We start from the raw sequence: 42,216 nt of genomic DNA on the forward strand, positions 1-42,216 counted from the left end.
TTGTGCACACACGTTCTTTTCGGCCATTTGTCTCGCTGCCATTGTCATCTTTTATATTTAATGAGTCCTGAACCTAGGTAAGCCGCACGGTGCAAAGAGGCTCCCGCACGGTTAAAAAAAGGAACGGGCGCGTACGGAATCATACGCGCCCGTCTGGGAGGGGATGTACCAGAATGTGGAGGGAAGCCGGAGGGGAAGCTCCGGCTCATGTCATAAGCTTACAGGGCCTTCTTGTAGATGGCGGCCACGGCGGCGTCGGTCATGATGCGGGGGTTGGTCAGACCGCAGGCGTCCTTCTGGGCGTTGGCGGTCATGATCGGGATGTCTTCCTCGCGGACTTCCTTGCCGTATTTCTTGCCGAGGGCGATGAGGCCTTCGGGGATGTTCACGTCGCGGGAGAGCTGACGAATGGCCTTGACGGCGGCTTCGGCAGACTCGTTGGCGGTGTAGCTGTCCGTACGTTCACCGAGCAGCTTGGCGATGCGGCCGAAGCGGCGACGGGCGGCAATGAGGTTGTATTCGCAGACGTAGGGCAGCAGAATGGCGTTGCATTCGCCGTGCGGCAGGTTGTAGAAGCCGCCCAGCTGATGGGCCATGGCATGGACGTGGCCGAGGCTGGCATTGTTGAAGGCCATACCGGCGAGGTATTCGGCGTAGCACATACCTTCGCGGGCTTCCTTGTCCTGGCCGTTGGCCACGGCGCGGCGCAGATAACGGTTGATGTACTCGATGGCCTTTTCAGCGCAGGCGTCGGTCATGGGGGTGGCGGCGGTGGAAACATAGGCTTCCACGGCGTGGGTCAGGGCGTCCATACCGGTGGCGGCGGTGAGGGAAGGCGGCATGCCCATCATGAGGACGGGGTCGTCGATGGCGACGCTGGGAGTGCAGCGCCAGTCAACGATGGCCATCTTCACCTTGCGGGCCACGTCGGTGATGATGCAGAAGCGGGTCATTTCCGAAGCGGTACCGGCAGTGGTGTTCACGGCAACATAGGGCGGGAAGGGCTTGGAGGACTTGTCCACGCCTTCGTAGTCCTGAATCTTGCCGCCGTTGCTCACGAGGAAGCCGACGCCCTTGCCGCAGTCATGGGAGCTGCCGCCGCCCAGGGTGATGAGGCTGTCGCAGTTGTTTTCCTTATAAACAGCAGCAGCGTCAGTAACGTTCTGGTCGGTGGGGTTCGGAACGGCGCCGTCGAACACAACATAAGAGATACCGCCGGCGTCAAGAATGTCGGTAATCAGCTTGAGAATGCCGCAGGCAACGATACCCTTGTCAGTTACTATGAGAGGATGCTTGGCACCCAGGCTTTTCAAACGGTTGGGGATCTCCTTGCTGCAGTTGGGGCCTACCAGAGTAACAGTAGGAATGAAGAAGGAAGTGATCTGTCCCTGATACATGCATTTGACATCGGTGCTCATAATAACTCCTTGGTAGCATTGATAGCAAAAGGATAAGAGACTTGTACTGTATTTGTCCTACGGGAATGCTGTGAAAAAGTCAAATCTTAGAAAAAAATAAAAAAATAACTTTTTCATTTCAAAATTCATCAAACAAAATAACAAGGAATACTAAGCGGTTAACACGTTATCAAATGGACAAGCCCCGAACTTTGTCGCTTCCATTTCAAAATTCTATTTCAAAATTATTTCTCCTCTCCCCGGAAGGGGCCTTCTGGAGAAGGATTTAACATGCCCGCCTCTCTCCAGGATCATCATTCAACTATCTGTTTTATTTGTAAAAAATATTTTATTTCAAAATGTTAAAGGCGCAGCTTAGCCACGCGCAGAATAAGCCCGTCAACGGGGGAATCCGCCCTCTCTCCCCTCCTCCGGGCGACATTTTTTCTGCGGGCACCACTTTTTTTTTCGTGCCCCTGCCAGAAGCCCTGAAGAGAGCCCTCTTTTCCTTATATACAGGTCTCCGGGCATCTCCCCCGGCGCGGGAATTTCCCATGGAGGACTTCGGCAGAGGCCGCGTCATCGGATGCCTCTTTGCTGACGCGGGAATTTCCCCGGCAGGGCCCACGTCTGCTTCATCGGAACTTCGCATCCCCCCTGGTGCAGGGCGTTCTCCCGGAGGCGCAGAATAAGGGGCGGACGCCCGCCCTTTTGCCCCGCCTTCTCCGTGGAAGAGCGCAGAGGATATGTCCTCCCCTCTTCCCGGAAGGCACGGCATGCCTTCCTTGTTCTGCGGGCAGAAAAGACACACGGAGCACGGCGGATTCTGCAGGAAGAGGCAGATCCGGAGCCTGCCCTGCAGGGACACGACGCTTTTTTCCGCCCCTTCCCATGCAGAAGGCGCCGCCCTTCCTCAGGTATTATGAAAGATAAAAGCCGCCGCCCGGTGCATGTGTGGGGGAAAATAGCGGGTACATGGCGCGAACCCCCTTGAAACACATCATATCCTGGGCTATAAGAAAGAAAAACCAGAAGAACGTGCATGGCCTTTTCCGCCATGTCCGTCTTTTGCAAAACATGGAGCAGTATCATGCGTCACATTCTTCTTACCTGTGCCCTTCTGGCCGCCATGGTCGTTCCCGCTTCCGCCGCCGTTGATACCAGCAAACTTCAGCTGCCCGGCGATCTGACCCTCGCTCAGGCGCAGAAAGTCGTCGACGGCGCCCTCGCCTTCGCCAAGAAACAGGGCGTGCCCATGAACATCACCGTCATCGACGCCGGAGGCAACCTCAAGGCCTTCTGCCGCATGGACGGCGCGTTCCTCGGCAGCATCGACGTCTCCATGAAGAAGGCGAAAACCGCACGCATGTTCAATATGTCCAGCGCCGAGCTCGGCGCGGCCGCCCAGCCCGGCGGTGAACTGTTCGGCATTGAAGTGACCAACAACGGTCTTGTGATCTTCGGCGGCGGCGAGCTGCTGAAGGACAAGAACGGCGTCATCGTCGGCGCCATCGGCGTTTCCGGCGGTTCCGTGCAGGAAGACACCAACGTAGCCAAGGCCGGTGTCGCGGCTCTGAACAAGTAACGAAGGCAGGGCCGGACCGGCCTGCAGCATGTACCGGCCGTTACGGGCGGGTGCCTTCCGGTATCCGCCCTTTTCCTGCCGCCCCGGCATGATGCGCGGTGTGATGAGCAGCCCGGGGCTTTCTTCCGTTTTCATGAGGAACATATTCATGGATATCACTCAGGCCATTGAAACACGGCGCAGCATCCGCAGTTATACGGAAGAACCGGTGACGAAAGCGGAGCTGGAAAAGCTTGTCGACCTTGCCATCAAGGCCCCCACCGGTTCCGGCATGGAGCCGTGGGGCTTCGTGGTGCTTCAGGACAGGCAGGAAATCGACGAACTTTCCGAACGCATCAAGAAAAAAGTACTGGATCACCTCGAAGAATATCCGCAGTTCGCGCAGTATGAAAGCTGGCTGCGCAACGAACATTACCATATCTTCAACAAGGCGGGCACGGTGCTCGTCATCTACGGGGACGAACATTCCCCCTGGCACGTCTACGACTGTTCCCTGGTGGCGGGCAACATCATGCTCGCGGCGCAGAACGACGGCATAGGCTGCTGCTGGATAGGCTTTGCCGAGGCCCTGTTCAACGACGAGGACTTCAAGGCCGCCCACCATGTCCCCGGAAACTTCCATCTGGTGGCGACGCTGAGCATGGGGCATACCAAGGTTCCTGTTCCGCCCTGCACCAGAAAGGCTCCTGTTTTCTTCTCCTGGAAATGACAGCCCGGGAACCGGGCGGAGTGCGGGAAGTTCCTTCTTCTCCCGCCGCCATGCTCCTCCTTCGTGGTCATCCGCCCGGTTCCTTCTTTTCAGCCGCGCTCCCGCCGGAGAGTCACGAAATCGGCATCTCCCGTCAAAAGCGTGATTATTTTTCCACTTTCTTGACGAAAAAAATCTCCCGGCCGTATGTTCGCGTTAAAGAAGCTTCTCGGATCATCAAGCAACCGCGAACCAACAAGGAGCACGGCATGTTTCGTTTTCTGCGCGTCAACATGGCCACCAAGGCCTGCGTTTTTGAGGATATTCCCGAAGAATACGCCGGTCTGGGCGGTCGCGCCCTGACTTCCACCATCGTCGCCCGCGAGGTCAACCCCATCTGCACGCCTCTGGGCCCGCACAACAAACTCGTTTTCGCTCCCGGTCTTCTCGGAGCCACCAACAGCCCCAACTCCAACCGTATTTCCGTGGGCTGCAAAAGCCCCCTCACCGAAGGCATCAAGGAATCCAACTCCGGCGGCCAGCCCGGCGGCCATCTGGCCAAGCTCGGCATTCTCGCCATCATTGTGGAGGACATGGCCACCGAAGGCGAATGGTGGCAGCTTGAAATAAGCAAGGATTCCGCAAGGCTCGTGCCCTCTCCCGTGGCCGGGCTGAACAACTTCGACGCCGTGGCCAGGCTTGTGGAAGTCTACGGCAAGGACTGCAGCTACGTCACCATCGGCCGCGCCGGGGAATTCAAGCTCACCGCCGCCAGCATCGCCTTTACCGACCGTGAACTCCGCCCCCAGCGCCATGCCGGCCGCGGCGGCGTGGGCGCCGTCATGGGTTCCAAGGGCCTCAAGGCCATCATCATCAACCCCGAAGGCGGCAAGAATCATCCTCTCGTGGATGAGGAAGGCTTCAAGGCCGCGTCCAAGCGCTTTGCCAAGGCGCTCACCAGCCACCCCATCACGGGCAAGGGCCTTGCCGAATACGGCACCGCGGTGCTCGTCAACATCCTGCACGAAGCCGGCGGCCTGCCCACCAGAAACTTCACCTGCGGTCAGTTCGAGCATCATGAAGCCGTTTCCGGCGAACGCATGAACAAGCTCACCAAGGAGCGCGGCGGCGAAGGTTCCGTGGCCCACGGCTGCATGAGCGGCTGCATCATCCGCTGCAGCGGCATCTTCCCCGACGCCCAGGGCAAGTTCAAGAGCAAGTGGCCGGAATATGAAACCCTGTGGTGCTTCGGCCCCCACAGCAACATCGACGACCTCGACCTCATCTGCACCTTCGACCACATGTGCGACGACTTCGGTGTGGACACCATCGACGTGGGCGTGGCCATCGGTGTGGCCATGGCCGGCGGCGGCATTCCCCTCGGTGACGGCAAGGCCGTGCTGGAAGCCATGCAGGGCATCAGCGACGGCACGCCCCTCGGCCGCATCATCGGCTGCGGCACCGCCACCACGGGCCGCGTGTTCGGCGTGAGAAGGGTTCCCTGCGTCAAGGGTCAGAGCCTGCCCGCCTACGATCCGCGCGCGGTCAAGGGCGTGGGCGTCACCTACGCCACCACTCCCATGGGTGCGGACCATACCGCAGGCTACGCCGTCACCGCCAATATCCTGAACTGCGGCGGCAAGGTCGACCCGCTCAAGAAGGAAGGTCAGATCGAGCTTTCCCGCAACCTGCAGATCGCCACGGCTTCGGTGGACAGCGTGGGCCTGTGCCTGTTCACGGCCTTCGCCATCCTCGACATACCGGACGCGCTGGTCGCCATTGTGGACATGCTCAACGCCAAGTTCGGCTGGAAGCTCACCGGCGACGATGTGGTCACCTTGGGTCAGCGCATCCTGTCCACGGAAATCGACTTCAACCGCCGTGCTGGCATCACCGAAGCCGCCGACCATCTGCCGGACTTCTTCAGTGACGAACCCGTGGCGCCCCACAACACCACCTTCGACTTCACGCCGGAAGAACTGCAGACCACCTTCAACTGGATCAAGAAGTAACCCTCACCCTGCGCGCGGCGGGAACGCCGCGCGCAGGATTTTCCGCCCCTATGAGCATACAGATACGACTGAGCACCACCCTGCGCGACCTGGTCCCCGGGTACGACCCGGAAAACGGCCTTGTCTTCGAGCTGAAGGAAGGCGAAAGCTCCCTTGCGGCCCGGGACGTGGCGCGGCGCATGGGCATTCCTCCGGAAGAAATCACCATCGTCATGATCAACAGCCGCCAGAGCGATCTTGACGGCACCGTGAACGACGGTGACCGCGTGGCGTTCTTCCCCCCTGTGGGAGGTGGCTAGATGAGCGCTTTTCCCGGACGCGAACGCCTGCTTACGATGCTTGCCCCTTTTTCACAGGGCACGGCGGCCCACCCTGCCGTCAGCTTTGCAGGCATACGCTTTCTGGCAAAAGAGCTTCAGCTTCCCGAAAGGGATGTCATGACCGCCCTTCTCCGGCAGGACATCTGGCCTCTGCGCCTTGTCCGCGGCAGAGGAGCCTTCAGCGGGGAGGACATCGCCCGCCTCATGGAACTTCGCATTCTCATGGCCGGATGCGGAGGTCTGGGCGGCATGACGGCGGAACTTCTCGCGCGCATGGGCGCGGGGCACCTTGTGCTCTGCGACCCGGATGTGTTCGAGGAAAGCAACCTCAACAGACAATGTTTCTGCACGGAAAAGACGCTGGGGCTGCCCAAGGCGGAAGCGTGCCGCTCCGGCCTTCTGGACATAGCGCCCTATATGGACATCGAGGCTCTGCCCGTGGCGCTGGATGAGAAGAATCTGCCCGGACTTCTGGAGCGCGCGGATGTGGTCATCGACTGTCTGGATTCCGTGGCGAAAAAAAAGATGCTGGAAAAAGCCGCCTGGACGGCGGGCGTGCCCTGTGTGCACGGAGCGGTGTCGCGCAGTGAAGGCTTCACCATGTTCGACAGCGGCATTCCGCTCCCCTGCGCCCTGCTCTACCCGGAAGAAGGGGAACAGGCCGCAGACCATGCCCCCATGGATGCCCACGCGCTTACCGTCGCAGGCACCTCCTGCCTCATGGTTTCCCTGCTCATGCGCCGCATCCGCGGCCACAGGAGCGGAGACGGACGGCTTTTTCACATCGACCTTTCCATTCCCGAGCTGGAAGCACTCGCCTTCCGGAGCGATTCCGCGGCAAGGGACACATCGTTTTAATAAAGGAAAACCCATGGCATTCATCAGCGATCAGCAATGGAGACGCATAGAACCCTTTCTCGCACGCGGCAAAAGGGTGGGACGCCCGCGCAAAAGCGACCGTGAAACGCTGGAGGCCGTTCTCTATGTCCTGACCACGGGCTGCCGCTGGTGCGATCTGCCCCGCGACATGGGCAGCTACGTCACCGCATGGCGGCGTTTCACCACATGGAAAAAAGACGGTACCTTCGACATCATCCGTTCCTGTCTGCCCGCAAGCATTCAGCTTTCCGAAAACGCCAGCACGCCCAGAAAAATCAAGGAGGGCAAATGCAGTCTGGCCATGAAGAAATATTCGGGCAGCAAGTCCTCTCAGGCGGAATCCTGATTCTTATCCGGCCTGATTTCCCGCACGGCCCTTTTTCCGCATGCCCCGCGCCTTTTGTACACGCGCAGGCATGCGGTATTTTTTAAGCACCGTTCTTCTGCCCTGCCGCGCCCCCGGCACTCCCGCTCAGGCCGGGCGGAGAAAGGCCCGGTGCCATCCTCTGCTGCCCACGGCCTTCCGGCAAAAAAACGGGAGGCGCCTCTCAGGGTAAAAAAACGCCCTCCGCCCGGAGACGGAAGGCGCTTTTCCCGAACGGCCTATTTTCCGTCGTATTCCCAGATAATTTCCCCGGTACGGACGGTTCCGTACCCGCCCATGGCCGCGACGGTGTTCCTGAACTCCTCCGAACGTATCACGTCCAGAAGGGCGAGTATTCTCTCATCCTGCGCATAGCGGCAGGGAATGACGAGATCATATTCCTCCACGCCCACGGACAGAAAATCCAGCCCCAGCGCCGAAGCTGCGGAGCGCACGCCGAGTCCTGCGTCGGCCCGGCCGGAAAGCACGGCCGCCGCCACGTTCATGTGCGTATATTCCTCATCCCTGTAGCCCTGTATGCGGGCGGGGGAAAGGCCGCGCTTCTTCAGCTCGTAATCCAGCAGCACGCGGGTGCCGCTGCCCCTCTGCCGGTTGATGAAGCGCACGTCCTCCCGGCACAGATCCTCAAAGGTGGTCACGTTCTTCGGGTTGCCGGGCAGAACCATGATGCCCTGCTCCCGCTCCACAAGCTGCACCAGCAGGGAAGGCACGCCCTTCAGGTGTTCGCGCATGGCTCTGCGGTTGTAGACGCCCGTTTCCTCATCGAGCAGATGGCTCCCCGCCAGATGACACTGACCACGCCCGAGAGCAAGAAGTCCGCCGAGCGACCCCACATGCGCGGAGGTGAGACGGAAACCGGGGTGCTTCTTCCTGAGCATGCTGTCGATGAGATCCAGCGTATTGTCATGGCTCCCCGTGGCCAGCAGCGCGCCCTCTATCTGCTCGCGGGAACGGAAGAGTTCCGCCCGCACGGTTTCCCCGGCATCAATGCCCTCTCTGTCCCGTGCAATGGGGATCACGGCATCCGCACGGGAAAGGCTGGTCACCGTGCCCGCGCCCCGGGGGAGGGGAACGGCAAAGAAGGTGCCCTCCACCATGCCGAGTTTCACACGGACGAGCTCTTCCATGCCCGGGCGCGAGGGAATGGGGTTGCAGGGTACCACGTCCAGGGTATCGCGGCGCTTCATGCTTGTTTTCTGCCTGCGGGCAAGCATCGGAAGCACGAATTCCTCCATGGCCACAATGGCGGAAACAGGATAGCCCGGCGTTCCCGCCACGGGCACGCGGCGGCCGCCCGCCTCCACCACGCCGAGGGCCGTGGGCTTGCCCGGCATGACCGCCACGCCGTGCACCAGCAGCTCTCCCATGGAGGCGATGACATCAGCCGTATAGTCATGACTGCCCGCCGAGGAACCGGCGTTCAGAATCACAAGATCGGCCCCGTCCTCCACCGCGGTACGCAGCGATGCACCAATGAGGGAGGGATCGTCCGGCACCACGGGGTACACGCGCACCTCGCATCCGGCCTCTTTCAGCATGGCGGAAAAAATCAGGGAATTGAATTCGGGAAGCGCTCTTCCGGCCCTGAGGTCCTCTTCCTTCGCCTCATCCAGCGCCACGATTTCCGAACCGCTGGGAATGACGGCCACACGGGGCTTTGCAAACACCATGGGATGCGTCACGCCCCCGGCCGCCAGAGCGCCCAGTTCGTAGGGGCCTATGACCACGCCCGGGGCCAGAATGATTTCCGTGGCCACCATGTCTTCCCCGAGCTTGCGCACATGCTGCCAGGGAAAGGCCGCCTTTTCGATGACCGCCGTTTTCCCGCCGTCCTCAAGATTCACATGCTCCACCATGATGACGGCGTTGCAGCCCTCGGGCAGGGGATGACCGGTATTGATCCAGAAGGCGTTCTTCCCTATCTCCAGCCGCAGGGGCCTGCGCGAGGAGGCGGTGAACGTATCCTCCGCCTTCACGGCAATGCCGTCCATGGCCGCGCCGTGAAAGGCCGGAGAGGAGCGCAGCGCCTCCACGGGGCGGGAAAGCACGCGATGCAGCGCGGCGGAAAGGGGAACGCTCTCCTCCGGCATGTCCTCCTTCAGCGCATCGATATGGGAAAACCAGAGCTCACGGGCTTCTGCCGGAGTCATCATCGTAAGATAGGTATGCCTTGCCATACGCATCCTCATTCGGCGCAACCTGCGCCCCTGTCTCAAAAAAGAACGCCCCGACACATCCGCACAGCGGTCTCTGCCGGGGGCGTGAAAAAACGCTCTCAGGAAAAAGGCGATACCCTCACACAAAGCAACGTGAGGAGCTGCCGTTCCTTCTGCCTGCGCGGCATGCGCGCGAAGCCTCTATTCCAGAAGAAGCGCGAATACTTCCTGCCCGGCATACAGTCCTTCGCTGTTTTCCGGGCAGACCACGAGCGCATCGGCGGCCACCAGACCGGAAATCAGCCCCGACGGCGCGGTGACCGGCTCTGCCTCCCAGCCATTTCCGTTGCGCGAAAGGCGCACGCGGATATAATCCCTCCGGCCCTGCGCGGAGGCCACGGCGCGGGAAAGCACGGCCGTAACCCCCGGAGCGATGTTCTCCCTGCCCCCCTGAAGACGGCGGAGCAGCGGAAGAAGGAAGACCCGGGCGCAGACAAGGGCGCTCGACACATGACCGGGCAGCCCCATGAGCCATACGGCGCCCGAACGGGCGAGAATGAAGGGCTTGCCGGGGCTGATGGCCACGCCGTGCACCAGAAGGCGCCCTTCCGGCATGGCGCGGAAGATATCCACGGTATGGTCGCGCATGCCTGCGGAAGACCCGCCGGAAAGAAGTACCACGTCGGCACGGGAGAGCGCATCGCGCACGGCCGCTTCCAGCGCGGCCATGTCGTCGCGCACAAGCCCTTCCAGGCGGACTTCCGCCCCGGCGCTCCGGCAGAGCGCCGCCAGCGAATGGGAATTCACATCCCGCACCTGACCGGGCGCGGGCTTCTGTGTGAAGGGCACCACCTCATCCCCGGTAGAGATGATGGACACGCGGGGCCTGCGCGATACCAGCACCTCGCTCTGCCCGAGTGCGGCAAGAAGCCCTATTTCCTGAGAACGGAGATAGGTCCCTTCGGCAATAAGCACACTCCCGGCGGAGGCGTCTTCGTCGCGCTCCAGCACATGATCGCCCGGAGCCTGGGAACGGATGAGCTCCACCAGCCTTTCTCCCGCCGGGCGGGAATACTCCACCATGACCACGCAGTCCGCTCCCTCGGGAAGCATGCCCCCCGTGAGGATGCGGGCCGTCTGTCCTTCCCCCAGAGAAAAATCCGGCGCCCTGCCCATGGGGCAGTCGCCCACGCATTCCAGCAGTGCGGGCGAACCTTCCTGCGCGCCGAAGACATCCCGTGCGCGCACGGCGTACCCGTCCACCGTGGAGCGGGCAAAGCCCGGCAGATCCTCGGGAGACAGAAAATCCGCGGCAAGGCGGCGCCCCGCACATTCATCCAGCGGTACGCGCTCCGCGGGCAAGGGCGCGCCTGTCTCGACGAGGGACAATACCTCATCCACTGATTTCAGGGTAAGAAAGGACTTCATTCCGGCTCCTGCGTATAAAATGCTACTTCCTCAAAGTATAGCCTTTTGGAAAAAAAAGAAAAGATACGCCCCCGGCCTCCGTCATGCAACTTTTCCCTTTTTTCCCGGAATACATCTTTTTTTGTCTGTGATCCCGCCATGAAGGATAATGGTTTTGAAATAAGAAGCGCCTTGTAACCGTAACGTCAGGCCTTACGCATTGCCCCGCAGGATTTTTTCTGATAATGTGAAATGAGAATTTTTCTTCGGTAATATTGTAACATGGCATCTCAGGTACATTTCATAATTCCTGCGCCATGATTTTTATGCGTTTTCCCCTTCCCGTCTTGTGCCGCACGGCTTTGCGGATGCAGGGAGGGGAAGAAAAAACGGTGAAGCATACCTTGGGGCAGGAACACCTGGATAAGAACATGCTGGAGCAGCTCACGCTGCGCTGGGAGGCATGGGAAGCGGAAGCGACGACCACGGCGAAGAAAATCGTCCGCGCGCGCCTGCATCTGCTCTTTCTGCTCATCCGCTACGGGGGGCTGCGCCTCGGCGAGGCTCTGGGGCTGAACGCCAGAGAGGCCATAGACACCGTCACGGGCATGGTGCATCTCCCCTCCCCCGGCGGCCGCGACATTCTGCTTCCCCTTTCCTGCATGAAGCACATCCGGCGCATACTCAGCCTGCCCGAGGCGGAGGACGCCGCTTTCCTGCACTTCGATCAGGGCTTCGTACGCAAAAAATTCTACGCCGTGGCGCAGGGGCTGGGGCTTGCCCCGGGCATGGCCGGGCCGCGCGCCATACGCTACGCACGAGGGCTGGAGCTGCTCAGGCTCCATGTGCCCTTCAATGTGGTGCAGGCCTTCCTCGGTCAGCAGAAAACAGCACAGGTTGCCGAATTTCTTGAATTTGCCGGAGGTGAAGCCAAGGATATCGTGCGCGAGAGCGCCTCCGGCAGACTGCCGAAGGAGGAAGAAATCAACTCCTTCATCGGCATCATCACTTCCATGGAAACGGGCATGCGGGCCGCAAGCATAGAAGTCACCACCTTCTCCGACCTCGTCATCACGGCCCTGTGCGACATGAGCCGCTTCATGGACATGGCGCCGCACCTCAATCAGGTCGTCACCGTGGCCATCGACCCGGAACACATCGTGCTTTCCACGGAAAAGGAAACGGGAAGCCTGCAGGGCCCCGTGAAGGCAACCGTCGTTTCCCTGCATAAGGACACGGTGGAAAGCTTTCTCACCCTGGAACTGCCGGACGGAACCCTGGTGAGCGCCGTGCTGGAAAGCGCGCCTCTCGCAAGGCTCAGGCTCAGGCAGGGCAGTCAGGTCTACATGAGCTTTCCCGCAAGGGCCGTCCGCATCATGACGGACTGATCACCAACCGCCCCCTTGCGGGGGTGAAAACAACGAGGAGCATGTACATGAACCACTTCGGAAAAACGCTTCTGGGCGCCCTGTTCGCCCTCTCCTGCGCCGCGCCCGTTCAGGCCGCGGATACCCTGATGATGGCCACCACCACCAGCACGCAGGATTCCGGTCTGCTGGAATACCTCGCCCCCACCTTCGAGAAGGAAACGGGCATCGAACTCAAGTGGGTGGCCGTGGGTACCGGCAAGGCCCTGGAAATTTCCAAGAACTGCGACGCCGACGTTCTTCTCGTCCATGCTCCCGACGTGGAGAAGAAATTCATTGAAGACGGCTACGGCATCGACCGCCGCCAGATCATGTACAACGACTTCGTCATCGTCGGCCCCAAGGCCGACCCCGCGAAGATAGCCGGCAAAACCACGGCGGAAGCCCTGAAGAGCATCTATGACGCCAAGGCCGGTTTCGTGAGCCGCGGCGACAAGTCGGGCACGCATTCCGCCGAACTTGCCCTGTGGAAGAAGTCCAACCTGAACCCCGACAAGGAACCCTTCTACATTTCCGCAGGTCAGGGTATGATGGCCACGCTGGCCATTGCCGCCGAAAAGGGCGCCTACGCCCTCACCGACCGCGGCACCTGGATCAAGTACGCCAACAAGCAGGGCGACTCCAACCCCCTCACCATCGTGGTGGAAGGCGACTCCGCCCTGTTCAATCAGTACAGCGTGATCACCACGAACCCCGCGCTCTGCCCCAACGTCAAACCGAGTCTGGCCGGCAGGTTTGAAGACTGGTGGGTGAAGCCTGAAACCCAGAAGCTCATTGAAGACTACAAGCTGGAAGGCAAGCAGCTCTTCTTCCCCAACGCGGACAAGTAACCCTCACGCGGGCCGGGCGACCGGCCCGCCTTTCTGCAGGTATCCATGGGATATTTCAGCGACGGCATGCACAAGGCGCTCGGCCTTCTTCTGAATATGGACGACGCCACCTTTTCCGCGATACAGGCCACGCTTTCCTCCACAAGCTGCGCCCTCGTCATCGCCATGATTCTGGGCCTGCCTCTGGGCTTTCTGCTCGGCTACGCCTCCTTTCCGGGCAAAAAGGCGCTCCGGCTCATTTCCGATACGCTGCTGGCCTTTCCCACGGTGCTCATCGGCCTTATCGTTTATGTGTTCATCACCTACCGGGGGCCTCTCGGGCAGTTCGGCCTTCTTTTCACGCTGCCGGGCATGGTCATCGGTCAGAGCATACTGGCCCTGCCCATCATCGTTTCCTGGACGGCGCAGGCCGTGGAAAGTCTGGATAAGCGCTGCCGGGAAACCCTGCTCACCCTCGGGGCCTCGCCCCTTCAGGTGGCCTTGTACACCATCCGTGAAATCCGCTATGATCTCGGCATGGTGTGCGTTACCGCCTTCGGCCGCGTGGTGACGGAAGTGGGGGTAGCCATGATGCTCGGCGGCAACATACGCTATTCCACGCGCACCATGACCACCGCCATTTCGCTGGAAACCAGCAAGGGAGAATTCGCGCAGGGCATCGCACTCGGGCTCGTGCTCCTTCTCATCGCCTTTCTGGTGAACTTTCTTCTGGCCTGGTTCAGACGTATGGGGCGAGCATGAAAACACTTTTTGAGGCGCACGTTCTGTGCAGGCGCTACGGCGACCTGACCGCGCTTTATCTGCCCTTCTTCTCCATGGAAAAAGGGGAAACCGTGGTGCTCACGGGGAGAAACGGAAGCGGCAAATCCACGCTGCTGCGGCTCCTCGCCTTTCTGGAAAAGCCCACCTCGGGCACGCTTTTCTACGGGGGAAACGCCGCCGATCCGCGCCGCGAGATCACGCTGCTTCTGCAGGAACCCTATCTCATGAAAGCTTCCGTGTACTGGAACGTGACTCTCGGGCTGCGCCTGCGCGGAGCGGATGAAAAAAGCATGCGCGAAGGCTACAGGGATGCCATGCTGGCCGTGGGCTTCACCGATCCGGACAACATGGCTTCCCGGGGGCCGGGCGCGCTTTCCGGCGGGGAGAGGCAGCGCATTGCCCTCGCCTCGCGGCTCATTCTTTCCCCTGCCGTGCTTCTTCTCGATGAACCGACTTCCAATGTTGACGAAGCGAGCGAAAAAGCCATACTGAATGTTGTGCGTTCTCTGCACGAAAGAGAAGTGAGCGTCATCTGCGCCACGCACGACAGGGACATTCCCGCCGCTCTCGGCGCGCGGGAAGTTGGCATCGTCGGCAAAAGGCCCTGAGAGGGCACGTTCACCCGGAAACAAACCGTTTTTACCAGGCTTGGAGAACATCATGCGTATCGTTGCCGTATCCACCAGTGCCCGCAAGGGAGAAAAGAAAATCAACCAGCCTCAGGTGACGCTTGTGGCCAATCACGGCGTGGAAGGCGACGTCCATGCCGACGGCACGCACCGTCAGCTCAGCCTGCTTGCCATGGAAGACATTGAATACATGCGTTCCATGGGGGCCGACGTGCATCCCGGCGACTTTGCCGAAAACATCACCACCGAAGGTGTGGAACTGTATACCTGCCCCCTGGGAACCCGCTTCACCATAGGCGACGACATCGAACTCGTGCTTACCCAGATCGGCAAGGAATGCCACATGGGCTGCGCCATCCGCCAGCAGGTGGGCGACTGCATCATGCCCCGGCGCGGCGTGTTCTGCCGCATTCTCAAGGGCGGCGTGGTCAGGCCCGGCGACAGCTTCCGCATAAGCTTCCGCCCCCAGGTTCTTCCCACCGCGTGATGCCGAGGCTCCCATGTCCGAATTCTCCCATCTCGACGCCTCCGGCGCCCCCCGCATGGTGGACGTAGGCGCAAAGTCCGAAACGAAGCGTACGGCCATAGCCCGGGCCGTGGTGGAACTCAACGCCCATACGCTGGAACTTCTCAAGGCAAAGGCCCTGCCCAAGGGCGATGTGCTCACCGTGGCCCAGGTGGCGGGCATCATGGCGGCAAAGCGCACCTCCGAACTCATCCCCATGTGCCACCCCCTCGCCATCACCCATGCCGACGTACGCTTCAGGGTGCAGGACGAACCGCCTTCCGTACTGCTGGAAGCCTCTGCCAGCACCACCGGACGCACCGGTGTGGAAATGGAAGCCATCATTGCCGCACAGGTAGCGGCGGCCACCATTTACGACATGGTCAAGGCCGTGCAGAAGGACGTGGTCATCCGCGACGTGCGCCTCATTCTGAAATCCGGCGGCAAGAGCGGCCTGTTCAAGACCGACGATCCGCTGCTTTTCGAAGTGGAGGACAGCCCCCTCCCCGCCCCGCGCCCTGCGCCGGAACCCTGGACGGGCGAAGGCCTTGCCGTGGCCTGCATCACCCTTTCGGACAAGGGCTATGCCGGAGAAAGGGTCGATGAAAGCGGCCCTGCGCTTCTGGACATGCTCTCCGCCCTCAATCCTGCAAAGAAGGAACTCTTCCTTCTGCCGGACGACCCGCGCGCTCTGCGCAGACTGGTGAAGCAGCTTTCCGCCTCGGGATGGGGACTCATCGTCAGCACAGGGGGCACCGGTCTGTCCCCGCGCGACTTCACGCCCGAAGCGCTCCTGCCCGTGCTGGAACGCCGCCTGCCCGGATTCGAGCAGGTCATGTTCACCGAAGGCCTCGCGCATACGCCCCGGGCCGTTCTTTCGCGCTGCCTTGCGGGCACGCTGGGCCGGACCATGGTTCTCGCCCTTCCCGGAAGCCGCCGCGCCGCCATGGAAAACCTTGCCTCCCTGCTGCCCGTACTGCCCCATGCGCTGGAAAAGCTGAACGGCGACATGAGCGACTGCGGGAGGATATGACATGCCGGACGCCATGGAAGACAGGCCCGCCCTGCTCAGGGACGGGCACGGAAGAGAGGTGCGCTACCTGCGTATTTCCGTGACCGACCGCTGCAACCTCTGCTGCCGCTACTGCCGCGACGAGGATGTTCCCTTCATCCCCCATGAAAACATCCTGCGCTTTGAGGAAATAGAAAAACTCATCGGCCTTGCCGTGGAACTCGGCGTGCACAAGCTCCGTTTCACGGGCGGGGAACCCTTTGCCCGCAAGGGCTTTCTGGAGTTTCTCTCCGGTATTCACGACCGCTTTCCGCACACGGCCCTGAAGCTGACCACCAACGGCACGCTCCTCGGCCCGGCGCTTGACACCCTCAAGAAGCTCGGCGTGTCGGTCAACCTTTCCCTCGATACGCTGGACAGGGAAAAATACGCCGCCGTGACCGGCCATGACATGCTTCCCACGGTGCTCGACAACATGCACCGCATGCTGGACATGGGCATTCCGCTGAAAATCAACGCCGTGGCCATGCGCGGCGTAAACGATGTGGAGCTTCCGGCCCTGGCCTCCCTGGCCATGGACTGGCCCGTGGATGTGCGCTTCATTGAATTCATGCCCATGGGCGACACCACCATCTGGTCCAGGAACCTGTTCTGGAGCGCGGCCGACATTCTGGAAACGGCACGCCGCCACTGGAGTCTGGAACCTGTGGCCCTGCGCCGCAAGGGCGGAGAAGAAAGCGAGGGGAAAGCGGCGGAAGAGCGCGGTCCGGCCAAGCTGTGGAAGCTCAGAAGCCCTGACGGCACCCTTTCCCGGGGCAGTTTCGGACTCATCACCTCCGTCACGCAGAGCTTCTGCCAGTCCTGCAACCGCCTGCGCCTCACGGCGGAGGGGAACCTGCGCACCTGCCTTTTCGACGATACGGAATACCCCATCCGCGACGTATTGCGCGAAAAGGGGCTCGATGCCGTGCGCGCCGTCATGCTGGACGCCGTGGCCCGCAAGCCTGTGGGCGCGGAAATCCTCGCCGCCCGACACGGCCCCGTGGCCCATAAGCGCATGTCCGCCATCGGCGGATGAGCGCCTGCCGGAAACCATGCTTCAGAGCCTCCCGCCCCGGGCGGGGGGCTCTTTTTCTGCTCCCCCGACGCTTCCCCGGAGAAAACTACAGCTTCTCCTGCCGGTACACTTCCCTGAAACTTTCCATGACGGCCTTTTCCACAGGAGAAAGCCTGTCCTCGCGCGGGTAGACAAGGCAGTTCAGGCCCGGCATGGGATAATCATCCACAAACAGGCCCTTCAGACTGCCCTCGGGGATATTGGGATTGCGCGCAACGCTGACGGGAAACACGGCGGCCACCGTGGCGTCGCGCAGAATGAGGTTCAGCAGGCTCTCCTGCTTGGAACCGTAGTAGGGGGCGTGCTGGCGGGAAAAATGCTGGTATATCCCGCTGTAGAAAAAGGTATGATCGTCGTTGGGATAAAGCGCCGCGGTAAACTGCCCGAGATCCTCCGTTCTCAGCGTGCTCCGTGAGGCCAGAGGATGGCTGCTGTTGACGATGACCGCATAGTCGTCCGCTCCCATGACCTCCACCTGCATGCCGCCCTTTTCCAGAACAAGGCGACGGTTTTCCAGTTCCTCCGGCGGAAGCGCTCCGCAAAGCCCGATCATGGAATCCTCCATCACCATGTGCATGAGTTCATCTTTTTTCCGCTCATGCAGCTCAATGGCAACGTTGGGATACTTTTCCTTGAGCGACAGGACAGCCTTGCCCAGAATGAGGTTGATCATGGAACTTGTGCCCGCAATGCGTATGGGACTGCGTACCGTGCCTGCATTCTCCATGAACCGCGCCCATCCCGCGCAGATATCCACGATGCGCTGAACGTCATCAAGAATGGCCTCGCCCTCCGGGGTGAGGCTTACGCCGGATTTCGACCGGCTGAACACGGAAAAGCCCAGACTCCTCTCCAGGGAATTCATGGAGGCAAGCAGAGATTGCTGGGTGATGTCGAGCTGCAGGGCCGCCTTGTTGATGGAACCGCATCGAGCGATTTTCAAAAAATACCTGAACTGCCGTATCGTCATGCCTGACGCCGCTCCTCCCCTCTTCCTGACATCGCTTCAACGGCCACTCAACGCGCCCGCACGCTGTTCTTCCACGATGCTCCGCCCCGGACCGGGAAAAATTTCCCAAAAAAAATTCTGCCGGAACTTTGGCGGATAATAAATAAAAAACTGCGTTATATCAATATATTATATATGTTACAGCTTTTTATCTGTAAGGGGTCACAACATTCATCTTCTATGCCTCAAGGCCCGACATTGTTACCTAAGAAACAATGCTAGCAAAAGTCAGACCCGGTCTACCATTATTTTTGCCAAGGAGAGTATATCCATGAGTTCTCCGGTTTACAAGCAGCTCTACCCGCACCTGTTCAGTCCCATGACCGTCGGTCGCTCCACGTTCAAGAACCGTATTTTCGTCGCTCCCACGCACACGCCCTTTTCCGCGGGGGTGAACAATCTGATGACGCCGGAAGGCATGCGCTACTACGGCGGCTTTGCCAAGGGCGGCGCGGGCGCCGTCCATATCGGGGAATCGCTGCTGGACAGGGTCAACAGCGCGGCGCACGACAGCCATCTGAACATCATCGATGAAGAATGTCTGAAGAACTATAACACCTATAATGAATACTGCCATATCTTCGGCGCCAAGACGTCCATAGAATTCAACCACAGCGGGCACTTCGCCATGCCCGCCTTCGGCGACGGGCGCGACCCCATGTCGGCCATGGACATGGATATGCCGAGCGGTGTGCATGTACGCGCCATGAACGAGGACGACATGGACTATGTGGCGCATATTTACAGCAAGGCCGCCAACATGGCCAAGCGCGCCGGTTTCGACATGGTTCTGCTCCATTACGGTCACGGCTGGCTCATGGGCGGTTTTCTGTCCCCCATTCTGAACAAGCGTACGGACAAGTACGGCGGCAGCGTGGAAAACCGCATGCGCTTCCCGCTCATGGTGCTGGAACGCGTGCGCAAGACCGTCGGCAAGGACTTTCTCATCGAAGTGCGCCTGAGCGGGGATGAATGCGTGCCGGAAGGCATACAGATAGAAGATACCATAGAAAACGTGCGCATGCTGCAGGACTACGCCAGCCTCGTGCACATCTCCACAGGCAACCGTTTCGTGCCCTTCAGCCGTGCCATCATGCACCCCACGCATTTCATTGAAGAAGGGCACAACGTTCACCTGGCGGCGAAGGTAAAGAGCACCCCCGACATCCATATTCCCATCGGCACCCTGGGCGGCATCGACACCCCCGAATTTGCGGAAAAGGTTCTGGCCGAAGGCAAGGCCGACTATGTGCTCATGGCGCGCGGCTGGATAGCCGACCCCGACTGGGCCAACAAGGCCCGCTGCGGCAGAGCCGAGGACATACGCCCCTGCATCCGCTGCATGCACTGTCTGGACATTCCCCTGGGCAAGCGCAACACAAGCCTGCACAACATTGCGGACATCTTCGACGAATTTCCCACCACCACGCGGCGCGCGGAATGCGCGGTGAACGTCTACCACGGCAACGGACAGTGCCGCCTGGACCTGCCCCCGGCCGGAAGCAGAAAGAAGGTAGTCGTCATCGGCGGCGGCGTCGCAGGCATGAATGCGGCGCTCACGGCATGCGAACGCGGGCATGAGGTCGTGCTCTTTGAAAAGTCCCACGAGCTCGGCGGCCAGCTTTCCACCTATGCCAAAGCCATGTGGTTCAAGATCGACAACATGGAACGCTACCGCCGCTACCTGGAAATTCAGGTGCGCAAGGCCGCCATACGCCTGCACCTCGGGGAGGAGGCCACTCCCGAACGCGTGGCTGCGGAATCGCCCGACGCCGTCATCGTCGCCGTGGGCGCACAGCCGCTGCTGCCCCCCATCCCCGGTCTGGATGCACCCCATGTGTTCACGGCCATGGACATACTCGGCCATGAAAAGGAAAAGCTTCCCGGCAGACACACGGCCGTCATCGGCGGCGGCATGGTAGGCTGCGAAGTCGCGCTCCAGCTCTCTCATCTCGGCTACACGGTGGACATCGTGGAAATGGCTCCCATTCTGGCCCCGGACGGCATCTATACCGAACGCGTCCATACCCTGCACCTCATGGACAACGACCCGAACATCACTTCCCACGTTTCCGCCCGCTGCGTGGAAATCGGGAAGGACAAGATCGTGGTGGAAACGCCGGAAGGCGCTGCGGACATCAGGGCCGATGCTGTCATCATCTGCACGGGCATGAAATCCCTTGACGAGGAAGCCCGGCGCTTCGACGACCTGGCCTTCGACGTCATCCATGTGGGCGACTGCAGAAAGGTGGGCACCGTGGCCGACGCCACGGCGTCGGGATACGACGCAGCCGTGGTACTGTAACGGCATCTCTTCGTGCGTTGCGTCCCCTGCCGTACCGCACGGGACGCAGCGCAGCCCTTTTCCCCTCTTTCGAGAATACGGAGGTCTCTATGAACAAGCGCTTTCTCATTGCTCTGGCAGCCGCTGCGGCGCTCATCTTCACCCTTCCCGGAACCTCGCAGGCAAAAACCTGGAACCTTCGCTTCACAGGGTCGGACTTCGAATCCCACCCCAGCGTAGCCAACGGACTTCTGCCGTGGCTCAAGGAAATTGAAAAGGCCACCAACGGACAGGTAAGGATACGCTACTTCAACCCCAACACCATCTGCCCGGTCAACGAAATCGTCACCTCCATCGAAAGCGGCGCCATCGACATGGGCGCCATCGACCATGCGCGCAATACCGGCCGCTTCCCCCTGCACGACGTCTTCCTTCTTCCGCTCATCACGGGCAATTCCACGGCCCAGGGCGTGACGGCATGGCGCGTATTCCAGTCCTCTCCCCTGCTTCAGAAGGAAATGGACTCCGTCAAGGTCCTCGGCTACTGGGGCGGCGGCTCCATGCAGATCATGACCAAGGAAAAGCCCGTCACGAAGCTTGAAGACATGAAGGGCCTGCGCATGACGTGCATGAGCAAACCCTTTGCCGATGCCGTGCAGGCGCTGGGAGCCAACCCCATCACTGTTCCCCTCCCCGACATCTACATGACGCTCTCCCGCAATTCCGCCGATTCCGCCCTCTTTTCCCTGCTGGCCTCGGGTTCCATCAAGATTCAGGACATCGTCAAACACATCACCCTGGTGAGTCTCTGCAAGGACATCCGCTTCGTCGGCATCAACAAGGATCTGTGGGACAGCTTCCCCCCGGACATCCAGAAGGCCATTGAAAGCACCTGCTGCAGCGAAGCATGGGCAAGCCGCATGTCCGGCGTGATGGATGAAGGCGACATTTCCGGCAAGGAGCTCCTCACCAAGGCCGGAGCAAAATTCTACACTCTGGACGATGCCGAGTATGAACGCTGGGTCAAGGCCTGCGCTCCTCTGGACCAGGCATGGCTCAAAAAGGTTGTGGATCTCGGTATCCCCGAAAGCGACGCCAGGGCTCTGCTGGAACAGGTCCGCCGCGTGGGCGCGGAAGTGACCGATTCTCTGGAAAAGGCCCGGTAACCCCTTCTTCCGTCTTTTCTCCGCCCCGGAGCCCTTCCGGGGCCGGGAAAAGACAGGTTCAGCAGGCCGCAGCCAACACCAACACCACAGCAAGGGAGGATAATCATGAGTTCCGGTATCGAAAACGCTGCGCATCGCCTGGCCGTGCTTTCCAAAAGCGTCAACGGAGTCTTCTACAGGCTCTCCACGCTGGCTGCGGGACTCATGGCCATTCCCACCGTTCTGGACGTGCTCAGCCGTTTTCTGTTCAACAAGTCCCTCATCGGAGCCATGGAGCTTGTCGAGTTCTGCATGGTCGTCCTTGTGTTCAGCAGCCTGGGCTACATTCAGGACGACCGCTCCCACATCCGCGTAACGCTGCTGACAGACTACATGTCGCCGAAGGTCCGCGACATGCTGGAAGTGGTCTCCACGCTCTGCCCCTTCCTTCTTCTCTGCCTGGTGACCTGGTGCGTGTGGCAGAACGGCACGATGAAGCTGGCCAACAACGAACTGAGCGGCATGCTGGGCATCCCCCTTGCGCCCTTCATCTTCTACGGCGCCCTCGGCTGCCTCATCTTTTCCCTCGCCCTGCTTGCGAACTTCGTATCCGTCGCTGCGGATATGCTTTCCCAGCGCATGTATCTTTCCTTCCTCTGCGGCATCGCGCTGAGCATTCTCCTGCTTTCCCTGCCGTTCTTCGTCCGTGGAACGGAACTTGCCGACAACTACATGCTCCTCGGCTCCCTCGGCATGATCATTCTCATGGCAAGCATACTTCTGGGCATGCCCATAGGGCTGGCCATGGCCCTGATGGGCTACATCGGCATGCTGGTCATCTACCCCAACTTCAAGGCGTCCTTCTCCATGCTGGGGGTCAACCCCTACAACGTGGCCTCGAACTATACCTATACCGTGGTGCCCATGTTCATTCTCATGGGAGAACTTGCCATGTACAGCGGCATCAGCCGGGATCTGTTCAACGCCGCCAACGTCTGGCTCGGACGTCAGCCGGGCGGACTCGGCATCGCCACCGTAAGCGGCTGCGCGGGCTTTGCCGCCGTTTCCGGCGATTCCATGGCAACCGCCGTGACCATGGCCTCCGTGGCCCTTCCTGAAATGCGCAAAAAGAAGTACGACGCCAGCCTCGCCTGCGCCACCCTCGCCGCAGGCGGAACGCTGGGCATACTTATTCCCCCGAGCACCGGATTCATCTTCTACGCCCTCGTCACCGAGGTCTCCATAGGCAAGCTCTTCGTGGCGGGCGTCATTCCCGGCATTCTTCTCACGCTCATGTTCATATCCGTGCTGCTCTTCATCGCCTACCGTCACCCCGAACTTTCTCCCCGCGGCGAAGCCACCACCTTCCAGGAAAAAATCCGCTCCATCAAAGGGATTTTCGCCATGGTCGCCCTGATCTTCCTCATTCTCGGCGGCATTCTCCTCGGCTGGTTCAGCCCCAATGAAGGCGGCGCCGTCGGCGCGGCGGGCACGCTTCTCTATGCTGTGTGCCGTCGCCGCCTCAGCTGGAACGATTTCAAAAACGCGCTCAATTCCACGGCGCAGGTCACGGGAAGACTCCTTCTGATACTCATCGGTGTGAGTATTCTCGGCACCTTCCTCGCCGCCACCGCTCTGCCCTACGATCTGGCCGACACCGTGGTGAACCTCCACGTCAACCGCTATGTGCTGCTTGCGGCCATCGTGCTCTTCTACATCATCATGGGCTGCCTCATGAACGTCATCCCCATGATACTGCTCACGCTGCCCGCCATTTATCCCACCATCATCGAGCTGGGCTTCGACCCCGTATGGTTCGGCGTGGTAGTCGTCATTCTCATGGAGGCCGGGCAGATCACCCCGCCCGTGGGCATCAACGTCTTCGCCCTGAGCAGTGTGGCCACCGATGTTCCCATGGCAGGCATCTTCCGCAGGGTGGTGCCCTTCTTCCTGGCCATGCTGATGCTGGTGTTCCTGCTCACAGTCTTCCCGCAGATAGCCCTCTGGCTCCCCTCCGTGCTGTTCTGATTCCCTGCCTCCTGAGGATGAAGCACGAAACAGAGGCGCAATTCCCCGCCCCATGACAAACCGCCCCGCGGGTATGCTCCACAAGCAGACTCCGCCCCCTCATGCAGAAGAAGGCGACCCGGAAAAACCGGGCCGCCTTCTCCCTGTTCCGGCGGAAAGTATTCCTGAAAGTTTTTCTGAAATACTCCGGCACATCTGCCGCTTCCGCAGATACCGCACTCCGGAAAGCCCTCATGCTCCGGCAGCTTTCCCATCTTTCCACGGCCACGTCGGAAAGCGGGCACCGTTCCCGTCCCGGCATCCCGGAACGGCGGAGTCTCATCGCCACGGAGGGGTGGACTCCGGCGTCTGTACGGCATGATGCAGAGCCTGTCCCATGCCCGGTCTGCCCGGGCATATGCATGAAAAAAACAGTCCTGCCGCCCCTTCAGGTCCGGGGGCCGGATGCGCTCTTTCCTCCCGCCTCATTGTCCGCCTTGTCGTACCAGATGATGGAAAGCCTCTGACGGGCACGCGTCATGCCCACATAGACAAGAGCGTGGAAGGGGGTGGCGCTCTCCCTGTCCCTCCGGTCCTTTCCTTCCTCCCAGGCCGCACGGCGGGATGCCATGTTCTTCAGAAGCATACGCTCCCGCCCCTCCCCGAGTTCACGCGGCAGAACCAGCGTGACGCAGGCAAAATCCATGCCCTTCATGCTGTGTATGGTGGAAACGGTCACGGCATCCGTGGTGATGTCGTAACGGCGTTTGGCGCGTTCGTCTTCCGCAGGCCACAGCGTCATCATGCCGTTCCGGGCAAGGGCGTCCATGAGCAGGCCGGGCAGGTTTCCATCCGTGCGGGCATACAGTACGGCCATCTCTCCCTGCGGCAGGCCGGAACGGCGCATGGCCGCAAGATCGGCGGCGGCCATGGCGGCGGCCTCCTCCCGGCCGGAGGCATGGCACACCTGCGGCATCTCCCCCTCCAGCACGCCCAGCGTGCCGTCCGGGACATAGTGTTCCGCATTGAGCCATGCTTCCGCAAAGGCCGTGATCTGACGGGTGGAACGGTAGCGGCCTTTCAGGGAAAAGGTCTTCATGCCCGGTATGTCCAGCCACGTTTCAGGCCTGCTGTCGGCATACAGGTGCTGTTCCGTGTCCATGGCGGCCAGAAGCGGTGTGCTCTCCTTTAAAAGCAGACGCACCATGCGCACCATCATGGGCGTGAAGTCCTGCGCCTCATCCACCAGCACGGCATCCCAGAAGTCGTACCTGTCCCGGTTCGCTTCCAGCTCTTCCACGGCCATGGCCTGTATGGTCTGATAATAATCGGCACTTTCCCTCTCCTCCACCCTGTCGCCGAGAATGCGCGCCATAAGGTCGAAGACAGGCAGTACCTCTATCCCGTCCCGGCCCAGGGGCAGGGCCTTTTCCGACAGCATGCGCCGGATATATCCCGCCAGAGAAAGGTTGAAGCAGAGAATCAGGATATGCGCCGAGGGGCGGCTCTTCCATATTTCTTCCGCCCTCCGCACCAGGATCAGCGTCTTCCCGCTCCCTGCCGAACCGCGCAGAAGCCGTCTTCCGCCGGAAAGATGCAGCGCCTCCCTCTCCTGCTCCGCATCCAGCGCCACCAGCCTTTTTTCTCCGCTCCTCCAGTCTCTGCCGGGAAGTTCCACCAGAACGGCACTGCCCAGCTTCTGCTTCACGCTCTGCAGAAGAGGGGTGCTGTGCTCATAGAAAAACCGGCAGGGAAAATGCGCGTTGAGCACGCGCTGAAAAAGCTCTCCCCTGTCGGAGGCATGCTCCAGATCTTCCAGCTCATCCCGGAACAGGGTGGTCGAAGGATTCGTCAGTTCCAAAACCGCAGCGTCGCGGCGCAGACGATTCGCGTATTCCTCGCGCCGTATGTTGGGAAACACCACCCCGCACTGCAGAGGCAGCAGAAATTCCTTTCCTCCCGGCTTCTGGAACATGGCCTTCAGACGGTTCAGATAGCTCTGCGACTGCCCGAGCGGACAGGTCCGCTTCTCCTCCTTCCAGCCCAGACGCAGCCGGACCGCGTTTCTGTCCGCCGACACCACCTGATCCAGCGCCCAGTCCTTCACTTCCAGCACAATGAGTCCGTTCTTCGGGGTATAGAGCACGAAGTCGGCCGTCACCCCGTCCAGAGAGGGATTGATCCAGGCCGTGAAGAACACGGGGAGCTTTTCCAGAAAACGATAAAAACGCCTTTCCCCTTCGGTGACGTCTTCGGGAAGGGTTGCGGGAATCATGGTGGCCATACGTCATTCCTCCATACCGCGGAAGGCTCCTGCATACACAGCGCGGCATACGGCCATGCTATCCCCGCACCAGGGGGACGGCAAGCAGGCTTCCCCATAATGAAGCCGTACCTCTCCCCGGTAAGGACGAAAAGATCCGGCCTTCCCCGCCCTGCCGGAAAATCCCCTGAAAGAGAAAGGATGCCTTCTGTTTTTTCTTGCTTTTACGGAAAATTCACGCAACTCTCAGGCAGGAGAACATTATGGACAGCGCGCAAAAAATCCGGGAAGACGACTCGCCCAGAATCACACGGCTTCTGCGCATTGCGCAGGAAATACGCCGGGAACCGCATCAGACGCAGGAACACCTGTGGCAGAAATTCGGCATCAGCCGCAGCCAGTACTATAAGGACAAGGCCGCCCTTGCCGAGGTGGGGTTCCTCTTCGACTTTCAGAAAAACCGGGGCTTCCGTATTCTGGAAGACAGGCTGACTCCCATCACGGGGCTTACCTTCAGCGACCGCCTTCTGCTCATGTTCGCGCTGGAGCATCTCGCCGCAGAAGGGGACGGCACGCTGGCCGCTCTTGCCATGGAAACGGGCCGGAAGCTGGCCGGAGGGCTGGATTCCCCCTTCCGGGAACAGCTTCAGAAAAGTTTCGACTCCTGCGTCACGAAAGGCGCCTTCGGCGTCAGGCCCGAGGTGCTCGCCCCGCTTCAGGAAGCCGTCACGCAGGGCCGCCGCGTCCGCATTCTGTACACCAGAGCCACGGACTGGACCAGAAGCTGGAGGGAAATAGACCCCCGCCGTCTCTACATCCGCAGACGCGCCATGTACGTTTATGCCAGGACCGTGGACGAAACCCCTCCGGCATGGAAAATCTTCCGCCTGAACCGCATCGACGAAGTTCGCCCCACCGGCATTTTCTGCTCCTGGGATCCCATGGACGACGGCGGCTTTGAAGAAAAGCAGAAAAATGCCTTTTCCGGGGTCTTCGGCGACAGGCTCTATGACGTCACGCTGAGATTTACCGGCGGTGCCATGCGCTATGTTCTGGAAAAGACATGGCATTCCAGTCAGAAGATACGCCGGGGCGAACATGAGCTTATTTTCTCCGTGCGTGTTTCCGACCCGCAGGAGGTCCTGTACTGGGCCAAGCAGTGGGGCCGTGAGTCGGAAGTCATCGCTGTGGAGCCTGCGGAGGAAAAATAACCTCGTTTCTCCGCATCTCCCGGCATGCAGAACGGCCGTCTTTTCCGGAAGAAGTCCTGTTTCCGAAGGATCGTGCATGTTTCTGACGTTTTCTTCCGCGTTGCCGTCCACCCAGAGGTGGATAGACCCGCCATCTTTTCTTCCCTCTTTTTCTCCTGCTGCTATGGTGGCTTCTGAAAGTGAAGGAAGATCTTTCCCGTCCGGAATACTTCCGTCGGAAGCAGCAAGGAGAAAACATGTCTCAAATATGCCCCTGTCCAGGCCTCATGGCCGGAGAAAAAAATCATCGGAACGATATTATATCCATGCTCTGGGAAAAGCCGGAAAAGCTGGCCTTCCTGCGCGAACAGGATGAGGAACTCTGTCTTGCCGCCGTACAGACCGACGGCCTTGCCCTGCGCCATGTCCGCCGCCAGACACCGGAAATATGCCTTGCCGCCGTGCTCGAAGACGGAGAGGCCCTGGAATTCGTGCAGGAACAGACACCTGCGCTCTGCCGCGCAGCCGTCATGCAGAACGGCCTTGCCCTGCGCTTCGTGAAGAAGCAGAACGACGATATCTGCGAACTTGCACTGAAGCAGAATCCCGACGCGCTGGCCTATGTGCAGCACATGACAAAGAATCTTCTCTATCTTGCGGTGTTTTCCCCCACGGGCACCTCGTTTCTGCCCGAAGGTGTTCCGCCCGACCTTTTTCTGGACAGGGAAGCCTCCGCGCGCACGGCCCTGGCCCGCATCGAACATCCCACACAGGATCAGTGCCTGCGCGCCGTGACGGCGGACCCCGACGCGCTGGAACTTCTCTCCGAAGAGGAACAGACGGAAGAGGTCTGCCTTGCCGCCGTGCGCAAAAAGGGCGAAGCCCTGCGCCATGTGCGGAGCCAGACGGAAGAGGTCTGTCTCGCCGCCGTGCGGGAAAACGGCTTTGCCCTGCGTTATGTACGCCATCAGACGGAAGATATCTGTCTCACCGCCGTACGCGAGAACGGTGAAGCCCTGCGCTATGTGCGGAACCAGACTCCCGGCATCTGCCTTGCCGCCGTGCGCTGCGACGGCGACGCGCTGCTTTATGTGAAGGACAGGACCTTCGAGCTCTGCATGGAATCGGTGGAACAGGGCGGCACCTCCATACGCTTTCTGCCGGAACAGAATGAGGCGCTTCAGCTCGCCGCCCTGCGCTCAAGCCCCTACAGCCTGCGCTGGATGGTGCACCCCTCGCACGCTCTTCTCATGGAAGCGGTGTCCGACTGGGGGCAGGCCCTGCAGTTTGTGGCGGCACAGGATGAGGCGCTCTGCGCGGCCGCACTGGAAAACGACGGCGACTGCCTGTGCTATGTCCACACTCAGAATGAAGCGCTGTGCCGTCAGGCCTTTGCCTGCGGCAGCTGGGAAAGCGCCCTGCAGTGGGTGCGCATTCCTCAGACACCGCAGATCTGCATGCAGGCCGTACAGGCCAACGGCCTGAACCTGCGCCATGTACGCAGGCAGGAGGAAAGCCTCTGTCTCGAAGCCGTCCGGCAGGACGGCATGGCCCTGCAGTATGTGAACGAGCCTACGGAAGACATCCGCCTTGCCGCCGTCACCCAGAACGCGCAGGCGCTGCGCTTCATCCTTGATCCTTCGGAAGAGGTGCAGCATGCCGCCGTGCTGGAAACGGGCGATGCGCTGCAGTACATCCCCGAACCTTCGGAAGAAACGGCCATGCTTGCCGTGACACGGCACCGCTGGGGCGGAAGCCCCCTGCGCTATGTGAGAAAACAGAGCGAAGCACTCTGTCTCGCAGCCGCACGGCACTCTGAGGAGGCCCTCCCCTATATCCGCGACAGCGCCATGGCCGCACGGGTACGGGATGCGCTGGCCAGAGAAAAAAACGACGCTTCGCCGGAAGATAAGGCAGACGGCCGGCCTGAAGCCTGACCAGACTCAAACGCATGAGACCATGCCCCGCAGAAAGCCGCGCCAAATCCGGTGCGGCTTTCTTATTTCCCCTGCAAAGGACAGAAAAAAGCCCGTCCGGGGGAATCGGTACGGGCATGGATGGCGGCCGGAGCCGCCACGGCGTCTTTCAAGAACGGCGTTTTCTCAATCACATTCAAACGCTTCCACGGGGTCCTCGTTTCTGTCCCACAGATCGGCAAAACGCTCACGCAGGGCGGCATTCATGAGAGAGCCATGATTCTGATGCCCCTGCCACCGCGCGCATGTCCCCCGCCAGCCCAAAAAGGCGCTCTTCAGCGCATCCGTAAAGGAAAAACCGGTCTGCGGCAGACGATATTCCGCATCCATGAGCCGCTGTGCCGCCAGCTGATGGCGCAACACCTGCCCGTCGGCACGGATGAGCGCATAGCTCTTTCCGCCGCAGAGCCGGACCAGTCCGGCAAGAAGACGCTTCATGCGCGCCTCATGCCGCAGGTGAAAGAACACGGCAAGCACGGTATGCGCGGCGTTGTCCTTCTCTCCTTCCATTTCCAGATATTCCACATCGGCAAGCAGGAGCATGCGACGCACCCTCTCCAGGGCATCGCCGGGATCGAAAAGACCTGCCAGCGAAAAGGCGGCGGCCTCACGGAAAGGCTCGGCCCAGGTCTCCCCCGCCGTCCACAAGGAAAAATTCTCCAGCATCTTGCCGTCCTTCAGGATATCCACGGCATGGGTATAGTCCAGAATCTGATGCCCCGAAACGATATCGTGCAGATGCGCGCAGCCCTGCCAGAAGGCGCGGGCAAGGCGGCCGTCCAGAATATCGTCGCTGTCTCCAAGGAAAATATCCCGCCGGGGAAGCACCGTCTGCTCACGCAGGGCAAAACTTCCCTTCGCCTCTTCCTCCGCACGCAGGGACACTCTGCGCCCGCCCACGATGAAGCACGGCCCGGCCGCCTCTTCCCGGTCCTTTGCCCGGCGTTCCTCCCGGGCCCACATTTCATTGCGCCAGGGGCGCGGGTCGGGAGCCTGCGCGTAGGAAAGCAGCGTTTCCCGGGTGAATTCCCACGGCGTGCCGTCGAAAAAGCGCGTGTTCATCCCGAGAAACTGTTCCAGCTGCATGGCCGGAAATATCACCGGATTCCACGCGACCACATGCACAATGGCCGGATGGCGCAGCTGAAGCGCATAAAATCCCCCCAGCGAGGAACCCATGACGCAGAGGCGGTCGTTTCTCTCATCCACAGACTCGATGATCTGGCGGCGCAGTGAGGAAAGGCATTCGGAAAAAGGCCGGGCATAGTCGTACTCCGGGCAGATGACATCCGTGCCCAGCAGTCCGGCAAGTTCCCTGCCGGAGCGGCTCGACGCTCCGCTGCCAAGGCCATGAATATAGACAAATCGATCCATCTCTTCTCCCTGCCGGCAGATACCGGCCGTCATGACAAAAAAAGCGCCTCTTCTCCCGGATACCTCCCCCTGCATGAAAACGGAACCGGGTCAGGCCCCTTCCGGCAATGCCGGGCGGTGGAAGCATGCTGCGGGCAGGCCTTCCGGCAAAGACACCGCGGCTCCTTCCGGGAGGCACTTCTCATGCCGTACCGTGACTACGCCGCACAGCTTTCCGCCGAAAAGGGCACATCGCACAAAAAAGCATGGCAAAAGAGCGCTTCTTCATCTTCACACCTCAGGCGCCGCTTGATGGCCGCTCTCCCCATGAAGAGAATATATACCATAGATTCCGGCAGGGTACAGGTAAATTCCAGCCCCCGTCCACAGCTGGGTGGACAAAAAAACGCCTGCTTTTTCTTCCCGGAGAGAAAGGCAGGCTCCGCTGAATCTGCCGCCCGAAAATCCGGGGTGCCGCCCGGCAGGACTGCCGGGCCGTACCCCGCCGGAAGCATATCGCAGGTACAAAAAAAGCCCTGCTCCCGGAAAGGAAAGCAGGGCCTGCCGCATGGAGAACAAATGCAAAAGAGCCGCAAACGAATGCTTGCGGCTCTTACTTGCTGACTGGTGCCCAGGGGGAGACTCGAACTCCCACGCCATTCGGCGCTACCACCTCAAGATAGTGTGTCTACCAATTCCACCACCTGGGCACGCGAAATAATTGGATTTTTTCAAAGTGTTTCAAACGATTTCAATAGAAATCATTCGCAAAGCCTTAAAATACGTTTGTATGGTACAGAAAGAAAAATAAAGAAAAATTAGTTATATCAGATTATTATCACATTTCCCCTCGCTCCCTAATAAAAAATAATGAATTAATATAATCCATTATATACAAAAAATCACTGGACGCCAATAATAAAATTTGTATAAAAAAACTATAGAATAATCTATTGGTCTAATATCATTCAAAATGTGTAGAAAAATAATATAATTTCCGATTTATTGACATATTCTAATTGATCATATAGATCAAATTTACATCTTGATTTGAATGAATACATGAAAAAGGTGGTCACATGGAAATTTTATACGTTCGTGTTTCAACGGTTAGTCAAAATGTAGACCGGCAACTTGAACATATTTCCGCCGATAAAGTATTTTGTGACAAGATAAGCGGGAAGGCCATGAATAACCGGCCCGAACTGGCCGCCATGATGGATTATGCGCGTGAAAATGACATAGTTCATTTTCATTCGTTTGACCGCGCCGCACGCAATCTGAAAGATTTGCTCTCAATCATTGACACGCTGAACGGTAAGGGCGTCACCATTAAATTCCACAAAGAAAACTTAACTTTTTCGGGTAACGGGGAGGCAGACCCTATGTCTAGATTGCTTTGTGGCGTCTTGGGAAGTGTGGCCGAATTTGAGAGAAATTTGATAGTCAATCGGGTGCGCGAAGGGGTGGCGATCGCACACGCCGCCGGGCGGTACAAAAACGTTGGCAGGAAGCCCACGTTATCCAAAGAAACCGTCGCTGAACTGCGTGAAAAGCACGCGGCCGGAGCACGGCCAACAGATTTAGCCAAGATATACAACGTAAGCCGTGCCACAATATACAACTACTTGGCTGCTAACGACTAAAAAAGAAAAGCCGGATGGTTCAAAAAATCATCCGGCTTTCTTTATTGTTATAGTGCCCATTAATAGAATAACAATGAAATAGAAAAAAAGAATAAAATTCAATAAAACTAAATATTCATCATGATGAAACTAAAGATAAACTAAATTATTATTTTAGATTGACGGAACATGAACGCAAGTGAATGTTCCCGTCAAAAACGGATGGTGAACGATAGTGAACCCATCCGTTTTTTATTACGAATCAAATAAGTGATGAATAAAGTTCTTTATCGTAGTCTATATATATAGAACGGTTGAATATAGATAAAGATAGAGAACAAAAAATATCTATTGTTGTAGATAAATTTTTATAAGATGTATAGATTGCGTCAAAATTACATAAGTGTGGCATGTGTTGATTCATCATTTCTTGAGATGCTGTCTTCATAAAATCTGCTTCATATCTAATTATGGATTTACTCATTTCTGGATGTAACCATATTTCTTGAAAGTATGGTCTCTCTTCAATCATGTTTTGGTATATAGATTTGAATAATTCCATTGTTATAATGCTATTATAATTCTGTTTCAATATGTAGTTTCCGTTGTATGCTCTGAAAGCATCTAATAAAGATGAATTATAATTTAGACATTGACTGAATAGTTTTATATGTTCTCTATCTATAACATTTTGTAAAGACTCGTATGAATAAAAATCTTGTTTATTATCAATATCTTCATGATACGTTAGAATATAGAATTGTAGAATACTTGATTTTACATCTATACTAACTGTGTAATCGCCATTTATCTTCATTATACTATCTTTATACATTTTTGGTAATGAATCAATGCCATTACCATAAACTCTTCCCCAACAAAAATTCCCATCATCGTGATATAATCTATACGGATTATATGGTTTAGATAATCTCTTATTCAATAGTTCAATTTCTGTATATACATCATACTGAAACACATTAGATTCATCTTTATTTTCATACTCATATCTTTTTTTATTCAAATAATCTTCAAAAATTTGATTTTGAACGTTATTAGCATTTTGTAAATCCAACGATACGTTCATTTCTGAATACATACTTCTCAACTTGTTTATATATTCTATGTCTTCTTTGAATAATAAATCTATATTATATTCATTTGTACAATTTTTATAGTTACCGTCTATTTTCCGTTTTATTACTACTGGTGAATAATTATCTATTTCAACATCAAAAAGATTTAGTTTATCTCTGTATTCTGCGTATAATTCATAGAATTTCTGCCAATTGAATAGCCAAAAACCATTTTGAAATTTTGAATTATATCCCTTATTCATACAAAAGTAGCCATTCCGTCTAACACAATACCTTTTTTGTTCCATCTCATCTAATATTTTTGCTAACGTCCGATGATATATCTTTATATCACCGTACATATAATACTCGTTTTTGGTATGTGAATTAGAAAAATTTAATAATAATCCTGTATTTTTCATGTGTTTGTAAGAATACCAATTTTCAAATACCCATCTCCTTTTATCGGTATCTGAAAAAAGTTCTTTCTCACAACTTATAAATATCTTTATAAGTAACAAAGAAAGCGTATTAACTATAACTCGTTTCTTTCTATGTTCGTTTACGATATTTGAAAATTTATTGTAGATTATCTTTTCAATGGTTTCATTTCTCTTCTGTATGTTACATATCTTCCAATAAAAAATTCTGTTTCCATCATTTTCATATGTTTTCATAGTGTTTTTCCTTTAGTTCCATATATAATTTTTTCTCAAATATAGTTTTTTTCCTTGACAAATTATACAATAATAATCCTCAAAAATCAATTATATATGGAATTTTTATAAAAAAGCCTATGTGGAAATAAAACTCCACATAGGCTTTATTTTATTTTAGAATATCTTCTATCTTTCTTGTCATTAGGTAGTCTAAATAGACTGATTCTTCATAAGTGTACGAATCATAAAATTCTTTTACTAATTTATTCTTTTCATCAAATAGCCTACATACTTTTTGATAGAACTCATTTAGTTCTATAACATCTAAATCATATTCAACCGCTTCATTCTGTTCCATTTATATATTCCTTTAATTTACTATAGTTGTAAATTTACTCAAACCCGAATAATCATCGGTTTTATGGTTATAACGTATTGTTGAATATATCTTTTTGTCAAAAATCTTTTGATGTAATAAATCAATTCCGTTGATTAGTTTTTTTACTTCATCCGTCATAATCGTGTAATCCACCACAATTTCACAAGCCTTCTCTTCTTTCATCGTTTTTATTCCTTTACAATCTTCAAAGTGTCTTTATCATTACCATTCAAAATAGAAAGATTACTCTTTTTTACTAACTTTACTATCTCATTCAATAGTCGCATAGTTTCATTTTTATTATTTTTTTTAGTAATTTCAATCAAATATTCCATCTTTTATTTCCTCTTCATCAACTCTGACATAATATCTTCTAAAAATTTTTTCACGGTATTTGATTTGATGTGTATCATTTCTTCCCTGATACATTCTATCACTTTCCGAATAGCCGCCGACTCGGTCTTCTGTATACCCACCCCGCCAATATCTTTTGCTTTTAGATTAATAAAATCGGAAAAACTAATCATATTTTTGCCCTACTATCTCAAGTAATTATTTTTATACAAACTGTCTTTTCTTTTCTGTATATGTAGAAAAGACAAAATTATGTATCTAATGAATTCACTTAGACACCTATGCTCAATTTGTAATTGTTCATCACGATTTACAAATACCTGAATCAATTTTTGATAATCTTGCTCTGTTAGTCTCAAAGTAATCTGTTTCTTCAACGCATCTGAATATAAACTGTACATATTTCACCTTCTAATATATTATATTTATCCTTTTTAGATTACAAAGGACTTCAACGTATTTCATTGTAATTCAAATATATATTGTTATATTGGCCTATTGAATTACCCTGTAAAACAAAAATAGAAAAAGTATAACCTTTTATTATAACACATTTTTATGTTGTCTGTCAATCTTGCTGATTAGATTAAAAGAAAAGCGAATCGTGATGATTCGCTTTTCTATCTGTCTATTTTTGGGGTTTAAGTCGGTTCAATTCGTCTATTTTACATATCGCTTCATACAACACCTTCAAAGGGTAGGGTGACCCGTATTCATCCCGACCGTAATTAAACGACACGGATTTGATGGAATGGCCTTGTATAACATCTAAAATAGAAATTTCTATGCCATTAGAGCGGCCCCATGCCTTCAAGGTGTGCCGGTAACTATGATAGCAAAGCCGCCTGTCGTCTAACCCAATTTTGGATAGCCATCGGGCGAACCATTTTGAAAATTGGGATGAAATGGAACCGCGTATCTGCCGGTTCGTGTTCAATATCGGAAACACAAATTTGCGGCCGTTGCGGCGTCCTATGGCGACGAATTGGGCAAAGCCCCAAACCTTCATCAGGTTTGGATGTAATGGCACTCTCCGGCGCGCTGACGCCGTTTTGACGGTATGCCCATCCTCATGTGGTCGGATAAAAATGAACGGTATCCCGTCTTCCTCGCCCACGTCGGCGATGTGTGATCTCGCCAACTCCTCCAAACGGCTACCTGTGTATAGCCCTAATAATATGATAAATCTATATTCAATGAACTTTTCGTTTTGTGATTTTGTAAATAGGTCGGACATAAGCATCTGTTCAATCTGGTTCATGCCGAACGGTAGCCGTTTTGGTTCGGGCTGTTCATGTGAAATGACTCTTACGTTTTCTGCTGGGTTCAAATGAATATAGTCGTTCAATACCGCGTATGAAAAAACTGTTTTTACTAAAGCAAGATACGAATCGTTGATAGATTTTATACTGATCTTACGCGAACTCTTATATTTTTCTATAACATCCTCAACCGATAGACTCTTATCATGTTCAGATATATAAACAGGAAAATTTAATAAAACATTTTTAAATTCTACAATATCAGATTTTCTATATAAAGAGATATCTTTATCTCCTATTACCCAAATAAAGCGGTTTATCGCTGTAGAAAAAGAACTTATAGATTTTGGCGCAGGTTTTCTTTCATTAATATACTTACTATAAACTTCACTAAACAACATATTTTTGCTTGTGTTTATATTTGTAAATTTATTTTCTGTAATAGTATTTTTATATTCACCAGTTGAAAATTCATACAAGTATTTTTGTATATACTCTAAAGATTTAAGTTTTGCCTCTACTTTATTGGTTGTTTGTAAAGATATAGTAATTTCACGTTTAGCATAAACAGCGGTCAATCTTGATGGAACAGATATTCTAAAATAATAGATCCCACCATTTCTTCTTTGGAGATACATATTCAGCCCTATACGTTTAAAAAAAGTCCAAAAAATGAACAAAAATCTGTTTTCAAATAAATTCAAAGGAATTCAAGAAACAGTACAGACGTACGATACAGGGCGAATGTTCTAAAAAATCGTTTGTTAAAAAAAGAAAGGCCTTGTAAAAACAAGGCCTTACTTCAAAAAATCGCTGACTGGTGCCCAGGGGGAGACTCGAACTCCCACGCCATTCGGCGCTACCACCTCAAGATAGTGTGTCTACCAATTCCACCACCTGGGCACGAGGTGCAACTTATAGAAATTCACTCCCCTTGGCAAGCATTTTTTTCCGCTTCCGGCAGAAAAAAATACGTTCCTCCCTTTTTTCTCTGTCGCAGGGTTCCCTCACGGGGGAAAAACCTCCCAAAGAAGCGGCGCTTCTTCCCCGGACAGGCGGAAGAAACCATTCCAGGTGCGGCATAAAAAGGTTCCGCCCCGGCGCATGTCTTTTCCTCACCGGAAGGCGTTCCGTCTGTCTGCCGGGGAGTGCGCAAGCGTTTCCGCACAAAAAAAGCCGGAACCCGAAGGCTCCGGCCCCTTTGTTTCTATACCGCCGCATTGAGCAGCAGGTTGTCGCGGTGTATCACTTCCGGGTAATGGGCATTGCCCAGAATGGCCGCCACTTCCAGCCTGCGGAGTCCCTTGATGCGCTCAAGGTCTTCCGAGGAATAGTTGGTGAGTCCCACGCCTATGTGATGCTCCCCGCACTGCACCCGCACCAGCGCTCCGGGTTCAAAGCTGCCCTCCACGGCGCGTATGCCGCCGGGAAGCAGACTTCCGCCCTTTTGTTCCAGCGCACGGGCCGCGCCCTCATCCACAAGAATACTGCCCTGCGGTTCCGACTGATAGGCCATCCAGTACTTGCGGCGCGACACGGCCTGTTCCGCCGGGCGCACCCAGGTGCCTATGTTTTCCCCTGCAAACACGGCGTCGAGCACGTCGGGCCTGCGGCCGGGCAGAATGAGCGTGGGCACGCCGAGCTGTGCCGCGCGCCGCGCCGCCATAAGCTTGGAACGCATGCCGCCCGTGCCCACACTGGTTTTCGCACCGCAGAGGGCCTCGATATCCAGCTCGGCAATGTCGTCGATGCACTCAAGGTAGGGAATGCTCTCCCCGGGAGCGGCGGTTTCGGGGTTGGCGGCAAGCACGCCGGCGGCGCTCGTGAGATTGATATACAGATCCCCTTCCACCAGATTGAGGAGAAGGCTGGCGAGCTGGTCGTTGTCGCCGAATTTCAGCTCCTGCACGGCCACGGTGTCGTTTTCGTTGACGATGGGCACCACGCCCCAGTCCAGCAGGTTCATGAAGGTGTTGCGCGCGTTGAGAAAACGCGTACGGCTGCGCAGATCGTCCCTGGTGAGCAGAACCTGCGCGCACAGAAGGCCCTGCGCGGCAAAGGCGTGCTCATACTCGCGCATGAGGCAGCCCTGCCCTATGGCGGCAAGAGCCTGCTTGCCGGATACGCCTTCCACCGTCTGCCCGCGGCCGGGCAGAGCCGTGCGCCCTGCGGCCACGGCGCCGGAACTCACAAGGCAGATGCGCCTTCCCTGGCGGGCCAGGCGGGCAAGCTGCTCCACAAGGTTATACAGCACGGAAAGGTGCAGGCCGTCGGCGGTGGTGAGCACCGCACTGCCTACCTTCACCACAAGAGTGTGGGCCGAAGCGAGTGTTTTTTCCCGGGTATCCATTATTCGCGCGTCCATATCACTTCAATGTCGGGGAACTCCTCATCCACCACCACTTCTTCCTGATAGTGCACCAGAGGATCGTTGAAATCCAGCTCGTCGCGCAGTTTCCACATGCGTTCCACCAGCTCGTCGATGCCGGTTTCCTCTTTGGCGGAAATGAAGAGAATATCTCTGCCGTCCGCTTTGGCGCGGGCCTTGAGCGCGGCAAGCTCCTCAGGGGTGCGCAGGTCCGTCTTGTTCACCACCTCTATCTGACGACGCATGGCAAGTTCCGGGTCGAACTGGGCAAGCTCGTCGTTGATGAGATCGAAGCCTTCCCACGGATTCTCCGCCTCAAGGTCCACATCCTCCACGCTGAGAATGTGCACGAGAAAACGCGTGCGTTCCACATGGCGCAGGAAGCGATCCCCCAGCCCCTGCCCTTCGTGCGCGCCCTCGATGAGCCCGGGAATGTCGGCAATGATCATGCGGCGGTCGGGATCGCAGTCGTCGATGAGCACCCCGAGATTGGGCGTAAGGGTGGTGAAGGGATAATCCGCGATTTTGGGCCGCGCGGCCGACACGCGGGAAAGGAAGGTGGACTTGCCCGCGTTGGGCAGGCCCAGAAGTCCGGCGTCGGCCAGAATCTTCAGCTCAAGGCGGAAGGTCTTCTCCTCACCCGGCTCGCCCTTCTGCGCAAAACGCGGAGCGCGCATGGTGGAAGACTTGAAATGTTCGTTGCCCTTGCCGCCCCGGCCTCCGGCCGCAAGCAGCACGGGCTTTTCCGTGTCGGATATGTCGGCGAAAAGCACTTCCCCTTCGCCCGTGCGTTCGTAAAGCTGCGTACCCGCAGGCAGTTCGATGACAAGGTCCTCGCCCTTGTGCCCGTCGCACTGACTGCCCATGCCGCCCTGACCGTTGGGGGCCTCGTAGATGCGCTTCAGGCGGAAATCGTACAGGCTGTACAGCCTGTTGGAGGCTATGGCGTACACATTGCCGCCGTCGCCGCCGTTGCCGCCGTCGGGGCCGCCCTTGGCCACGAACTTTTCCCGGCGGAAGGAAACGCATCCGTTGCCGCCCTTGCCGGCCTTCACCTGTATGGTGGCCTCATCCACAAATTTCATATCGATGTCCTCACGATTGGAGCGTCGCCGTCACTTTCGGCGGAAAACATCCGTGTCCCGGCGCAGGATGCGAAGCTGAAGCCTGCATCTGCCGCACAGCATCCTTTTCCGTAAAAAACACAAAGGGCGGGAAGAGCCATGGCCCTTCTCGCCCCATACGTCATACCAGAAGCACGCTTACGCCGCAGCTTCGGCGGGAACGATGCTCACGCGCTTGTGCACGCGACGCTTGCGGTAGAACTTTTCAAACTTCACCACGCCGTCGCACTTGGCGAAAAGGGTGTAGTCGCGGCCCATGCCGACGTTGGTGCCGGGATAAACCACGGTGCCGAGCTGACGGACGATGATGTTGCCGGCAAGAACATGCTGGCCGCCGAAGCGCTTCACGCCTCTGCGCTGACCTTCACTGTCACGACCGTTGCGGGAGCTGCCGCCTGCTTTTTTATGTGCCATGATGAAACTCCTTGGAGAAAAACGGTACGCCCGTTAGGCGACGATACCGGTAACAGTAAGAACGGTGTATTCCTGACGATGGCCCTGGGTGCGGCGTTCGGCCTTGCGGCGCTTGTGCTTGAACACCACGACCTTGTCGCCGAGGATGTGATCGACGACCTTGGCGGTCACCTTGGCACCTTCCACAACGGGGGTGCCGATCTTGGTGCTTTCGCCGCCGATCATGAGCACGCGGTCGAGGGACACTTCGCTGTCCTTTTCAGCGTTCATGAGGTCGACAACAACCTTGTTGCCTTCCTGAACGCGGTACTGCTTGCCGAGCACTTCAACAATAGCGTACATTAAAACCTCCGAAAAACGGGTCAGAATTGAAGCCTGCTTCCCATGATACAGGTACTCCGGAAACCGGAACAAGCCGCAATGCGGCGCACACTCCCTGAATGATGCTGGCAGGCATGACAACCTGTTCCCGTAGGTCGGTGCAGGTGCGCCTCTCCGTAGAGGGCGTCTTTTCCATTACAGGCAAGTGCATAGATGCCCTGTGCGGACATCCGAAGGATGGTCATACATGTTTTTTCCCCGGCTGGCAAGCATTTTTTCCCGCAAAAACATGCCCGCTGCCGGGGATTCCCGCCGGAACGGCAGATCCTCCCTGTCCTAACGGTGCAGCACCTTCTCCGCGCGGCTCAGCCAGTGCTCAAGCGCGGCGTCGGCCTTCGCGCGGGCCTCATCGTCCACATACATGGCCACCGCGGCAAGGGCCGCCGCAAGAATGCCGATATCGTCGGTGAAGCCGAACACGGGAACAAGGTCGGGGATGATGTCCGCCGGAAGGATGAAGTACCCCAGAGCGCCCAGAATGATGGCGCGCGTCCTGGCCGGCAGATCCTTGCGCCTGAGGGTATAGTAGAGGATCAGCGCGGAGCGCAGCCCTTCCTTCCCCACGGTTCCGGCAAAGCGCAGCAGCTTGGAATGAAAGGCATCGTCGGAATAGGCGCGCCGGTACTTTTCATCGGTCACAAGTTCCGGTTCCACCACTGTGCGGCCTTCAGCGTCATGTTCTTCCGTCATGGCATGTCTCTCAACAATGTCTCGGGAGGTTCCGGCAAGACACGGCCGTCTCCCCCCTGTTGCGGGCAGGGGCAGAGCCTGCGCCCTCATGCGGTGCACGGCCCACGGCGGGGAGCGTCCCTGCGTCCTTTTCTCCCGTTCATGAAAAAAAGGGGGAACCGCGTATGCGATTCCCCCTTTTTCAGGCATCGGCGGGCAGAAGCCCGCCGGGCATATCTTAGTACATGCCGCCCATGCCGCCGCCCATGGGAGCAGCGGGAGCCGCAGGCTCGGGCTTGGGCAGTTCAGCAATGGCGCATTCGGTGGTCAGCAGGAGAGCGGCCACGGAGGAAGCATGCTGCAGAGCGAAACGGGAAACCTGCTTGGGGTCGATGATACCGGCAGCCATGAGGTCTTCGTATTCGCCGGAGGCGGCGTTGAAGCCGAAGCCGTCCTTGCCTTCACGCACCTTTTCCACCACCACGGAGCCTTCAAAGCCGGCGTTGGCGGCAATCTGGCGCAGAGGTTCTTCCAGAGCGCGGCGGATGATGTTCACACCGGCCATTTCCTCTTCGGTGGCTTCGATGTCATCGAGCACGGGCAGGCAGCGGATGTAGGCGGTACCGCCGCCAGGCACGATGCCTTCGGCAACGGCGGCGCGGGTGGCGTTGAGGGCGTCCTCGACGCGGTCCTTCTTTTCCTTCATTTCGGTTTCGGTAGCAGCACCGACCTTGATCACAGCCACGCCGCCGACCAGCTTGGCCAGGCGTTCCTGCAGCTTTTCACGGTCGTAGTCGGAGGTAGCTTCGGCGATCTGAGCGCGGATCTGGGCAACGCGGGCCTTGATGTCGGCAGACTGACCGGCACCGTCGACGATGGTGGTGTTGTCCTTGTCGATGTGCACGCGCTTGGCGGTACCGAGATTGGCGAGGGTGAAGTTTTCGAGCTTCACGCCCATTTCTTCGGAAGCCACGGTGCCGCCGGTGAGGATGGCGATATCCTGGAGCATGGCCTTGCGGCGGTCACCAAAGCCGGGGGCCTTCACAGCCGCAACCTGCAGGGTGCCGCGCAGCTTGTTCACCACGAGGGTGGCAAGGGCTTCGCCTTCCACGTCTTCGGCGATGATGAGCAGAGGACGGTTCATCTTGGCCACCTGTTCGAGCACAGGCAGCATTTCCTTCATGCCGGAGATCTTCTTTTCCTGAAGCAGGATGAAGGGGTTCTCAAGGTCGCACACCAGCTTTTCGGCGTCGGTGACGAAGTAGGGGGAGAGGTAGCCGCGGTCGAACTGCATGCCTTCCACGGTTTCCAGCGTGGTTTCGAGGCCCTTGGCTTCTTCCACGGTGATGACGCCTTCCTTGCCGACCTTGCTCATGGCTTCGGCAATGATGTTGCCGATGGTGGCGTCGGAGTTGGCGGAAATGGTGCCGACCTGGGCGATTTCCTTCTGGTCGCGGGTGGGCTTGGCAATGTTGCCGAGCTCAGTGGTGATGGCGGCCACGGCCTTGTCGATGCCGCGCTTGATGGGCATGGGGTTGCGGCCGGCGGCCACGAGCTTCACGCCTTC

General features: G+C 56.9%; 36 protein-coding genes and 2 tRNA genes. 19 read left to right on the forward strand and 19 right to left on the reverse strand.

Annotated features, from left to right (window positions below):
• Positions 1–218 precede the first annotated feature (218 nt).
• Complete coding sequence (locus tag Q0K07_RS06665; RefSeq protein WP_294557905.1) at positions 219–1,418, reverse strand: iron-containing alcohol dehydrogenase; 1,200 nt, start codon at positions 1,416–1,418, stop codon at positions 219–221.
• A gap of 1,069 nt (positions 1,419–2,487) precedes the next feature.
• On the opposite strand from Q0K07_RS06665, the gene Q0K07_RS06670 reads away from it, so the two are divergent.
• The 6 genes from Q0K07_RS06670 to Q0K07_RS06695 all read left to right on the forward strand — a co-directional run bounded on the left by Q0K07_RS06670 (position 2,488) and on the right by Q0K07_RS06695 (position 7,227).
• Positions 2,488–2,982, forward strand: coding sequence for a heme-binding protein (locus Q0K07_RS06670; RefSeq protein ID WP_294557906.1), 495 nt, complete (start codon positions 2,488–2,490; stop codon positions 2,980–2,982).
• Between the two features lie 148 nt (positions 2,983–3,130).
• Entirely contained in the window at positions 3,131–3,691 is a 561-nt protein-coding gene (locus tag Q0K07_RS06675; protein ID WP_294557907.1) for a nitroreductase family protein, read from the forward strand.
• A 248-nt stretch (positions 3,692–3,939) separates the two neighbouring features.
• A complete protein-coding gene (locus Q0K07_RS06680; protein WP_294557908.1) occupies positions 3,940–5,682 on the forward strand; it encodes an aldehyde ferredoxin oxidoreductase C-terminal domain-containing protein in 1,743 nt (580 codons plus the stop codon).
• Between the two features lie 50 nt (positions 5,683–5,732).
• Positions 5,733–5,981 (forward strand): MoaD/ThiS family protein, encoded by a 249-nt coding sequence (locus Q0K07_RS06685; RefSeq protein WP_294557909.1) that lies wholly within the window; start codon positions 5,733–5,735, stop codon positions 5,979–5,981.
• The gene (locus Q0K07_RS06690) at positions 5,982–6,860 is read left to right on the forward strand and encodes a ThiF family adenylyltransferase (RefSeq protein WP_294557910.1); all 879 of its coding nucleotides are present in this window, start codon (positions 5,982–5,984) and stop codon (positions 6,858–6,860) included.
• A gap of 13 nt (positions 6,861–6,873) precedes the next feature.
• Positions 6,874–7,227 (forward strand): transposase, encoded by a 354-nt coding sequence (locus tag Q0K07_RS06695; protein ID WP_294557912.1) that lies wholly within the window; start codon positions 6,874–6,876, stop codon positions 7,225–7,227.
• 257 nt (positions 7,228–7,484) lie between these two features.
• Here the strand turns inward: Q0K07_RS06695 and Q0K07_RS06700 are convergent, their stop codons facing one another.
• Complete coding sequence (locus Q0K07_RS06700) at positions 7,485–9,443, reverse strand: molybdopterin biosynthesis protein (RefSeq protein WP_294557914.1); 1,959 nt, start codon at positions 9,441–9,443, stop codon at positions 7,485–7,487.
• A gap of 180 nt (positions 9,444–9,623) precedes the next feature.
• Positions 9,624–10,850, reverse strand: a complete 1,227-nt coding sequence (gene glp, locus Q0K07_RS06705) for a gephyrin-like molybdotransferase Glp (protein WP_294557918.1) — start codon at positions 10,848–10,850, stop codon at positions 9,624–9,626.
• Between the two features lie 371 nt (positions 10,851–11,221).
• On the opposite strand from glp, the gene Q0K07_RS06710 reads away from it, so the two are divergent.
• From Q0K07_RS06710 to moaA, 7 genes are read left to right on the forward strand one after another with little or no spacing between them, the layout of a single operon-like run.
• Positions 11,222–12,217, forward strand: coding sequence for a TOBE domain-containing protein (locus tag Q0K07_RS06710; protein WP_294557922.1), 996 nt, complete (start codon positions 11,222–11,224; stop codon positions 12,215–12,217).
• 47 nt (positions 12,218–12,264) lie between these two features.
• Complete coding sequence (locus Q0K07_RS06715) at positions 12,265–13,086, forward strand: substrate-binding domain-containing protein (protein WP_294557924.1); 822 nt, start codon at positions 12,265–12,267, stop codon at positions 13,084–13,086.
• Positions 13,087–13,131: 45 nt separating this feature from the next.
• Positions 13,132–13,827 carry an ABC transporter permease gene (locus Q0K07_RS06720; RefSeq protein WP_294557926.1) on the forward strand — a complete coding sequence of 232 codons (696 nt, stop codon included), beginning with the start codon at positions 13,132–13,134 and terminating at the stop codon, positions 13,825–13,827.
• On the forward strand, positions 13,824–14,456 hold the full coding sequence (locus Q0K07_RS06725) for an ATP-binding cassette domain-containing protein (RefSeq protein WP_294557928.1): 633 nt from the start codon (positions 13,824–13,826) through the stop codon (positions 14,454–14,456). The genes Q0K07_RS06720 and Q0K07_RS06725 overlap by 4 nt, the downstream gene beginning before the upstream one ends.
• Before the next feature lie 52 nt (positions 14,457–14,508).
• A complete protein-coding gene (locus Q0K07_RS06730) occupies positions 14,509–14,964 on the forward strand; it encodes an MOSC domain-containing protein (RefSeq protein WP_294557931.1) in 456 nt (151 codons plus the stop codon).
• Positions 14,965–14,977: 13 nt separating this feature from the next.
• Positions 14,978–16,015, forward strand: a complete 1,038-nt coding sequence (gene moaCB / locus Q0K07_RS06735; protein WP_294557933.1) for a bifunctional molybdenum cofactor biosynthesis protein MoaC/MoaB — start codon at positions 14,978–14,980, stop codon at positions 16,013–16,015.
• Between the two features lies 1 nt (position 16,016).
• Positions 16,017–17,072, forward strand: a complete 1,056-nt coding sequence (gene moaA / locus Q0K07_RS06740) for a GTP 3',8-cyclase MoaA (protein WP_294557935.1) — start codon at positions 16,017–16,019, stop codon at positions 17,070–17,072.
• Positions 17,073–17,157: 85 nt separating this feature from the next.
• Here the strand turns inward: moaA and Q0K07_RS06745 are convergent, their stop codons facing one another.
• Positions 17,158–18,081: a LysR family transcriptional regulator gene (locus Q0K07_RS06745; protein WP_294557937.1), complete on the reverse strand. Its 924-nt coding sequence runs from the start codon at positions 18,079–18,081 to the stop codon at positions 17,158–17,160.
• Between the two features lie 310 nt (positions 18,082–18,391).
• On the opposite strand from Q0K07_RS06745, the gene Q0K07_RS06750 reads away from it, so the two are divergent.
• The 3 genes from Q0K07_RS06750 (at position 18,392) to Q0K07_RS06760 (ending at position 23,577) form a co-directional block, all read left to right on the forward strand.
• Entirely contained in the window at positions 18,392–20,425 is a 2,034-nt protein-coding gene (locus Q0K07_RS06750) for an FAD-dependent oxidoreductase (RefSeq protein ID WP_294557939.1), read from the forward strand.
• Positions 20,426–20,514: 89 nt separating this feature from the next.
• Complete coding sequence (gene dctP, locus Q0K07_RS06755; protein ID WP_294557941.1) at positions 20,515–21,570, forward strand: TRAP transporter substrate-binding protein DctP; 1,056 nt, start codon at positions 20,515–20,517, stop codon at positions 21,568–21,570.
• A gap of 105 nt (positions 21,571–21,675) precedes the next feature.
• Positions 21,676–23,577, forward strand: a complete 1,902-nt coding sequence (locus Q0K07_RS06760; protein ID WP_294557943.1) for a TRAP transporter large permease subunit — start codon at positions 21,676–21,678, stop codon at positions 23,575–23,577.
• A 427-nt stretch (positions 23,578–24,004) separates the two neighbouring features.
• Here the strand turns inward: Q0K07_RS06760 and Q0K07_RS06765 are convergent, their stop codons facing one another.
• Positions 24,005–25,840: a 3'-5' exonuclease gene (locus Q0K07_RS06765; RefSeq protein ID WP_294557944.1), complete on the reverse strand. Its 1,836-nt coding sequence runs from the start codon at positions 25,838–25,840 to the stop codon at positions 24,005–24,007.
• A gap of 242 nt (positions 25,841–26,082) precedes the next feature.
• On the opposite strand from Q0K07_RS06765, the gene Q0K07_RS06770 reads away from it, so the two are divergent.
• Together Q0K07_RS06770 and Q0K07_RS06775 are read left to right on the forward strand one after the other, a co-directional pair.
• Positions 26,083–27,030 carry a WYL domain-containing protein gene (locus tag Q0K07_RS06770; RefSeq protein WP_294557945.1) on the forward strand — a complete coding sequence of 316 codons (948 nt, stop codon included), beginning with the start codon at positions 26,083–26,085 and terminating at the stop codon, positions 27,028–27,030.
• A gap of 236 nt (positions 27,031–27,266) precedes the next feature.
• Positions 27,267–28,946: a DUF4116 domain-containing protein gene (locus Q0K07_RS06775; RefSeq protein WP_294557947.1), complete on the forward strand. Its 1,680-nt coding sequence runs from the start codon at positions 27,267–27,269 to the stop codon at positions 28,944–28,946.
• 165 nt (positions 28,947–29,111) lie between these two features.
• On the opposite strand, the gene Q0K07_RS06780 is transcribed toward Q0K07_RS06775, so the two are convergent.
• Both Q0K07_RS06780 and Q0K07_RS06785 read right to left on the reverse strand, forming a co-directional pair.
• On the reverse strand, positions 29,112–30,359 hold the full coding sequence (locus Q0K07_RS06780; RefSeq protein WP_294557949.1) for a YqiA/YcfP family alpha/beta fold hydrolase: 1,248 nt from the start codon (positions 30,357–30,359) through the stop codon (positions 29,112–29,114).
• Positions 30,360–30,963: 604 nt separating this feature from the next.
• Positions 30,964–31,048, reverse strand: a tRNA-Leu gene (locus Q0K07_RS06785).
• A 369-nt stretch (positions 31,049–31,417) separates the two neighbouring features.
• On the opposite strand from Q0K07_RS06785, the gene Q0K07_RS06790 reads away from it, so the two are divergent.
• Positions 31,418–31,984 carry a recombinase family protein gene (locus tag Q0K07_RS06790; RefSeq protein WP_294557951.1) on the forward strand — a complete coding sequence of 189 codons (567 nt, stop codon included), beginning with the start codon at positions 31,418–31,420 and terminating at the stop codon, positions 31,982–31,984.
• 241 nt (positions 31,985–32,225) lie between these two features.
• Here Q0K07_RS06790 and Q0K07_RS06795 read toward each other — a convergent pair whose 3' ends face one another.
• The 12 genes from Q0K07_RS06795 to groL form a co-directional block, all read right to left on the reverse strand.
• Complete coding sequence (locus Q0K07_RS06795; protein WP_294557953.1) at positions 32,226–33,716, reverse strand: hypothetical protein; 1,491 nt, start codon at positions 33,714–33,716, stop codon at positions 32,226–32,228.
• 151 nt (positions 33,717–33,867) lie between these two features.
• Entirely contained in the window at positions 33,868–34,056 is a 189-nt protein-coding gene (locus tag Q0K07_RS06800) for a hypothetical protein (RefSeq protein WP_294557954.1), read from the reverse strand.
• A gap of 12 nt (positions 34,057–34,068) precedes the next feature.
• The gene (locus tag Q0K07_RS06805; protein ID WP_273524978.1) at positions 34,069–34,260 is read right to left on the reverse strand and encodes a hypothetical protein; all 192 of its coding nucleotides are present in this window, start codon (positions 34,258–34,260) and stop codon (positions 34,069–34,071) included.
• Positions 34,261–34,265: 5 nt separating this feature from the next.
• Entirely contained in the window at positions 34,266–34,412 is a 147-nt protein-coding gene (locus Q0K07_RS06810; protein WP_294557955.1) for a hypothetical protein, read from the reverse strand.
• A 647-nt stretch (positions 34,413–35,059) separates the two neighbouring features.
• On the reverse strand, positions 35,060–36,397 hold the full coding sequence (locus Q0K07_RS06815) for a DUF6538 domain-containing protein (RefSeq protein WP_294557957.1): 1,338 nt from the start codon (positions 36,395–36,397) through the stop codon (positions 35,060–35,062).
• A gap of 114 nt (positions 36,398–36,511) precedes the next feature.
• Positions 36,512–36,596: transfer RNA gene (locus Q0K07_RS06820), tRNA-Leu, on the reverse strand.
• A 304-nt stretch (positions 36,597–36,900) separates the two neighbouring features.
• Positions 36,901–38,043: a glutamate 5-kinase gene (gene proB, locus Q0K07_RS06825; protein WP_294557968.1), complete on the reverse strand. Its 1,143-nt coding sequence runs from the start codon at positions 38,041–38,043 to the stop codon at positions 36,901–36,903.
• On the reverse strand, positions 38,043–39,146 hold the full coding sequence (obgE, locus tag Q0K07_RS06830; protein ID WP_294557959.1) for a GTPase ObgE: 1,104 nt from the start codon (positions 39,144–39,146) through the stop codon (positions 38,043–38,045). Before obgE ends, proB begins: the two co-directional genes overlap by 1 nt.
• 177 nt (positions 39,147–39,323) lie before the next feature.
• A complete protein-coding gene (gene rpmA / locus Q0K07_RS06835; protein ID WP_294557961.1) occupies positions 39,324–39,599 on the reverse strand; it encodes a 50S ribosomal protein L27 in 276 nt (91 codons plus the stop codon).
• A 33-nt stretch (positions 39,600–39,632) separates the two neighbouring features.
• Positions 39,633–39,941: a 50S ribosomal protein L21 gene (gene rplU, locus Q0K07_RS06840; RefSeq protein WP_077071293.1), complete on the reverse strand. Its 309-nt coding sequence runs from the start codon at positions 39,939–39,941 to the stop codon at positions 39,633–39,635.
• 315 nt (positions 39,942–40,256) lie between these two features.
• The gene (locus Q0K07_RS06845) at positions 40,257–40,670 is read right to left on the reverse strand and encodes a DUF1232 domain-containing protein (protein WP_294557964.1); all 414 of its coding nucleotides are present in this window, start codon (positions 40,668–40,670) and stop codon (positions 40,257–40,259) included.
• Positions 40,671–40,887: 217 nt separating this feature from the next.
• A partial coding sequence (groL, locus tag Q0K07_RS06850) for a chaperonin GroEL (protein ID WP_294557966.1) occupies positions 40,888–42,216 on the reverse strand: 1,329 nt, incomplete at its 5' end.

Origin of the sequence: uncultured Mailhella sp. (genome assembly GCF_944324615.1) — a bacterium.
In the GTDB taxonomy this organism is placed as follows: Bacteria; Desulfobacterota; Desulfovibrionia; order Desulfovibrionales; family Desulfovibrionaceae; genus Mailhella.

Excerpts from the sequence above, each read along its gene's own strand:
- Q0K07_RS06690 (WP_294557910.1), top strand. The coding sequence starts at position 5,982 with ATGAGCGCTTTTCCCGGACGCGAACGCCTGCTTACGATGCTTGCCCCT.
- Q0K07_RS06750 (WP_294557939.1), top strand. The coding sequence starts at position 18,392 with ATGAGTTCTCCGGTTTACAAGCAGCTCTACCCGCACCTGTTCAGTCCC.
- Q0K07_RS06780 (WP_294557949.1), bottom strand. The coding sequence starts at position 30,359 with ATGGATCGATTTGTCTATATTCATGGCCTTGGCAGCGGAGCGTCGAGC.
- Q0K07_RS06685 (WP_294557909.1), top strand. The coding sequence starts at position 5,733 with ATGAGCATACAGATACGACTGAGCACCACCCTGCGCGACCTGGTCCCC.
- Q0K07_RS06800 (WP_294557954.1), bottom strand. The coding sequence starts at position 34,056 with ATGGAACAGAATGAAGCGGTTGAATATGATTTAGATGTTATAGAACTA.
- proB (WP_294557968.1), bottom strand. The coding sequence starts at position 38,043 with ATGGATACCCGGGAAAAAACACTCGCTTCGGCCCACACTCTTGTGGTG.
- Q0K07_RS06770 (WP_294557945.1), top strand. The coding sequence starts at position 26,083 with ATGGACAGCGCGCAAAAAATCCGGGAAGACGACTCGCCCAGAATCACA.
- moaCB (WP_294557933.1), top strand. The coding sequence starts at position 14,978 with ATGTCCGAATTCTCCCATCTCGACGCCTCCGGCGCCCCCCGCATGGTG.
- Q0K07_RS06730 (WP_294557931.1), top strand. The coding sequence starts at position 14,509 with ATGCGTATCGTTGCCGTATCCACCAGTGCCCGCAAGGGAGAAAAGAAA.
- Q0K07_RS06765 (WP_294557944.1), bottom strand. The coding sequence starts at position 25,840 with ATGGCCACCATGATTCCCGCAACCCTTCCCGAAGACGTCACCGAAGGG.
- Q0K07_RS06715 (WP_294557924.1), top strand. The coding sequence starts at position 12,265 with ATGAACCACTTCGGAAAAACGCTTCTGGGCGCCCTGTTCGCCCTCTCC.
- Q0K07_RS06695 (WP_294557912.1), top strand. The coding sequence starts at position 6,874 with ATGGCATTCATCAGCGATCAGCAATGGAGACGCATAGAACCCTTTCTC.
- glp (WP_294557918.1), bottom strand. The coding sequence starts at position 10,850 with ATGAAGTCCTTTCTTACCCTGAAATCAGTGGATGAGGTATTGTCCCTC.
- Q0K07_RS06760 (WP_294557943.1), top strand. The coding sequence starts at position 21,676 with ATGAGTTCCGGTATCGAAAACGCTGCGCATCGCCTGGCCGTGCTTTCC.
- Q0K07_RS06810 (WP_294557955.1), bottom strand. The coding sequence starts at position 34,412 with ATGGAATATTTGATTGAAATTACTAAAAAAAATAATAAAAATGAAACT.
- Q0K07_RS06680 (WP_294557908.1), top strand. The coding sequence starts at position 3,940 with ATGTTTCGTTTTCTGCGCGTCAACATGGCCACCAAGGCCTGCGTTTTT.
- Q0K07_RS06670 (WP_294557906.1), top strand. The coding sequence starts at position 2,488 with ATGCGTCACATTCTTCTTACCTGTGCCCTTCTGGCCGCCATGGTCGTT.
- Q0K07_RS06790 (WP_294557951.1), top strand. The coding sequence starts at position 31,418 with ATGGAAATTTTATACGTTCGTGTTTCAACGGTTAGTCAAAATGTAGAC.
- Q0K07_RS06665 (WP_294557905.1), bottom strand. The coding sequence starts at position 1,418 with ATGAGCACCGATGTCAAATGCATGTATCAGGGACAGATCACTTCCTTC.
- rpmA (WP_294557961.1), bottom strand. The coding sequence starts at position 39,599 with ATGGCACATAAAAAAGCAGGCGGCAGCTCCCGCAACGGTCGTGACAGT.
- Q0K07_RS06725 (WP_294557928.1), top strand. The coding sequence starts at position 13,824 with ATGAAAACACTTTTTGAGGCGCACGTTCTGTGCAGGCGCTACGGCGAC.
- dctP (WP_294557941.1), top strand. The coding sequence starts at position 20,515 with ATGAACAAGCGCTTTCTCATTGCTCTGGCAGCCGCTGCGGCGCTCATC.
- Q0K07_RS06805 (WP_273524978.1), bottom strand. The coding sequence starts at position 34,260 with ATGAAAGAAGAGAAGGCTTGTGAAATTGTGGTGGATTACACGATTATG.
- obgE (WP_294557959.1), bottom strand. The coding sequence starts at position 39,146 with ATGAAATTTGTGGATGAGGCCACCATACAGGTGAAGGCCGGCAAGGGC.
- Q0K07_RS06795 (WP_294557953.1), bottom strand. The coding sequence starts at position 33,716 with ATGAAAACATATGAAAATGATGGAAACAGAATTTTTTATTGGAAGATA.
- Q0K07_RS06745 (WP_294557937.1), bottom strand. The coding sequence starts at position 18,081 with ATGACGATACGGCAGTTCAGGTATTTTTTGAAAATCGCTCGATGCGGT.
- rplU (WP_077071293.1), bottom strand. The coding sequence starts at position 39,941 with ATGTACGCTATTGTTGAAGTGCTCGGCAAGCAGTACCGCGTTCAGGAA.
- Q0K07_RS06700 (WP_294557914.1), bottom strand. The coding sequence starts at position 9,443 with ATGGCAAGGCATACCTATCTTACGATGATGACTCCGGCAGAAGCCCGT.
- Q0K07_RS06720 (WP_294557926.1), top strand. The coding sequence starts at position 13,132 with ATGGGATATTTCAGCGACGGCATGCACAAGGCGCTCGGCCTTCTTCTG.
- Q0K07_RS06845 (WP_294557964.1), bottom strand. The coding sequence starts at position 40,670 with ATGACGGAAGAACATGACGCTGAAGGCCGCACAGTGGTGGAACCGGAA.
- Q0K07_RS06675 (WP_294557907.1), top strand. The coding sequence starts at position 3,131 with ATGGATATCACTCAGGCCATTGAAACACGGCGCAGCATCCGCAGTTAT.
- moaA (WP_294557935.1), top strand. The coding sequence starts at position 16,017 with ATGCCGGACGCCATGGAAGACAGGCCCGCCCTGCTCAGGGACGGGCAC.
- Q0K07_RS06775 (WP_294557947.1), top strand. The coding sequence starts at position 27,267 with ATGTCTCAAATATGCCCCTGTCCAGGCCTCATGGCCGGAGAAAAAAAT.